Genomic DNA, 57,671 nt, shown 5'->3' on the forward strand with positions numbered 1-57,671 from the left:
TGGTGCGGCTACTAGAGTTGCAGGAACAAGGCTGGAGCTATGTGCGGCCGTGATCGACGGCTGTGTCCGTGATATTCTGAAGCGCGCCATATGTGATCCGCGAGCCCGACCTGCGACCGGTTGCAAGCGCGCGCAGATGGCATAAATACCAGGAAAAACAGCACCGGGGGAGCGGGGGAGACAGGGTCATACGATCATGATCTTTCGCCAGTTGTTCGACAGCGTCTCCGGTACCTACAGCTATCTGATGGCGAGCCGCGCCGGAGGCGAGGCGCTCATCATTGATCCGGTGCTGGAGAAGGTTGACCGCTACTGCCAGTTGCTGCGCGAGCTCGACCTCAGGCTTGTGAAGGCCATCGATACGCATCTTCATGCCGATCATGTCACCGGACTCGGCGAGCTGCGTGACCGCACCCAATGCGTCACCGTAATGGGCGAGCGGACAAAGGCCGACGTCGTGTCGATGCGCGTCAGCGATGGCGAGACGATCAACATCGAGGGCATCGGCCTCGACGTGATGTACACGCCGGGCCACACCGACGATTCCTACAGTTACCTGATGGGCGATCGCGTCTTCACCGGCGACACGCTCTTGATCCGCGGCACCGGCCGCACCGATTTCCAGAACGGCAGCGCACGCGCGCAGTACGATTCGATCTTCAACCGGCTTTTGAAGCTGCCCGACGACACCATGGTGTTTCCCGCGCACGACTACAAGGGCGACACGGTCTCCACCATCGGCGAGGAGAGGCGCCATAACCCGCGGCTTCAGGTGCGCTCGATAGACGAATACGTCGAGTTGATGAACAACTTGAAATTGCCGAACCCGAAGCTGATGGACGTGGTGATCCCCGCCAACATGCATGTCGGACTTAAGCAGGACGATCTGGCGAAGCAGGGACTGGCGCTGACGCCGCGCGAGGCCATTGCCCGGCTCGGTCAGCCCGACATCCTGCTGGTCGATCTTCGTGAAGCCCATGAGCGCGCCAAGCACGGCACGCTGACCGGCGCGCTGCACGCGCCCTATCCGGATATCGCCGACAGCCTGAAGCCGGGTGGAGTGCTGCGCGAGGTGGCGGCTGCAACTGGGCGCAGGATCGTGTTCTTCTGCGCCTTTGGCGAACGCTCGGCCATGGCCGTCACCGCGGCGAAGGACGCCGGCCTGACCAATGCGGTGCATATCGAGGGCGGCATCGATGCCTGGAAGAAAGCCGGCGGACCGGTGGTCGCGGGCTGAAGAATAGCCGATATCCGACGAGATTCGAAAACGTTCTCCCCGATAGTCGAATGCGAAGGTGGCCAAGGCAGATTCACGTGACTGTCGATCAATTGGTGTATCGCCATTGCGATAAACACCATTAAACCGAACCCCGAACTCATTGTTCTTTCCAAAACGGCGTGCCACATCAGCATGTCCACCGACTTGAGTTGCCGTGAACTCGGTCGTGTCCTTGGCACGCTTTGGTGTGACGTTAATTGTTCCGCCCACACTTCCAAATGGGGTGACCATGTTTCGATTGTTGATCTTGTAAGAGCTTTGAGGTGGCATTGATCAGGCGATGATTGCCCGCATCGATTCCTATCCGGCCGCTATGGCTTTCTGCAGGTCCGAGCAGGCGTCATCGGCCGCTCGATCGAGAATGAAAATGCTATTTAGAATCGCGACTAGAATAAGGAGCGCTTGTTTCTTCATGCTCGCCTGCAGCCCTGCTGGCCAGCTGAGTTCGGAGAGTGAATATAACGGAGGGAATTAGCGGGGCTGTATTTATTTTGCGGAAAGCAAGCGAACCAGAATATTGTTCATAACCGCCGGCACGGTGTCCTTCGCGCTTTTCGATTCTTGACCCTGAAGAAGCGTGAAATCTTGCCGCAGGATTATACGCCATCGGTTCTCGTCATATTGTCCGGCGGCGTCGGGAGTGTGCTCGTAAAACAGCAATGCGAGCGACCACGGATAGCTCACACTCCTGGTGGGCTCCAGCATCGCCAGCATCCTCAAGGCAGGACCCCATTGGAAGGAAATGCTGCCCTCTGAAGGAGAACCGGATGGGCCCGCTTTCTGCAAGGTTGAACGAGCTAACGGAACGCCGAGGCTATGGCTTTGCTTGCGGGCTTCGCTCTCCAGAAAGTCGCAAAGATCATTGCCCCACTCTTTGGCGGCGAGCGGTGGGTTGCACGCGTAGACGATGCCGCTCCATCGGAGAGCCGTGGCGTTCGCCGTGGGGGAGATGTTCAGGGCGGTCGTCAGGAGACCACTGATCGCTATCACTGCAACGTCGTTTCGCCACATGCTCGCTCCTGCCATGCTGCTTTCGAAGAGCACGACCTATCATGGCCTTGGGGATGCTGCATGCTTAAAGGGGATACGTTTGGCGACCGGCCGGTCGAGCCTCTGGAGCTGGCAACGTAGCGCCGCCGCTGCAACTCGCGCTTTACCTGGCCGCACCGTTATGACTGTCGGATCTCGACAGAATGTTGAGTTCGAGGCGCAGACGATCGGGGTTCGAGAGGTCTTTTTCGATCTCCATATGGTGATGCCGCCAGATCGGCGTCGCTTCAGCCAGGACGGCCCGGCCGGCGGGCGTCAGCCGTAGCAGCCGGGCACGCTTGTCTTTTGGATCTGCCATCGTCTCGACAAGACGCCGTCGCTGCAGCGGCTTGAGATTGGCGGTCAGGGTCGTCCTGTCCATGACCAGCAGCGCCGCCACGCTGCCGAGGTTCGGTGGCCGCGGCCGGTTCAACGACATCAGCAGGGAGAACTGCCCGTTGGTGATGCCGACCGGCTTCAGCGCATCATCGAACCGTCGTGCGAGCGCACGCGCCGCTCTTTGAGCGTGGAGGCACAGGCAGGTGTCGCGCACCAGAATCGTGGTTTCGAAAGCAGGACCCGAAGACGTGCGCATCAGAAGAGTTGACTCCGCGGCCGGATTACGTTGATATCAAGCTATCGAAAGACACGTCAATCAGCTCCGGCGCCATCCCCAAGCGACAAATATAGAAGGAGTGGCAGTTGTCCGCGATGCAATCGTTTCTGATGAACTGTCGGCGGACGGCAAATCGCTGATGCCGCTGGACGATTACGGTTTCAGCAGGCGTTTCGCTTGGGTCGCTGATCGCTTCGGTGTGTCCTGGCAGCTGGATCTTTCCTGATGCGAGTCGATATCCCTGTCGGATAAGGAGACGACCATGAAGATCGTGACCAGCCTCAGCTTCCGGGGACAATGCCGCGAGGCGTTCGAGTTCTACGCCAAGGTTCTCGGCGGGACGATCAAGGCCGCCATCCCCTATGGCGATGCACCGCCGGGAATGCCGATCACAGACGAGAAATACAAGAGCTGGCTGATGCATTGCTGGCTCGATGTCGGCGACCAATCGCTGATGGGCGCCGACATGGACGTCGGCTGGGCATCCAACATCGACAAGCCCAAGAACGGCTTTGACGTTACGCTGCATACTCACGACATGGACCAAGCGCGACGCTGGTTCGACCAATTATCCGAAGGCGGGAAAGCGGGCATGCCGTTCGGCGAAACCTTCTGGTCGCCGGGCTTCGGCACGCTGATCGACAAGTTCGGCATCCCCTGGATGATCAACGTTATCCCGTCCGCTGACTGGAAACCGTCGCAGGGCTGATTGCGTGTCTGAGATCTTTGCGCTCTGAACAGGTTCAGAAAACGTAGTTCTCAGATTTTGGTCTGACGCATTGTCCTCACGCGAGCCGGTTTATAATCCCCGGTCAAGCCGCGCTACCCTTCGTTTGAAAACGCTATAGGAGGACGGCGCGTTCTGTGCGGGGTGCACTCAATCCCACGCAAGCGCGCCGCCGTTCTGGTATTCGATGACGCGGGTCTCGAAAAAGTTTTTTTCCTTCTTGAGATCCATCGCCTCGCTCATCCACGGAAACGGATTGTCGGTCTCCGCGAACACCGGCGCAAGCCCGAGCTGGGCGCAGCGACGGTTGGCGATGACGTGCATGTAGGTCTCGCACAGCGCCGCATTGAGGCCGAGAAAGCCGCGCGGCATGGTGTCCCGTCCATAGGCGGCTTCGAGCTCGGCGGCATTCTTCAGCATGGCGCGCACCTCGTCCTGGAACGTCTTGGTCCAGAGATGCGGGTTCTCGATCTTGATCTGGTTAATGACATCGATGCCGAAGTTCAGGTGAATCGACTCGTCGCGCAGGATGTATTGATACTGCTCGGCGATGCCGATCATCTTGTTGCGCCGGCCTAGCGAGAGGATCTGGACGAAACCGGTATAGAACCACATCCCTTCAAACACGACGTAGAAGGCGACCAGGTCGCGCAAAAACGCCTGATCCGCCTCCGGCGTGCCGGTCTTGAAGCCCGGGTCGTCGAGATGCCGGGTGTGCTTGAGCGCCCAGGCGGCCTTGTCCGTGATCGAAGGCACCTCGCGATACATATTGAATAGCTCGCCCTCGTCGAGGCCAAGGCTTTCGACAATGTATTGAAAGGTGTGAGTGTGGACGGCCTCCTCGAAGGCCTGCCGCAGCAGATACTGCCGGCATTCCGGGTTGGTGAGGTGGCGGTAGATCGCCAGTACGATATTGTTGGCGACAAGCGACTCCGACGCCGCGAAGAAACCGAGGTTGCGCTTGACCATGCGCCGCTCGTCATCGGTCAGGCCGTCCCTCGATTTCCACAGCGCGATGTCGGCCTGCATCGACACCTCGGTCGGCATCCAGTGGTTGTTGCAGCCGGACAGATACTTCTCCCAGGCCCAGCGGTACTTGAACGGCAGGAGCTGGTTGACGTCGGCGCGGGCGTTGATCATCCGCTTGTCGTCGACGCGCACCCGCGCCGCGCCGCGATCGATGTCGCCAAGGCCGGTGGCGTCGGCGGAGGTATCGGTTAGCGTAGGTGATGGATCAGACGCCCCGTCGCTATGCGCAAGCGTCTGCGGCGGAACGGGCGGTGTCGGCGTGGAAGGAGAAGTATCGGGCCAATCGAGCATGAGGGTATTCCTGAATTTCTTTTTCTTTCGTCATGGCCGGCGCGAGCGGGGCATGAGAGTGCGTTACTGACATGCCTCGCAGGTCGGATCCTCGATACGGCAGGATTTCCATCCCTCGCTCGCGGAGGCGGCGGTGGCATGACCATTCAACGGCGCGGCCGATACCGACGCAGCGACCGCGTTGAGCTTGCCGTCGGTGCCCTTGAGGGTCGATTTCTCGACATGCGTCGCCGATCGCGAGCGCAGGTAATAAGTCGTCTTCAGGCCACGTTTCCAGGCGTGGCGATAAAGCGCGTCGAGCTTCTTGCCGCTCGGATTGGCGATGTAGAGATTGAGGGACTGCGCTTGGTCGATCCACTTTTGCCGCCTCGCCGCGGCATCGATCAGCCAGCTTGAGTCAATCTCGAAGGCGGTAGCATAGAGCGCCTTGAGATCATCGGGGACGCGGTCGATCTGACCGACGCTGCCGTCGAAATATTTGAGGTCCGAAATCATCACCTCATCCCACAGGCCGCGCGCCTTGAGGTCGCGCACGAGGTGCGCGTTCACCACCGTGAAGTCGCCGGACATGTTGGATTTGACATAGAGGTTCTGATAGGCGGGCTCGATCGACTGCGACACGCCGCAGATGTTGGAGATCGTCGCGGTCGGCGCGATCGCCATGCAGTTCGAGTTGCGCATTCCGATGGTCATGACGCTCTCGCGTAGCGAGTCCCAGTCGAGACGGCTGGAACGGTCGATGTCGACCGCCGCGCCGCGTGCTTCATCAACGAGCGTGAGAGAGTCGAGCGGCAATATGCCCTTCGACCATAGCGATCCCTGATAGGAGGGATAGCGGCCGCGCTCGGCGGCGAGTTCGACCGAGCCGGAGATTGCGTAATAGGCGATCGCTTCCATGCTTTCGTCGGCGAAGGAGACGGCCCCATTCGAGGCATAGGGCAGGCGCAGGATGTTGAGCGCATCCTGAAAGCCCATGACGCCGAGCCCGACCGGCCGGTGCCGTAGGTTCGAGGTTCGCGCCTCCGGAATGGTGTAGAAATTTACGTCGAGCACGTTGTCGAGCATACGCATCGCGATCCTGACCGTGCGCGCGAGATGCTCGTGGTCGAGCTTGCCGTCCTTGATGTGGCTGACGAGATTAACCGAGCCGAGATTGCAAACCGCGACCTCGGTGTTCGAGGTGTTGAGCGTGATCTCGGTGCAGAGATTCGAGGAATGAACGACGCCGCAATGTTGCTGGGGCGAACGCAGATTGCAGGGATCCTTGAAGGTGATCCACGGATGCCCGGTCTCGAACAGCATGGTCAGCATGCGCCGCCACAGGTCGACGGCGCGGACCTGCTTCGTCACCCGCAGCTCGCCGCGCGCGGCCTTCTCCTCATAGCAAGCATAGCGTTCGGTGAAGGCCTTGCCGGTGAGATCATGCAGGTCCGGCGTCTCGTCGGGTGAGAACAGCGTCCACATGCCATCCTCCTCGACGCGCCGCATGAAGAGGTCCGGCACCCAGTTCGCCGTATTCATGTCGTGTGTGCGGCGGCGGTCATCGCCGGTGTTTTTTCGCAGGTCGAGAAATTCCTCGATGTCGATGTGCCAGGTTTCGAGATAGGCGCATACCGCGCCCTTGCGCTTGCCGCCCTGGTTGACGGCGATCGCGGTGTCGTTGGCGACCTTCAGGAACGGCACCACGCCCTGGCTTTCGCCATTGGTGCCCTTGATGTGCGCGCCGAGCCCGCGCACGCGCGTCCAATCGTTGCCGAGTCCGCCAGCATACTTGGAAAGCAACGCATTGTCCTTGATCGCCTTGAAGATGCCGTCGAGATCGTCGGCGACGGTGGTGAGAAAGCAGGACGAGAGTTGCGGGCGCAGCGTTCCGGCGTTGAACAGTGTCGGTGTCGAGGCCATGAAATCGAACGACGAGAGCAGGTCGTAGAACGCGATCGCCTTCTCCTCGCGGTCGATCTCGCGGAGCGCGAGGCCGCAGGCGACGCGCATGAAGAACGCCTGCGGCAGCTCGAATCGCACGCCGCGAACGTGCAGGAAGTAGCGGTCATAGAGCGTCTGGAGTCCGAGATAATCGAATCGCAGATCGCGTTCGGGCTTCAGCGCCGCCGCAAGCCGGTCGAGATCGAAACGGCCGATCTCCAGATCGAGCAGTTCGTTGTCGATGCCTGTTCGCACATAAGCACGGAAATAGTCCGCATAGCGTTCCGCCATCTCGGCTTGTGTGGCCTGTTCGGACCGTCCTGAGACAAAGCTCAATGCCTCGCGGCGCAGCTTGTCGAGCAGCAGTCGGGCGCTGGCCTTGGCGTAATCGGGATCGGTTTCGACCAGCGTGCGGGCGGCAAGGATCGGCGCCAGCGCCAGTTCATCCACGCTGATGCCGTCATAAAGGTTGCGATGGGTTTCAGCCAGAATGGCGGAGGCGGAGACGTCTCCAAGCCCCGCACAGGCCTCCACCACCACTGTGGCGAGGCGTTTGGTGTCGAGCGCGATCAGCGATCCGTCGGCCGACTTCATCCGCAGCACCGTCTTTGCCGCTGTCGTGTTGCCCTTCTTTGCTTTCGATTCCTGCGACTTCGCCCGTTCGCGGGCGCGCTCCTCGCGGTAGAGCACATAGGCGCGCGCGACCTTGTGATGCTCGCTCCGCATCAGCGCGAGTTCGACCTGATCCTGAATGTCCTCGATGTGGAAGGTGCGGCCGGCGTCGGAGCGCCGCGTCAGGCTGGCGACGATCTGGCCGGTCAATTCAGCGACGATGTCGTGGACTCGGCGCGAGGCGGCGGCGCTGTTGCCCTCAACCGCGAGAAACGCCTTGGTGAGAGCGACCGCGATCTTGGCGGAATCGAACGGCGACACCGAGCCGTTGCGCCGGATAACCTGATAAGCGGGCTCGCTGGGCGGCATTGCTGCCGCTGCGGACAAGGATGGACGCATGATACGCGCAGCGGGTGCAGTTTCGGTTGCGGTAGACATCGCTCAAACCCCGGTCTGGTTGCGAGCCGGGGTCGTGGGGGACGCGCGCAGAAAAACGTCGCGGTGAGGTCGCGATTCCTGCCGTGCGGCCCGCCGGGACACCCCGCCCAGGGACGTTCTTTCCGCCACGGCAGATCTCCTGACTTGCGGGTCGTAGCGTCCGTCCGGCCTTCCCGGAACCCTGCGGTTCCAGTGACACTCAATTGGACTCGGCTCGCCGCTTACAGTTGCGGGGGCAGCGCTGGCCTTGCCCGGATCATGGACCGAGGCGCACCAGCTTCCCTCTTAGCTCTCGGTACGACGACTCGAGAGACCGTGGCTACCATATCTAGTCGCTTCACGAACATAGGAGTCAACAGATCGTTTTCGATTTCGGTCACGGACCTCCCGTAATGCACAGGTCCGACGAAACGCGTGGAATTCCTCGCCCCCATCGCTTGGTCCGGCCCTTGACGCTCCGGCCATTCAGACCATTATCTCCGATATGCTGCGGGGCTTTTCCGCCGCTCAACTGTCGAGTTTTACGTGAACGACTTCGTCCGACCCACCCTCACGCCCCCGAACGGGCAAAAGAAGGTGCTGCTGCACTCCTGTTGCGCGCCTTGCTCGGGCGAGGTGATGGAGGCGATGCTGGCTTCGGGGATCGATTACACGATCTTCTTTTACAATCCGAACATCCACCCCCTGAAAGAGTATCTGCTGCGCAAGGATGAGAATGTCCGTTTCGCGGAAAAGCATGGCGTGCCGTTCGTCGACGCCGATTACGACAAGGACAACTGGTTCGCCCGCGCCAGGGGGATGGAGTGGGAACCCGAACGTGGCGCGCGCTGCACCATGTGTTTCGACATGCGCTTCGAACGCACCGCGCTCTATGCGCATGAACATGGTTTTCCGGTGATGACGTCCTGCCTCGGCATATCCCGGTGGAAGAACATGGCGCAGATCAACGACTGCGGCCATCGCGCGGCAGGACGCTATGACGGTCTGTCATACTGGGACTTCAACTGGCGCAAGGGCGGCGGCGCGCAGCGGATGATCGAGATCAGCAAGCGCGAGCAATTCTATCAGCAGGAGTATTGCGGCTGCGTCTATTCGCTGCGCGACACCAATCAGCATCGCCGGAATCATGGCCGGGCGCCGATCGTGATCGGGACGCAATTCTACCGGCAGGGCAAGGAACCGGACGCGACATAAGATTCGTCCGCGCAGGTTGACGGCCGGTGGACGCTGGCCCATAGGATGGGTGGTCGAGGTTCTCCGGGACGATTCACGCCCGGAGCTAAGAGGGAAGCCGGTGTGTCTTCGGATAAAGCCGGCGCTGCCCCCGCAACTGTAAGCGGTGAGCCGTGGTCCATCATGCCACTGGGTATTGTCCCGGGAAGGCCGGACCAAAGCCGAGACCCGCGAGCCAGGAGACCTGCCCCGACAACATAGTCGTCCTCGGGCGGGGTGTCCCGGTGGTGCGCTTGCGGTCTCGATGGCGGCGCGCCGCCAGGATTCCCATGCCGCGTCGCTAAGGCCCAGCCCCCAACACATGGGGTAAAGCCAGTGTCTGTTTCCTCTCCTCTTCCTGTGGCTACGCTCGGCACGCCGCGCATCGGTCCGCGCCGCGAGTTGAAGATCGCGCTCGAAAGCTATTGGTCCGGCAAATCAAGCGAATCCGCATTGCTTGAAGCGGCGGCTGGATTGCGCGCTGCGAACTGGGCGCGCCAGAAGTCGCTGGGCGTCACCGTCATCCCGTCGAACGATTTCACTCTCTATGATCATGTGCTCGACACCAGCGTCATGGTGGGAGCGATCCCGGAAGTTTACGGATGGAAAAGCGGGCCAGTGCCGCTCGTGACCTATTTCGCGATGGCGCGAGGCGCTCAGGGCGGAAATGACGATGCGGCCTGTGCGCATGGTCATCAGGGCGACGGTCATGCGCATGGTGCGCCGGCGCAGGAAATGACCAAGTGGTTCGACACCAATTATCATTACATGGTCCCCGAGTTCAGCAAGGGCCAACGCTTTGCGCTGTCCTCGCTCAAGGCCGTCGACGAATATCGCGAGGCCAAGGCGCTCGGCTACCAGACCCGGCCGGTGCTGCTCGGTCCCGTCACCTATCTGAAGCTCGGCAAGAGCAAGGACGCGAATCTCGATCCGCTGTCGCTGCTTCCTGACCTGCTTCCGGTCTATATCGATGTGCTCAAGCGCCTGGCGGCGGAGGGCGCCGAGTGGGTACAGCTCGACGAACCCTGCCTCGTTCTCGATCTCGACGATGCGACCCGCAGGGCGATGCGCGCGACATACGAACAGCTCGCTGACGCGCTGCCGAAGCTGAAGATCATGCTGACCACTTATTTCGGCGGGCTCGGCGACAACCTGGATGCCGCATTGTCGCTGCCGGTCACGGGACTTCACATTGATCTCGCTCGCGTTCCGGACCAGCTCGAGTCGGTCGCGGCAAAGGCGCCGCACGATCTGGTTCTGTCGCTCGGCGTCATCGACGGCCGCAATATCTGGCGCGCCAACCTTCCCGCCTTGCTCGACCGCCTGGAGCCCATCGTCTCCGAACGCGGCGCCGATCGCGTGCAGGTCGCCCCATCCTGCTCGCTTCTGCATGTGCCGATCGACGTATCGCTGGAAAATGATCTCGACGCGGAGTTGAAGAGCTGGCTTTCCTTCTCCGTTCAGAAGATGGGTGAACTAGCTACGCTCGGCGAGGCGCTCGCCAAGGGCCGCGCCTCGGTCGCCGACGCCCTGAAAACGTCGGCAGACGCGGCTGCGGCGCGCAAGACGTCGCCGAAAGTCAACGACGCCACTGTCGCGGCTCGAATCAGGGCGGTCACGGCAGACATGGCCCGGCGCAAAAGCATCTTCTCCGACCGCGCTAAGGTGCAGCGCGAGCGCTTCGGCCTGCCGTCGTTCCCGACCACCACGATCGGTTCGTTCCCGCAGACCCCTGAGGTTCGAAAGGCGCGTTCAGCTCACGCCAAAGGTACATTGAGCGATGCCGATTACGAGAAGTTCCTGCAGGAGGAGACGGCGCGAACCATTCGCTGGCAGGAAGACATCGGCCTTGACGTGCTCGTGCACGGCGAGTTCGAGCGCAACGACATGGTGCAGTATTTCGGCGAGCAGCTATCGGGATTCGCTTTCACCAAGCACGGTTGGGTGCAGAGCTACGGCTCGCGCTGCGTTCGACCGCCGATCCTGTTCGGCGACGTGTCCCGGCCCAGGCCGATGACCGTTGGCTGGTGGAAATACGCGCAGTCCCTGACTGTGAAGCCGATGAAGGGCATGCTCACCGGCCCCGTCACCATTCTCAACTGGTCCTTCGTGCGTGACGACGTGCCGCGCAGCCTCGCCTGCCGGCAGATCGCGCTCGCCATCCGCGACGAGGTCGCGGATCTGGAAGCAGCCGGCGCGTCGATGATCCAGATCGACGAGGCGGCACTGCGCGAAGGACTGCCGCTGCGCCGGTCCGAATGGAAGGCGTATCTCGACTGGGCGGTCGAATGTTTCCGTCTGTGCGCGAGCGGCGTCGACGACGCCACGCAGATTCACACTCACATGTGCTATTCGGAGTTCAATGATATCATCGACGCGATCGCGGCGATGGATGCGGATGTCATCTCGATCGAGACGTCGCGCTCCAAGATGGAGCTGCTCGACGCCTTCAAGACCTACAAGTACCCGAACGAGATTGGTCCCGGCGTCTATGACATCCACTCCCCGCGCGTGCCGGCGGTCGATGAGATGGCCAGCCTGCTCAAACTTGCGCGCCAGCGCCTTTCCGACAGGCAGATCTGGATCAATCCGGATTGCGGACTCAAGACCCGCAAGTGGGAAGAGGTCAGGCCGGCGCTTGTCAACATGGTGGAGGCGGCCAGGCTGATGCGTTAACTCGCGAGGCAATCGCGTTCGCGCGGATGATCGGCCGCGCCGAACCGCGCATCATACATGCGTATATGGAGAGAGATGGACTCGGCCATCTCTCTCCGGGCGGTTGGGACGTGCGCGCTCCGTGAGGAATCGTAAAAGCGGGAAAGCCGTCGCGTGAGAACGGATTCACGGTCGCGCCGGCACCTTTGAAGGCGAGTTCTCCAACCGGATGGAGAGCTATGCCGGCAAAGGGGTGCTAAGGTACTCGTGGTAAGCACAGCATCACTTCTTGGAAGCCTGCGAGAATAGGCGACGAAAACGGCGTGACAGTCGTTACGATCTAGAATCGTTTTAATCTTCACGCCGTATAATCCGACACCTCCCCGCTTGCCATGATGGTTTGCCACCATGACGTGCATCTGCCGGCAAGGCACAGGGTTTACTTGCTCGCCGCGAGCGCTTTCCTCTTTGCCCTAAATCGAATACAACGATGCCATCGGCGTCACATCGCGAATCCTCGGCTTTTGCGCGATATATCGCCGGGCGTCGGCGTAGCGAGGCAGTTCCTCGAATCTATTTAGTGTCGGTCACCTTTAAGTTCTGATGCGCAAATGACGATCAAATTATGGTCCCGCATCCATACATGGACATCGCTCGTCAGCATGCTGTTTTTGCTGATGCTATGCGTGACCGGCCTGCCGCTCATCTTTCATCATGAGATTGATGATCTATTTGAGGAGGAAATTGCCGCGCCCGCGATGGCAGCGGATACGCCCCGGGCATCGCTGGATCGTGTGATCGAGGCTGCCCAGAAACTATACCCTGGCCAATTCATTCTTTTTTTACAGCCAAGCCAGACGGAGCCGGTGGTGAGCATTGCCACATCACCGACGGCAGTCCCGCTCCCCGGTATGTTCAAGCGCACGACGTTCGATGCACGGACCGTTGAAGTGCTGGGAGAGGAGGTGCCGCGTTTGGACGTCATGAACATCATATTACGTATTCACAGGGATATGTTCGTCGGTCTGCCGGGCGAGCTTTTTCTCGGCGTGATGGGTCTTGTTTTCGTAGTCTCGATCGTATCGGGCATTGTCGTTTACTGGCCGTTCATGAGGCGGCTGGATTTCGGCTCAATTCGTCCCACATTCTCCCGCGTGAAGTGGCTGGACAGGCACAATCTCCTGGGCATCGTGACCGTAGCCTGGGCGCTGGTTGTCGGGTTGACGGGCACGATCAACACGCTTGCGACTCCGTTGTCCGATCTCTGGCGTGCTCAATACCTACCAACCCTGCTTGCTCCCCATGCAGGCAAACCGGTCGCGCAGATTCCGTCCATTCAAACAGTCGTTGATAATGTGCGAGAGAAATTCCCTGACCGGATCATCACGCAGATTATTATGCCAACCTCTGGCCGGTTTGGAAGCCCGCAACATCTTATCGTGGGAACCAAGGGCAGCACGCCGTTCACGGCGCGGATGCGGGAACCCATTCTGGTCGATGCAAACGACGCGTCAAGCATGGTGGCGCCGCAGGTTCCTTGGTACCTCAAGGTCTTGCAGGTTTCACGTCCGCTCCATTTTGGAGACTATGGAGAATTGCCTCTAAAAATCATCTGGGCGCTTTTCGATATTATTACGATCATCATCCTGTTGAGTGGCCTTTACCTGTGGGTCATCAAGAAACGAACCTTTGTGATCGATCGTGCGTCCCGCAGCATACCTCGGATAGCTGATCCGAAGCGCGAGTATTGAATGACTCAAATCCACATCCCCCGCCAGAAAGTTGTCCATAGAACGGTTTGGGAAGTTTTTCGTGGGCCTGTTTTCATAGCAGTTATCACCACGGCAGGGTTGACGTTTGCTCTATTGGGCGATCATCTTTGGGATGCCATCTCGTGGTTGGCGCTCGCTGTGCCGGTAATAATTGCAACTTTTTACTGGATTAAGGGCCGGTCCGTTAATCGGGGAAGTGCTCGTGGCAAATCTGACCTTCATCACCCCAGGCACGTAATAAGCGGGGGTCAGAATTCGGGATTTGGTTCGAGCGGTACGGGACTGCCGATCTGATGAGCCTGCATCCTCCACGGACCTGCCAGGTTATGTTCAGCGGATAAGAGGGCTTGATGAACGAACACGAGGCACTGATCTCTATCAAAAAGATGATAAAGGCGGCGACCGACCTCGATGACATCGAAGCCGTTCAGGATCAACTTCACACAATGCTCATAGTCGCGAACTACGCACTTCCTGCTGCCCAGCGCAAGCTACCGAAGAAATAGAAAATCCTGGCGGAGGGAGCGTCAGGCGGTGAGCGCTTGCTTCGCTGTCGTCGCCCTTCAGATGGGTCAATTGGCGTCCATTGGTCCGTTACTCTGATATAATCCTCTGGATCGGGACTGCCGGCCTGGTACCAACATTGGGGGTCGACCGGCAGCCCCTAGCCGGACGCCTCCCGGCCCTGTGATCATATTGGAAAGATCGCCGGAGAAACCATGCGACGATCCGTCATCTTGGCGGAGGTTGTTTCCCTGATCTTTGCCACAGACCGTCAGATGGCCACGCAAGTAGAGTGATGCCTGCGACGATCGGCGTACTTCTATGCAGCCCGGATTGCACCGCCAAGTTGGAGAACCTGCTCTCCGCGACGACGATATCTGCATAGGCGACAACGGCGCAGAAGGTCTTCATGTCGCGGAAGTCGCTTTCTTCGATGGGACGATCTTGCGCCTCGATAGGCAGGCCAATCTCGCGCTCGATAAAATAGGTTGGGCATTCGTTCATGATGCTGCGGACGAATTTCTAAAGGACGGCGTTCTCATCTAATTCGAGAAGCCCGGCCATGAGAATAGACGAAAAAACAAGACCCATAATCTTTGCGGGGGGAGTCGCTGTTGACATCCTCGCCTGAAGGTCACTCCGAACCCTGTTCGTTGCGTTCATTGACGCTGACAATCCGCGCTCATCAGTCTGGCCGGACTCCATTTTTTCAAGGAAGTGATTTTAAATGGTGAGCTGTAGAGGCAGATGCCCGCGAGCGCGCCGATTTTGGCGAGACAGGTTATGAACGCCGTGGCTTTTGCAGTGTCATCGGCAGCTCTTGATCTAGATCAAAATAGCAGCCCGGCTTTGGATGACCATCGAAAGGCGCGGAAGGACGGCCAAATTCCGCGCCCGAGTCACAGCGATAATCTATCGGCACGGAAGCAATGCTGGTGGAGGGCGAGCGCGATGAAGATGCGGATCGGAGCCGCCAGGTGAGGACCGACAATGGCAACATGACAACAGGTGCAACGTTGCAGGTAACGCTGTGATCAGGGAGGTAGGAGATGGCAAGTACGCTTTCCGACAAAGAGCGGACGTTAATGAATGCGTACTGGCGGGCGGCCAACTACCTTTCGGTCGGTCAGATCTATCTTTACGATAACCCGCTGCTTAAGCAGTCGCTCACAAAGGATCACATCAAGCCGAGACTTCTCGGCCACTGGGGAACGACGCCAGGCCTGAATTTCATTTATGTTCACCTCAATCGGGTGATTAACAAGCACGACCTCGACGTAATCTACATCACAGGTCCCGGACACGGTGGTCCCGGGCTGGTCGCGAACGCCTACCTGGAGGGGACCTATAGCGAGGTCTATCCGAACATTTCTCCCGATGAAGAGGGAATGAAGCGACTATTCACCCAATTCTCTTTCCCGGGCGGTGTCCCGAGCCACGTCGCACCGGAGACCCCTGGTTCGATTCACGAAGGCGGCGAACTCGGCTACGCACTTTCGCATGCCTACGGAGCAGCCTTCGATAACCCCAATTTAATCGTGGCCTGTGTCGTCGGCGACGGCGAAGCGGAAACAGGGCCGCTGGCAACCAGCTGGCATTCCAATAAGTTCCTGAACCCGGCGAGCGATGGGGTGGTTTTGCCGATACTCCACCTGAACGGCTACAAGATCGCCAACCCCTGTGTTCTCGCGCGCATCAGTCATGATGAGTTGGATCACTTGTTTCGCGGCTACGGCTATACGCCGTATTTCGTGGAGGGGGATGAGCCCGAGAAAATGCACGAGTTGATGGCTGCAACCATGGATAAGGTTGTCGGGGAAATTCGGCGCATTAAATCCGCTGCAAAGGATGGCTTCGTGGAACGTCCATTATGGCCGATGATCGTGCTCCGCACACCCAAAGGCTGGACATGTCCGAAAGAAATTGATGGCAAGCGCACCGAGGATTACTGGCGATCGCACCAGGTGCCGATGGGCGAGATGCATCAGAACGCGGCTCATGTCCGTCTTCTCGAAGAGTGGATGAAGAGCTATCGGCCTTCAGAGCTGTTCGATGACAGCGGCCAACTCCGCCCCGAGTTGGCCGATCTCGCCCCGCGAGGTGCGCGTCGCATGAGCGCCAATCCGCATACCAATGGCGGGTTGATCCTGCGCGAATTGCGGCTGCCAAATTTCCGCGATTACGCTGTCGACGTGACCGCACCGGGCGCCGAAACCGCCGAATCCACGAGAGTCATGGGCCGGTTCCTTCGCGATGTCATGAAGCTAAACATGGAGACCCGGAATTTCCGGCTCTTCAGTCCGGACGAAAACAACTCGAACCGCTGGCAGGATGTGCTCGAAGTCACCAATCGTGCCTGGGCCGCAAGCACCTATCCCTGGGATGATCATCTCGCGCCCGATGGGCGGGTTATGGAAATGCTCAGCGAGCATCAATGCCAGGGTTGGCTCGAGGGCTACCTCCTGACCGGCCGGCACGGCTTTTTCTCTTGCTATGAGGCGTTCATCCACATCATTGACTCGATGTTCAATCAGCACGCCAAGTGGCTGAAGGTTTGCAATCAAATACCATGGCGACGGCCTATCGGATCGCTGAACTACTTATTGTCGAGTCACGTCTGGCGCCAGGACCACAACGGCTTCAGCCATCAAGATCCCGGGTTTATCGATCACGTCATTAATAAAAAAGCTGAGGTCATCCGCGTCTATCTCCCGCCAGACGCTAATTGCTTGCTCTCGGTCACTGATCACTGTCTGCGCAGCCGAAACTACGTCAACGTCGTCGTCGCGGGGAAGCAGCCCGCTCCTCAATGGTTGACGATGGACGAAGCTGTCAGGCATTGCGAAGCTGGATTGGGAATTTGGGAATGGGCCAGCAACGACCACGGCGGCGAGCCCGATGTCGTAATGGCTTGCTGTGGTGACGTGCCAACGCTGGAGACGCTCGCCGCCGTAGACCTCCTTCGAAGATACGCGCCCGATCTAAAGGTCCGCGTCATCAATGTCGTCAATCTGATGAAGCTGCAACCCCCGAGCGAGCATCCGCACGGTCTGTCTGATCATGATTTCGACACGCTGTTCACGGTCGACAAGCCGATCATCTTCGCGTTCCACGGGTACCCGTGGCTAATTCACAGGCTGATATACCGGCGCACGAGCCACGACAACGTGCATGTGCGAGGCTACAAGGAAGAGGGCACCACTACGACACCGTTCGACATGTGCGTGCTCAACGAGCTAGATCGCTTCCACCTCGTCAGCGACGTAATCGATCGCGTACCAAAACTCGGATCGCGCGCTGCCTATGCCAAGCAGGCCATTCGCGACAAGCTCATCGACCACAGGACCTTCATCGTCCGGTATGGGGACGATATGCCGGAGATCACTGGCTGGAGATGGGGACAGCAGGCTGCTTCTGCGGCCGTTCGCTCGACCGAGGCGGACAACGTCTAAACCCGCTGGCGAAGCCGGAATGAACGTTTTCGCGATTGGAGATTAGACATGGGGAGACAGCGTGGAGCCTCAATGTCCGGCACAACGGCACGACCGACATTCCCGTGACGGACAACGGTCGCCGGACTGCGATGCAGATGTGGCCGGTGCTCGTTGCCGCCGCGCGGGATATCATTCAGAATGCCATTGATCTGTACACACAAACCAGATTCGGGAAGTTATCGCGCGTGGCGATCCTGTCGGCGGTCGAGGCCGTTACTCCGCGGTATCCCGTCGACGATCGAGGCGGCGGCACTGTGCAAAACGGCCGATCGAGGGCAGATCACCGGCGGCGTGCTCGACGGACCTCTTGCTTTCGACAATGCGATCGATGTGGAGGCTGCACGGATCAGGGCATCAGGTCCGATATTGCGGGCCGGGCACAGATACTGCTCGTTCCGGACCTCGAAGCCGGCAATATGCTGGCGAAGAATCTCGCCTACTTCGCCAAGGCAGACAGTGCGGGTATTGTGCTCGGTGCCCGGGCGCCTGTCGTTTCGACGCCTCGTGCAGATTCGGCGCGCGCTCGGATGGCGTCCTGTGCGGTCGCGGCTCTTTATGCGAATGCAAGGCGCCAGCCGGCTCCAACAATTGCCGCGTGATCGTCATGGATACCATCCTCATCGTCAATGCAGGTTCATCAAGCGCCAAGTTTCAGGTCTTCTCCGTGGATGGAGAGGGAGAGCTGCGGCGTGAGATCAAGGGCCAGCTCGATGGCATTGGCACTCGTCCTCGCCTACGGGCGAGCGGTGCTGACAACGAACCTTTGACCGACCGCACCTATCCGAAAGAATCGGTTTCGGATCTTCCAGCAGCAATGGAGGTCGCCGGCGGATGGCTGCGGGACGAGCGCCGCATTAGTCCAATTGCGGTTGGTCATCGCGTGGTTCATGGCGGTCCGGACTTCGTCCGGCCGGTGCTGATCGACCATGGCGTTGTAGCGCGGTTGGAGCGGCTCGTGGCGCTGGCCCCGCTTCATCAGCCGCACAATCTGGCTCCGATCCGGTCGATTCTCGCTAATTTTCCAGCTCTCCCGCAGGTGGCTTGTTTCGACACGGCGTTTCATCGCACGCATGACGCTGTCGCTGACTGCTATGCAATTCCATATCAATTTTATGCCGAGGGCGTGCGGCGTTACGGATTTCACGGCCTATCCTATGAATATATCGCGAAGACTTTGCCGCATGTCGCTCCCGAAATCGCCAAGCGGCGGGTGATCGTTGCGCATCTCGGTAGCGGAGCCTCGATGTGCGCATTAATGGGTGGACGCAGTGTCGAGAGCACGATGGGGTTCACTGCGCTCGACGGGATACCCATGGGAACGCGTCCAGGACAAATCGATCCTGGTATCGTGTTCTATCTGATCTCAGAGAAGGGCATGTCGCCCGCCAAAGCACAAAATTTCCTTTACCGGGATTGCGGATTGAAAGGGCTCTCGGGTGTCAGCAACGATATGCGCGAACTGGAGGCAAGCGAGAATCTTAACGCGAAGTTCGCGATCGATTATTTCGTCTACCGGATTGGGCTCAACGCCGGCATGCTTGCTGCTGCGCTGCAGGGGCTCGACGCTTTCGTCTTTACAGCCGGTATCGGCGAAAACTCGATGCGTATTCGGGCGCATATCGTCGATCAACTGAGATGGCTTGGCGTTACGCTTGATCCCATCGGGAATTCCCGTCACATGCGCCTGATATCCGGTTCCGATAGTCGCATCCCGGTTTACGTCATACCGACTGACGAGGAGTTGATGATCGCGCAGCACACGTTGTCGCTGTTGCGAGAGAAGCCATCGTCGAGTGCGAAACATGAGTGTGCGCCATGATTCCAGAACTTCCCTGCACCAAGGGTTGTCTTGAAGGACAAGAAAGGCCTGACCGGCCGATTTCGGGAACATACTTTCGATTTCGCAGATGTGGAGAGCGAGATGGCGAAATGCATCAACCGTAGGGTTGATCAGTCTCGTCACCATTCGAACTTCATGCCGACTCCCATCGATGTCGCGCCTCTCGCATCGACATCGGATTCCACCCGGATATGACGCGTCACGTCCACATTGGCCGAGAGTCCGGACTGGCTGGCGCTCGCGCCGGTTCGGACTCCGACGCTCAGCCTGTCGCCGATCGCGCGGGACGCGCCGACCATTGGGCCGCCTCCCGATCCGACGCCGACATCCAGACTGTCGACGCCGAGCGAGCGGCGCATTCGGTCCAGCACGCCGTCGCCGCCGCCTGCGAACTGGGCCGCAACTTGGGCGAGTTGCAGGGCCTGCGCCGTCGTCAGGTTGCCTGACGCCTTCTGGAACAGGATGCGTGACAGGATTTCATCCTGCGGCAACTCCGGTCGCGATGTGAAGACGAAAGCCGGTGCGGCCGCCGGGCCCGAGATCCCGATCTGCGCGGTGATATCGGAGGCTTCTATCTCGGCCGCGAAATCGAGTTCAGGCGCAAGGTCCCCGTTGAAGGAGAGATTTCCTCTGGTGAAATTCAGCGTCTTTCCGAGTGCCGTCATCTTGCCGCGATAAAGCGAGAATGCGCCTTTCGGCAAGGGTTTGTTGGTCGTTCCGCCGACGTGAAGAGAGCCGCCAAGTTCCGCGTTCACGCCACGGCCGTGCACGAAAACGTGGTTCGGCGCCGAGACGGTGACGTCGAGTGCGGCGTTGAAAAGCGCCTGACGTCCCTTGCCATTGCTCCTCTCTGCGGCTTGCGCCTTGCGCGCCGCCGCGAGCCGGATGGCGGCCTGGCCCGTGGCGTTGACATGGTCGATGCCGTCGATCGGCTTCAGCGTCGAGGGCAGGCGCTCTGGAATATCGACGCTGACATGGGTGAGATCGACGCGGCCGCTGATCTTCGGATCGCGCGCAAGCGCGCCGGTGACGTTGATATCAAGATTCGCCCGAGCGGTCGCCAGCGCGCTCGCCGCGAGCGTCGCCTGTTGCCCGCGGATCGAGACCGTGCCGGGAAAACCCGCATCGGGCGCGATGCGGACCTGGCCGGAGCCGGACAGCACGCCGCCGTTGGGGGTCGTCGCGCTCAGCCGCTCTATGGATAGGCGCTCACCTTCGGCGGTGAGCTTTGCCTCGATGGCGTCGAACCGCATTCCCGTCTGGTTATCGCGGAAGCTGCCGCCGCTCATGGCGGCAAAGCCGCCGACCTGAGGCCTGGCGCGTGTGCCGTTCACGCGGGCATCAAGCTGCACGATTCCGGAAACGGTGCGGCCGGAAGCCGACAGCATGGCATTGGCGACGGCGGCATCGAGCCGGCCTTTTGCCGTCAGTGCGATCGTCTCGGAGACGTCGAACGGTATGGTGCCGGCCGCCGTGAAGGTGCCGGCCTTGCCTGCCGAGGCCGTGGCGTTGAGCTTTGTGCGGGTCTTTTCGAGACGGCCGTCGAGAGTGATATCGATCGGCGGCACGCCCGCGTTCCTTGTTTGCGGCGCCGTGAGCCGTTTGACGGCGATCTTGTACTGTCCTGTCGGCGCGCTTGCGGAACCGCCGATTTCGGCCGACGCATCGAGCGTGCCGCCGAGGCCGAGGCCAGGCACCGCGACATCGGCTTCGGCGAGCGGGACCGCGCTCGCCGCGGCCTTGAGGTCGAGCACCTTGCCGGCCGTGCCGTCGAGCGTAAAGCGGCCGCCGCCGATCCCGATCGCCAGATGCTGGATCCGCATGGTGTCGTTGTTGAGCGTGAAGCTCGCAGGCCTCTGCAGGGCGATCGTCCTGGCACCGCGTTTCGCGGTGAAGCGGTTGAGGTCGAACCGGATGCGCTCCTTCGGCATCAACACGCCCGCGGCATCGAGATTGAAGCCGGCGGCTTTGGCCGACAAGTTGATTGTGCTCGCGTCGGCGTTGCCCTTCGCGATTAGGGTTGCGCTCGCGATGGTCTGGCCGCCGATCTCGGCGCCGTTGATCCGGGCATCCGCGTTGAGCACCGGATGGCTGTAGAGATCGTCGCCCTCGGCACGCAGATCGAAGTTCCGGATCTCCGTGGCGGCGGCCCGAAGCCCCGTGCCCTTGCTGGCAAGGCGGACGGACTGCCGCCCGCTGTCGTCAGACAGCGCAAGGTCGAGTGAAGCCGCGCCGGCGAGGTCGATGAGGGCAAGCGGTGCGATGTCCGCCAGCGAGCCGGCCGCGAAGCGAAGCTGTCCGCGCGCGAGGTTTTGCGCGTCGATCGCGCCCGCGCCCTTCAGCGACACCGATCCGATGGTGATGTCGATGGTGCTGGCGTCCCAGCCCGCGAAGGCAGGCGCGGGCTTGTCGCGCGCATCCTGATCGGCCTTGGTGCCTGTGTCGCGCTCCATCGGACGGCGGCTCGCCTGGACGATGCCGCGTGCCGGCTTGCCGTCAATGGTGCCGTCGAGCCTGACGTCGATGGCGCAAGGCCCGTTGATGTCGGAGACCGTCGCTGTGAGCCCCAGATGCGGGATCGGTCGCTGCATCGCCGTCGCGCGATCCAGCGCCGCTGTGAGCGATAGTCCGGGATGCGCGAGTCCTCCGGTCAACCCCGCGTCGAGCGACGCCATGCCGGTCAGGCGTACATCGCCAGCCGCGAGATTCGGAAGCTCGATACGCGCCGCGAGGTCGCTGGCTTCGCGGGTTAGGCTTCCCTTGGCGCGAACCGCGACATGGGCGCCGTCCAGCGAAGCCGCGCGGACCGTGTAGGTATCGTTGCCGCCGGATGAAAAATCGGCGGCGAGGGTGACGCGTGGCCCCGCAAGTCCGTCGAGCGCCGGAAGCCCGGTGGCGAAGCGGTCACCGGTGCCGGAGAGCTTGGCGTCGATGCGGCCGCGTTGAAGGTCACCGTCAAGATCGAGGTCCAGCTTCACCGCGCCCGCAAGATTCAACCCGGCAAGGCCGTCGAAGCGGCCGAGATCGGGCACGGTGCCGGTCGCGTGACCGCGCAGACGGTCCCGGCTGGCTTCGCCCGTATAAGTAGTCTGAACTGTGGAGGTGCCGACTTCCAGCCGCTCGATCTTGGCCTCGCCGCCGAGATCCGTTGTGCCTTTCAGCACGAGGGATACGCTGTCGCCGATCGCTGCCGCGAGAGCAGGGTCCCGTAGCGCAATGCCGGAAGCACGCAGGTTGGCATCGATCGCGATGGTCGTGGCGAGGTCGCTGAGTTCGGCGTCTGGAGCGACGTTGATCGAGGCTTCGAGCGCGTCGAGGCTGCCGTCGGGCAAGCGGGCACCGGACACCGCGAGCTTCGCCGAAACCCGGGGCGCCTTCGTCGGGCCGTTGACGCGGCCGTCGAAGGTGAGGCTGCGGATCGAGCCGTGATCGGTTTCGGTGACGTCGCCGTTGCTCGGCAGCGAGCGAACAGTCGCCGAGAAATCCATCATCTTGTCAGCGCCGAGCGCGCCCTTCGCTTCGAGGCGGGCGAGACGGCTGGTGAGGGTCAACCCGTCCATGACGACGCTGCCGTCGTCGCCGATGCGTGTGGCGCTATCGAGCCTGGTTTCGCCGGCGAAGACGGAGGCGGCAAGCGGCGGCAGCCATGGTCCGAGATGACCGTTGATCCGGGTCGCGAGCACGCGGCCGGTCCCGTCCCGGTCAAGCATGATGGAGCCGGTCGCATCGATGGTGGGGCCGGCCTGGAATTTCAGCGCGCCGCGAAAGCTGTCGAGCGTACCCTTGCCGCGAAGCGCGAAGGCGATCGGCGGCTCGTCGGGAAACCGGCCGAGCTTGGATAAGAGTCCATGGGATGGCTCGTCGAGAGTAACGTCGAGGGTGAGGGCGTTGCCCTTCGGTACGAAGGCAAGCGCCACCTTGAAGCGGCCCGGGGAATCCTTGCGGGTTGCGTCGAGATTGAAGATGAGCCCTTCCGACGGCGAGCCCAGTTCGGTGTTTCCGGTCGCGGCAATGCTTACGGCCTCGCCTAGAACCGGCTCGCTGAGCACCAGCGCATGCAGGTCGAAAGCCTTTACCTGTACCTTTACCGGAAGGTTCGGCAGAATAGGCTGACTTGACGTCGCTGCGGATGGCCCCGGCTGTGCGGCGGCGTTCTGCTCGGTGTCGGACTGGTCGCTCTCCGCGGCAGGCTGCTCTGACTCTGTGACGGGCTGGTCGGCGGCGAGCGGCTTGCGGCGGATCTCGAGCGTGCCGATCTCGAGACGATCGATCTCCAGCCGTCCCAGCAGCAGCGCGGTGCGCCGCCAGACGAGGCGGGCCCGATCGAGCTTCAACCAGGTGCCTTCCTTGTCGGTGATGGTTACGTCGCGGATCGTGGCGTCGGACGATAATGCGCCATCCACAGCCCCGATATGCACCTGGGTGGCCGGCGTGGAGAGCGTCCGCGACACCAGGCCGGCGAGCAGGTCCTGCTGATTGTCGCCGGCTCCTCCGATCATCTTGTAGACGGCGACGCCGGCCGCCGTGACGCCGGCGAGTGCGAGCGCTGCGGCGGCGGCGAGGAAGATGGTTCGCCGCGCGCGCATCAGAACGCCTGCCCGATGCTGACATAGATGGCCCAGCGGCTGTCGCCGGGGCGGGGGTTCAACGGTGTCGCAACATCGAGGCGGATCGGCCCGACCGGTGTGAGATAACGCAGGCCGATGCCCGCGCCGTAGCCGACATAGTCGTCGAAGTTCGGTAGCGATGAACTGGAGGCGGTACCGAAATCGACGAACGGCACGACGCCGATGGTCGGCGTGACCTTCACCCGCATCTCGGCGGAGCCTTCGACCAGGCTGCGGCCGCCAATGATCTTGCCGAACATCATCGGCGAGATCGTATTGAAAATGAACCCGCGGACGGAGCCGCCGCCGCCGGAGAAGAAGCGGTGCGCATCCGGAATGCGGGCCAGCGGCGCGCCACCGAGTGAGCCTGCCGCCAACCGGCCCGCCAGCACATAGTTGGCATCTTCGTCGAGTGCGTAGTAGGTCGAGCCCGCGATCCGCGCTTCATAGAGATCGATCGTCGAGCCCATCAGCTTCGAATAGGCATTCATTGTCGCGGCGAGGCGCACCCCGCGCGTCGGATCGAGCAGGTTGTCGGTTGTATCATAGCGTCCGCTGGTGGCGACGCCGATCAGCGTCGCATCGACCCGCCCGAGCACGTCCTGCGATTGCGACCGCTCAACCTGGAGGCCGGCCTGAACCCAGGCCATCTCCGAAAAGCGGTGGATCACGCCGACGGTGCCACGCACCGCATCGTTAGTGTAGCCGCCGAGGTCGTTGTTGCCGACGCGCTCGCGAAAGGCGGTGGCCTCGACCAGGAGGTCGTTGGGCGTGCCGTAAAGCCCCGGCTTGAGGAAAGTCGCGGTGAACCGTCCGCCGAAATCGGAGGCGCGGATATCGCCGAAGTTCAAGGAGGAGGAGCCGTCGAGTCGCCGCAACAGCGAGGCGGATGCATCGAGCCGCAGGCGCTCGGCGTTGCCGAACAGGTTGCGATGCTCGTAATAGGTGGAGACGCCGGGGCCGTCGATGGTTGAATATCGCGCCGATAAACCTGCCGCGTGTTTCGGCCTCTCGGTCACGTCGATGAAGATCGGCACGTTGCCGTTGGCGTCGAGCTCGTCGCCCTCGCGGATGCGGATGCCGCCGATCGCCGGAATCCTGGCGATCGAGGTCTTCATCAGCACGAGGCGCTCGGGCGAATAAGGCTCGCCTTCGCGCAGATGGACATGGGTGGCGACCACGCGCGGATCGATATCCCCGCCACCTGAAATCGCGACATGGCCGATGCCGGCCTTGGGACCGGCTTCGACCCGCAACCGAAAATCCATCGCGGTGGCCGCATGATCCACGGTGGCTTTCACGTCCGCGACCTTCGCGAGCGGATGACCGTTGCTGCGAAACCAGTCGATGAGCTTCAATTGCGCGGCGCGCAGGTTGGCGGAGATCGCCGGATCGCCGGGCTTCAGCGGGAAGGCGCGGCGCGGCAGCCGCTGCGGGATCATCTCGCGCGGATAATCGACATCAACGGCGCGCAGCTTGAATACCGGACCGAGCCGCGCGACGACCTTGACGGGAATGATCCCCCGATTGCGAAAGCTCTCCGCCCGATGTACCGCGGCGGCAAGATCGGTCTCGTCGAGCGTGACGGGAATCCCGTCGACCGTGACGTCGATCTCCGCATTGTAGCGTCCAAGTCCCCAAAGGGCATCCAGCATTGGATTGATGTCGGCCTGCAGGCGGCGCACGAGACCTTCGCCGTCTGTCGGCGGGGCCTGCCTGAGGCGATAGGTCGCGGACGCGTCCCGTAGCGCCTGTGCGGCGTCACCGTCCTTCTTGCCGTTGGCGCTCCTGGCCTCGATCTCGAGGCGATACGACAATGCCGTCGTGCTGATCGGTGGCGGATTGTCGGAATCGAACAGACCGAAAAGGTCGAACGCATGCGCCGGCTCACATAGTGACCAGCCAACGGTTCCGATGGCGGCACAACCGGTACACAGAAACAGTCGTGCCGCAGCGATAAAATTTCTTCGCCTTGCCGGGCTCTCCGAGAGAGCCGGGCTTTGTGGCAGCACCTGTTCCTGAATTATTCCGCTCCCCCGAGCTGTTATCGGCTCAACCCGAGTCTTAGGTAGCTCAGGCTCGGCGATTCCCCCTGTCTCTGTAGCTCACTAGGCTGTAGCCCAACAGGCGCCCGCGTGTCATTTATAGACATCATGATGGATTTTGTTGGACGAAAATATGGAGTCCGATGCTATGACACATCCGTTAAAAAAGTCGCGCACTTGACTCAATGACGAACCGTGGAAACGGCTCTTTCCCGTGGGGATAAGTACGAGATCGGACTGAGTCGCGTGCTCAGAGACCGAGGAATTTGAACGGCTTGGCTTCCTTGAATCGATCGTTGGCAACCCCGGAATAGATCGTCTGGTCGGGACCAAGATCCAGTTTCAACACCTTTCCGGTTTTCTCGGAAAAATCCAGTTTGTTCAGGTCGACCCAGAAGATGTTGGGCGTGAGCACCGACTCGAAGAAATAGAGCTTGCGTTTCTGGTCGGATACGCTGCGCCAGCGGGTCGAGGAGATGTTGGGCTGATCGAGCGTATTGATACCGAACGGAACGGAGACATTGCGGATGACACTGAACACGCTTGCGATCGCCTCGACCGGCTTCTCGCTCTTGGGGATCGCATTCACATAGAAGGAGGCGCGAGCAAACCGGTCGGAAGCACGGTTCGTGCCCGGCAGCATCACGGTGCCGCCGATCTGTTTCCAATATTCGTTCAGCGCGAGCTGCTTCTCGAAGATCGGTGAATTTGTCATCACCTGAAAGTCACGGCTGTGGTGGATGACCTGTTTGCCGCCGATAAATTCGATGATGGCGCTATCGCCAGTCGCATCAGAGAGTGAGAGATGCAGTGTGGCCAGCCGATCCTGGCCGGGCACCTTGTCCGTAACGATCGTAAAAGACTGCTTTGCCAGCACATCGACAGCTTCCTGAACGGTGGCGAAGTTGTCGAGCACATATTGCGCCCAGGCTGCGATCGACAGGGCGGGAGACTTGCCGTCGTATTCCGGATAGGAGGACTCGACCAGCCATAGCACGTTGGTCACAAGCCCTGCCTCGTTCATGCCGTCGGTGGTCGAAACATCGTAACCGGAGGCGATAACGCTGCCGTATTTCGACGTCCACCGGATCGAGTTCGGTCCCGCCTCGCCGGACCGCTTCATGCCGCGTGGAAAGACCCAGAGATTTGTGCCGACATCGAGCGTCCAGTCCATCGAGCGCGCCGTGATCACTTCACCGTCGGCGCCATGGTAGACGACGCGTGTGCAGGCTTCGGCCACAGGGGTGAAAAGCAGATTTGCGGAGACGAACAAGGCGGCGCAACGCGACGCGCGTGAATATTTTGGTGACATCACGAACCCCTTTTCATTCCAGCAGCATGATTCCGAATCATGCACCCTAAAGAGAGAGCCGCCACGATCAGCGCGATCAGGCCCATCAGGACCCAGCGTAGCGCAAGCAATAGCGTGCCGGCAAACAGCGCCATCCAGAATTGCGCTCTTCCTGTGACCGCCGCGACGTTGCGGGATGTTTGGGCTTCTCAAGGCTTCGCTCCGGCGTTTGCCAAATAGCGCTGTTCCTCCGGAACTGTGGTTCGCCCGCCGCATTGAGACAGACGGGCAGAGCGCGCGCATTTTCAGAGGGAAACCAAATGGCCAAAACCTCAAAAGGGGCGTCGAAGAAAAGTGCGACCATTCATGATCAAACGCTGATCCGAGGAAACGGCGGCGAGCTGCATCAGCTTGCCGAAGGCGATGTCCCCGTCTTGACGACCGCCCAAGGCGGTCCGATTTCGGACGATCAGAACACATTAAGGGCGGGTGAGCGGGGACCCAGCCTGATCGAGGATTTTCAATTTCGCGAAAAGCTCTTTCATTTCGATCATGAGCGGATCCCAGAGCGCGTGGTGCATGCCCGCGGCTATGGAGCGCACGGCTACTTCGAGACTTACGAGTCGCTCGCCAAATATACCCGCGCCGATATCTTCCAGCGCGCCGGCGAGAAGACTCCGGTCTTCGTGCGGTTCTCGACCGTCGCCGGGTCAAAAGGATCCTTCGACCTGGCTCGCGATGTGCGGGGCTTCGCCGTCAAGCTGTATACCAAGGAAGGCAACTGGGACGTCGTAGGCAACAATATCCCGGTGTTCTTCATTCAGGATGCGATCAAGTTCCCGGATATGGTCCATGCCGTGAAGGAAGAGCCTGATCGAGCATTTCCGCAAGCGCAGTCGGCGCATGACAACTTCTGGGACTTTATCAGTCTGACGCCAGAATCGATGCACATGATCATGTGGGTCATGTCCGATCGGGCCATCCCACGCTCCTTCCGCTTCATGGAAGGATTTGGTGTCCATACATTCCGCTTCCTCAACGCTAACGACGAATCAACTTTCGTCAAATTCCATTGGAAGCCAAAGCTAGGCCTGCAGTCTGTCGTCTGGAACGAGGCGGTAAAGATCAACGGCGCCGATCCGGATTTCCACCGCCGCGATCTTTGGCAAGCTATTAAGTCCGGCCATTTTCCCGAATGGGAGCTGCGGGTGCAGCTATTTGATCAAGCGTTTGCCGACGGTTTCGATTTCGACGTGTTGGATCCGACCAAGATCATTCCAGAAGAGTTACTCGAGCCGATGCCTGTGGGTCGGCTGGTGCTCGACCGTATGCCCGACAACTTCTTTGCTGACACCGAACAGATTGCGTTCATGACGCAAAATGTTCCGCCGGGCATCGATTTCTCCAACGATCCGCTCTTGCAGGGCCGCAATTTCTCCTATCTCGACACCCAGTTGAAGCGCCTGGGCAGTCCAAACTTCACCCATATTCCGATCAATGCACCGAAATGCCCGCTCCACCACTTCCAGCAGGATGGCCACATGGCTATGTGCAATCCTGTCGGCCGCGCCAACTATCAGCCCAATTCCTTCGGCGAAGGGCCGCGCGAAAGTCCGCAGGGTGGGTTTCGTTCCTTTACGGATCTGGAAAAGGGTCAAAAAGTACGGCTCCGCGCCGAAAGCTTCGCCGATCACTATAGCCAGGCCCGCCAGTTCTTCATCAGTCAGACGGCGCCCGAGCAGCATCACATCGCGATGGCACTGACATTCGAGCTCAGCAAGGTCGAAACTCCGCTTATCCGCGAGAGGATGGTGGCTCATTTGTTGAACATCGACGAGGGGCTTGCGGAGATGGTCGCCGACAAGCTCGCTATCCGGACCATGCCGAAGCCTGCCGAGGCTGCCGTTGCTCCCCGTGATGATCTGGATCCATCGCCCGCGTTGAGTATCATCGAGAATTGTCCGATGAGCTTCGCGGGCCGTAAAGTAGGCGTGTTGGTGAGCCCCGGCGCCGACGCCGGGTTGCTGAAGACGCTCATGACGGCGATCGAGAAGGAGGCCGCGGCGATGGAAGTGATCGCGCCAAAGATCGGAGGTGTCCAAGCCGCGGATGGAAGCTGGATCATGGCCAACCACACGATCGACGGTGGGCCATCGGTGCTGTTCGATGCGGTCGTCCTGCTACTTTCTGCGGAAGGTGCAGGGCATCTGATGGTCGAAGCCGCGGCCCGTGATTTCGTCGCGGACGCTTTTGCTCATTGCAAGTTCATCGGCTTTACTGCGGAGGCAGTCCCTCTGCTAAAGAAAGCCGGCGTCGATCCCGAAGCGGACGAAGGCTTGATTTCATTCGACGGCCCGGCGTCGATTAAAGGATTTATCGAATCTTGCCGCAAGCTGCGGCTTTGGAGACGGGAATCCAGGCGTTAACGAGAAGCCACTCGGTTATTTCAGTCGGCGTTAGCCGTGTTCACAGCCCAAGAAGGCGATCCATCCGGCTTTGCGTCCGCCACGCGACGCATCGGTTTTATCGTCCGCCGGCCGCCTTTCGCGATCTGTGGGAGCCGCGCACTATAAAGATATTCAGCAGAATTTCGTAGCGGCTCTCGCCAAGCCGCTCGAGCACAAGGTCCAATAAAATATTATCATTCGATGTGATGTTGTGGATACCATCGTGACATACTGCGATGACGCAGGGCGGCGCAGCCTTTAAAAGAAGAAACTCGTCTGGAGATAACCGTAGAAGGTGTCAGCCGTGTTGGGCGCGTTGGGGGCGTCCCTCAGGAATCTGCCTTTGATCAGGTAGGCTGCCCCGGTTTCGAGCAGCATGGCATCGGGGACGACCCAGTATCGCAGACGAGCCTCAACCTGGTGGCCGGCGAAGTTGCCGGATTGGCCGGAAGGGTCCCGCACTCGCGTGCCGCCGAAGCTGTCGGTGCGATCCGCCAGGAAAAGCGAGCGGTAAGCGACGAAGGCATCCCACACCGGGCTCGGCGTCACCTCGAAGCGTATCGCCGGTGAGACCAGGTTCGCCCGCCCCACCGGTCTGTAGAGAGCCATCGGGTTGTATTCGCGCGCGACGCCATACAGAGTGTCGAAACGGGTGAAGGTATTAGGATTGCTGCTGTCGCCGCTGGCGTGATCGTATTGCAGCGCGACCCGCGGCCGCCAGGGCGCAGCGAAGGTGTAGCCTGCCTCGCCATGGACGAAGAAGGCCGAGACGCTGAGGTCGCGCGTATCGGTGACGGCGGTCGTCTCCCGAGCGCGGCCCATCTGGTAGATCGCCTCGAAATCGTAGTCCAATTCTCCGGGCTTCTTCTTCCGTGCCAGCCGCGCACCGGGGATAAACAGGCGACGGTTCCGGGTCTGCACCGATCCCGGACCTGTCCCGGTATCCCGTTCATACAGGCCGTAGCTATAGACCTCGAACGATCCGCCGAACACATTCGCAAAAGTATAGGAACCGCCGAACAATTGCAGGTCCGGGCTCTCCGAGTCTAACTCGATCGTATTGTTACGGATACCGCGGGTGTCATCGGGCAACCGAATCTGCGGCATGGTCCAGAGCAGGGTCATCTGATCCTTGTTGGCGCCTTTCCAGTCGTAGGAGAGGCCGGTGAAGCCGTTCATGGTGTTGCGGTACAGCGGACGCGCTATGAGACGGCGTGAGCCGACGTCCTTCGTGAACCGGCCGGCGGTGAGGCTGCTCCTCGAGCCATCCTGCAAGATGCCGGTGAGATCGACGTTGAGATAGGCTTGGCCGAGTTGAAAGGCATTCACGTCGGTGGTGGAGACCGCCGAGTTTTGTGGTTCGAAGTAGCCGCGGCTGTCGAACAGCTCAGCGCCGATCTTCACCGTGCCGAGATTGTATTCGGCGAAAATGTCGGTGAAGAACGAGGCCATATAGTCGTCGTGCGAGAAAGGCGCCGGGCGAAACGTATTGGCAAGCCCTTCGCCGCGGGCACGGAACATGCCCTTGACCGTGAAATTCTCGGGTCGCCCGAGTGCGTCGTAGAGTGAAAATATCGGCTTTGACGTGGTCGCCTTGAATGTCGGCCAGGTCTGCGGCTTCGCCTCAGTGTGAACATCTCCGTTCTGAGCTATGGCATGGCCATGGCCATGCCCCTGGCCCTCGTCGCCCTGTGCCTGTGCGAGATTCGGAGGAATGGCGACAAACAAGGCAGCAGATAGGAAAACCAGCCCTGCCGTCGAGCCAAGGAGCGAACCCTTCATATAATTCATACCCTTCCCCCATGTTGCTCTCTCATGGCGGGTTTCGGATCCGCTGAGCCACAACATTCGAAAAACGTTTCGCGCAGTCTTTGACTGAACGCAGCAGTCCGCGATTGCCGAACATCCCTCATCAAGGAGCGATGCGACATCTCAAAAGCGGCGATCATCTAAAAACAGGACGACTCGGGATTGCTCCCCGGTCGATAGCCTATCGATGTATCTATCGCTATACATCGAGTTCCGTGATGTCAACAACCACGTATCTCTATTAAGGAAGCGAGGGGTCCGAGTGAGACTTAAAGGCAACACACAGGCAGCTCATGCGAACGACGATGATTGCAGTCCTGCGATCAATGATACGGCGGTTATCTGCGCGTATATTTTCTGTTCAGCCGCGCCAAACTCGGTGCAACGCTACGTGGGATGAGATTATGTGCTCGCTTTATGGTTGACGGCGGTGCTATCGGTAGGTGCTGTCGGTATATGTGTATAACTACATCGGCCGGAATTTTGCTTTATAAGGGCGAGCGCTCTGGTTTCAACTCTTGAAACACTAAGACGGCAAGAGCGCTCCCGTCGGACGCTGGCGATCTGCAATGAACTAATTCAGGAGGCGTGAGGCCGCCATTTCACTTTGGCGGCTGTAATCCTGGTGAATTGATCCACCTTTCGACGATTATGGCGTGATCCGCCTGTAGGAGCTTTTTCAGCATTGCGTATCGCCCCGGTCCAGGTGGAAGCGGGCTATTCTTCTCGCGTACATCAGTTGGAACAGTAGCCTTCGAAGCAGCTTCAGGCATTTTTGGTCTCCGTGCGGTATATTGACATTAATATATCGTCTCTGGCCTTGCGCTGTCTATCGAGCGAAAAGCGTGAATACGCTCCGGGGCTCAGCTCAAATACGGACAGAATCGTTTGACATAGGCCAGGAAACGCTCCGCCATCGATGGTTTGCGACCGTCGTTGCCTCGGAGACGCCCGGAATAATTGTCGTATGCACGGTCCATTGGACCCCTCCGAGTGGGCGAGGAAGTCGAGTTTTCAGTTGGCGCGGCGAACTTCTATTTCGGCTTGAATGTCTCGCTGGAGACGACCAGTGCCTCCATACGAGCTGCTCTAACAGCGATGTCGGTCAAATCCTTTCGGCGATAAACACCTTTTGCTGCGGCCTTCAGAATCTGTTCGGCCATAAATGCCTTGGTCGACGAATCCGACTGGATCTGCAGGGCAGCGTCATCAAGGGCTGCGGATAACATCCGGGTGAATTCCGATGAAAATTGCGACACGTCTTCCTCCCTGCTTCCATTCCGGCTTTGGCGCTCCATTCGTTATATTATGAGAAATATATCGCAATCGATATCGAGATGTCCATACTTAAAAAGGGCGGGGCGTGATCATGATTGTGGCGGCAATCATGCCGCTCTCGGGCCGCGGAAGACGTGCGCTACCCCTCGAAATTCTGCTGTGCAATTGTAAAGTTCAGCGATATATATGTGTGAATACGACAATCTCATCGTCCGTTTCCGCCGCAAGGTGGTGGTGGCTTGGTTCCAGGCCGCTTGCGTTCCCAGCAGAACTTGCCGCGCTGTTCGCTTCGGTGGATGGCGCGGCTTCTTTATGATGCCTCGGAGAAGAGAATGTCGACAGGTATAGTGAAGTGGTTTAACAGCCAGAAAGGTTATGGATTTATCCAGCCGGATGGCGGCGGCAATGACGTGTTCGTGCACATCAGCGCTGTTCAGCGCGCTGGACTCAACGGTCTGGGAGAAGGTCAAAAGGTGTCGTTTGAAGCCAGAACCGATGAGGCGCGCGGCAAGGTGAGCGCGCAGAATCTGTCGCTCAGGTGAGGACACGGATTGTGCCGAACTGAGGTAGCTCGTCCGTTCCAATACAGGGCGAGCTACACCCTCCGGAGCGCATTCGATCCGCGTTGAGGGTATCCAGACGGATCTATGTTGGCGAGCGGCGCTTTCGGTCCGGTCGATCATCGCCCGCTCAATGCGAACGCTTCCAGCGCTGATGGTGGAACCCTCCGTTCGTCAACGCAGCTTGCGTTGGCGCACCTGGCCGTAGAAATGGACGTTATAAAAGACTAATATAAAGCCTCATCCTCCGAGCACGTTGAGTGTGACATGCGGCCGTCGTCCAACAGACCACTACTTTCACTGAACTTACGGATCGATCTCGATCCCACGAGTTGCATAGGACCGGGCAAAATCCAGCTGCTCGAGAGCATACGGACTTGCGGCTCAATTTCGGCTGCCGGACGTTCCATGGACATGTCCTACAAGCGCGCGTGGGATCTCGTCGATGAAATAAATCGCATCTGCCGGCAGGCGGCAGTCGCGCGGCAGGCGGGCGGCAAAAACGGAGGCGGCGCAGTTCTGACCCCGTTCGGGGTCTCCCTGGTCGCTCGCTATCGAAAAATCGAACGCGATGCCGCCAGCGCAGTTCACAAGGAACTTGAGGCGCTGCGCAACGACATCCGGCACCCCAAAAAGAGCACGGAACGAGGCCGGGACGTCAAGGCTCATTGAACCTGGGCCCTTTCCGCTTCCAGCTTGCCCTATGACGTAATATCACTGGACGGGTAGCGACGTAAATCGAGGAGCGGGATCACGTTCGACGCCCAGTGCGATTTGCCGCTCTGGTCAACACGGAAGTGAAGACCTCGATCAGATCCTGCATGAGTTCGCTTCCAGTCTATAAACGTCAACGGTCAACGCCAACGGTCATCGCGCCGTGAGCATCGTTCAGCGTGGACGCCACTGAGTTGGCGCCGTTCAGCTTTCCGGATTTGGACGAGCAAGGCCACATAATAACAAGGCGGTCGTTGGTTCCCAATGCGTTCGATCTGAACGTCACGCGAGTCGGCAGAGGCAAAGCCTGAGCGATTTCTCAGGTAATTATGAAGACGCGTGACGGACTATATGCACATCGAGACTGCGATGTTATCGATATGTCCTGCGTCGTCATGGCGACGCGCCCTGCATATAGGGAGATCCATGGCTGACATTGCAAGTCGCAAATTAGTGGGTGACATCGGCGGGACCAATGCCCGGTTTGCACTCGTCACGGATGAGCGCATGGGGCCGATCGAGACATTGGCGGTCGCCGATTATCCGGACTTCGATCGGGCGCTGGCCGCGTTCCTTGATCGTCATCGGAACGGACTTCCGATCTCCGGCGCGGTGTTCGCCGTAGCCGGAGCCGTCGAGGCCAATCGCAGCATACTGACCAACAGTGGTTGGCTGATCGATGCTGATCGATTGGGAGCGATGTTCGATTTACCGGTCGTGCGCGTTGTCAACGACTTCAAGGCGGTCGCCTGGTCGCTGCCGGATCTCACCCCTCGCGACCTGCTTGCGATCGGAGGCGGCGAGCGGGCTACAGCTGCGCCTGCAGTCGTGCTGGGGCCCGGAACGGGCCTCGGGCTCGCCTGTTTCGTGCCGGGACCTTACGACCCGCTCGTCGTCACGACGGAGGCGGCCCATACCACGCTTCCAGGCACCAATGCGCGGGAGGATGCGGTCATCGCGCATCTACGTGGATGCTTCGGCCATGTCTCCGTGGAGCGCGCCTTGTCAGGTGCGGGGCTGGTCAATCTTTACCAGTCGCTCGCCGCCATTGATCATCTTTCCGTGCCTCGACGCGAACCGCGCGAGATCACCGAAGCGGCGCTTCGCGGGAGTTGTCCGACTTGCCGAGAGGCTGTCGACATGTTCTGCGCCATGCTGGGCACCGTTGCTGGAAATGCCGCGCTGACTTTCGATGCGCGTGGCGGCGTGTATATCGGCGGGGGCATTGCCCCGCGGATCAGCGAGTATCTGGCATGCTCGCAGTTTCGCGCGCGGTTCGAAGCGAAGGGGCGTTTCCATGCCTACGTCGCGGCCATCCCGTCCTGGGTGATCACGCGGCCCGATCCTGCCTTCATTGGATTGCGGCATCTCGCCACGAAGCTGAGCAGCGACCGCGAGCCGACCTCACGGTAATTGCGCTCGGTTCGATCGGTAGATTCCCAATCGCGCTTCATCCCGGATCAGGCTCGCAGGAACGGCTTCGGCCCGCAGAGACAGATGTCCGCCTCCGCTTGAGCTTTTCCGCTTCTCACTCAATCAGAAACGGGAAGCCGACGAAACTGAGATGACCGGGGCCATGGCGTCCATGAAGATCGTCTCTGGCGGTGAGGACATCTACCTGCTGATCCCGATCGTTGACGGCACAGCCGACCGCTACCCACTGTTCATATCGGCTTCGATAGTGAGGCGCGGTGATGTCTTGAATTGTGACCGGTAGACCTGCAGGTTCTCCATGACACGCTGTACATAGATGCGAGTCTCCGTGAAAGGGATCCGCTCGACCCAGTCGATTGCATCCACGCTTGGGTCACGTGGATCGCCATAGCGTGCGATCCATTCTTTGACACGCCCGGGGCCGGCGTTATAGCCAACAAAAGCAAGAACGTAATTGCCATCGTATGTACCAACGAGATGAGCGATCTCCGCTGAACCCATCTGCAGATTGTAAGTCGGATCGCTGAGCAGCCGCTTGAGGTCGAACTTGATCCCCAGCCGGCGGGCGATCGTGCGACCGGCGGCCGGGGTCACTTGCATCAAGCCCTTTGCCTTGGCGCCTGACACCGCGCTGGTATTGAAAGCGCTTTCCGCTTTCGCGATCGCGTAGACGAGGCTCGTCTCGGCCTTCGGTCCGATCGAAACATATTTCGGCAGGCCGAAAGCCGGAAAGGCATATTGATCGAGCGCAAAACCACGCGCGAGCGCTTTCCTGCCAATCGTCAGCATCGCGCGTGCATCCTTATGCTTTGCTGCCGTCTCGGCGATGAGCGTGAGTATGCCGATGTCACCAACGCGGCCGAGATCGACAACAAACGAAGCCACGAGATCACGATTGCCGGTTGCGTAAAGTAGATCAACCGCACGGACCAGATCGACTTTGCGCAGCGCTGCGCGCTTGGTGCGGTCCAGCCGGGGTGGCCGGCGTACTGCGATCGTGCGCCGGCCGAGGCGGGCGTCTGCCAACTGGCCATAGTATGCTGCAGTATACTGCCCCGCTTCATTGTAGTATCGGCTTGCCTCGCGGCTATGGCCGGCTGCTTCCGCCGTACGCCCGAGCCAATAATAAGCACGAGCAAGCGAGGTTGGATGTATCGTGATCCGTGGAATGCGAGCGAAATGCTCCGCCGCACGGGTCGGATCGCGGAGGAAACGCAATGCGATCCACCCTGCAGTGAAGGGTTGATCGACGCGAAGGCCTTCTTTCGAGGGCGGGGCCGCGTCGCGAGAAATCCGGTAGGCGATCTGTGCTTCGCCTCTGTCGAGCAGTTCACGAACAAGAATACGGCACTCGATCCACCACTCATCAGGATTGCGAGCGGTGTTCCGATCATGAGATGCCGACAATATCAAGCGGCTGGCTTCGCCGATATGACCGCTGCGCCGAAGCCACTGGGCGCGGGTAAGAAGGTAGACGAGGTTGCTGCGAGCAGACTTTGGCACCGCGTTGAGCAGTGCGTGTGCGTTCTTTGCCTTGCTGTTGACGGCGGCTCGCGCCTTTACGAGAGCGATCTCAGCTTCCCCGAGGCGCCTTGCCGCGCGCATCGCTGCACCAAAATCGTTCGCATAGAGCCGCATGTCCATGCGCACTCTGTGGTCGGCCCTTGTCAGCAGCCGCCCAAATTCCTTGATCACCTGCGATTCGGCATGGACGGAGAAACGGCCTGTATGCCACGCAGAGCGAACATATTTTTGAGCTGCCGCGGTCTCACCCTGCGCAATCAATGCGCGTGCCAGCGCTAATTTGCCAGGCGCTGCCGATGGCTTATGCTGGGCGAAGAAGTCGAATACAACGCGCGGCTGCTTTGGTTCAAGCCAGAGCTTGGATTCCGCGCATCGTCGGAACTGGCTGACGCTCGGCCAACCAGGATTGGCTCGTACGAACGTAGCGTAACGCGCAAAGCTCATTGCATTGTTGCAGGAACGCAGGATCGTCCATTCTACCAGCTTTCTGCCGATAGGGTCGCGGATCTGACGGCGACGATCCGTCGCCGCCGGGACATTGCCGCGACCCGCGAGTTGTACGGCTTCTTTGATAGTATTGAGGTCCGTTTTCGACGGCGCGTGCCCCGGCGAATAAGCTGCATCGGTCGTTGATGATTCGACTCTTGACGGAGGAACAACAGCAGGGGATGCGTGCGTCGGCGGCATCGACGAGAGAAGACCGTCTATTGCGTCCTGTTGAGTCGGAACGGCGGTTACATGCGGCCGAGGGCGTGGCGCGGGCGCGTTGTGGTGCGCCGGCAGCCGACCGGCGATGCGCAGATTTGTCGCAGCGTCACCTCTGCGGATCGTCTCCCTCCGCGCGTTGGACGCGGTCGCGACCTCCTGATCGACAGCCTGCTCCAGGGTTGTGTACTTGCCGGTATTCGCACGCGCAGCATCAGAGCTCGTCGCCAATAGCGTTATGCTTGCAATAAGCGAGAGGTGAGCAAGATATGCGCGAATCCTTGATATCATCATTTTCCGTGCGCGAATCCCTGAACTGAAAGGGGCGAATCGTTCACAGGAGATTTTCTCGCGGAACTGTTGAGGAATCGAAAACCGGAATCAAGTTGGCGCAATACAGACCTCAAGATTTGAGATTGAGGCGCGCGAGGCGACTTGGAACTTGTCCGGTCTCATGATCGCATGGTCATTGATTAAACTGTGCGTCCTGTGAGCCCGCCAAAAAGCCGGTTCGTGCGAAAAGAAGCCTGTTCGTTTCCTCGTTCTTCCTATCAGTCGGCGCCCGGTTCTCGATCACGCGGCCAGCGATGCCGCGACCGATGAGGCTGGGCGAAGCGCGCCGATCTATTTCGGCTGGGATCGATCGATTGCACTGCTGTCGAGCAAGGGAGCGGCATCGATATTCTGCGCATCCATAAGCATGGCCAACCGCTCGACCGCAGCAAGAATCATTGCTTGCTCCCACTGCGGCAATTGAATGAAGCGACTGGTGAATGTGAGGTGAAGCAGGTCCGGCGCGTTGGTCACCACCTCCCTGCCAGTCGGCGTGGCCGTCAGCAAGCATTGGCGCTTGTCGCTCGCGCTACGCTGACGCTGCACCAAGTTTAGCGCAGCAAGCCGATCGACGATGGTTGTAACTGTCGCCTGGCTGAATTGCAGCGCCTGCGCGATGACGCTCGGCGTCGTTTCCGTGCGCGCGTCGATCTCGCGCAACACGAGCCATTGCGATGTGGTGAGGCCTGTCGCGAGAGCCAGCCGGCGACTGCCGATTTCGGTCGCTCGCAGTACCCGTCGCAGGGCACGCAAGGTCAATGAAGCGATCTCTGGTTTCATGTGCCAGCCTTTAACCTTGCCCTCATTCTGAAGCGAATCGCCATTGATCCACTGCAAGATATTCGAAATTAATTTGATATTCTAAATAGTTCAGGGAGTTGAAATCACAGAAATTGACACATATTTCGCTATCTTGCCATCGAAGAGCCTATGCGATAGCTTAAATATAATACGTAAACTGAAGCAATTAATTCGGATACTGAAGCAATTGCGGGGTCGTCAGATTCGAACATCAGATAGATCCTTGTCCGCGACATTGAATGCTGTTCGGCGCTTTCGGGAAGGAGTCCGGTTGAGGAAGCCTACGGTTGCGGATGGCCCCGCGATCACGCGGCTGATCGCGGCCAGCGCGCCGCTCGACGTCAATTCCGCTTATTGCAACTTGCTTCAGTGTACGCATTTCGCGGACACGTGCATCGTTGCCGAACGGGGTGGAGAAATCCTTGGATGGGTTTCGGGATATCGTCCACCGAGCGAGCCGAGCAGCTTCTTCGTGTGGCAAGTGGCGATCGCGAGAGAGGCGCGCGGCAAGGGCCTCGCCCGGCACATGATCAACGCCTTGCTGGACCGGCCGTTCGCTGCGGGCGTCACCCGCCTCATTGCTACTGTGACGGAAGATAATGCGCCGTCGCGGGCTTTGTTCAATGGATTGGCCCGTGCATGGCGCGCTTCGCTGACCAGGCGTGCGATGTTCGAATGCGACACGCATTTCGCCGGCGCGCACGCCACCGAATGGCTGGTCTGCATCGGTCCTTTACAAGGCCGACACTTCCAAACTCAAGATCAGGAGATCTGACGACATGGCCACAACTGTGCTTGCCGCGCGGCGGCCTACGCCGACCCGCCGCATTCCCGACCGCTCCATCTATGAGCGCCGTGAATCCGAAGTGCGCAGCTATGCGCGCGCCATGCCGCGGCAGTTCAACAAGGCCGAAGGCGTTTGGATGTACGACAATCAGGGCGGTCGCTATCTCGACTTTCTGTCGGGATGCTCGACGCTCAATTACGGTCACAATCATCCGGTGTTGAAGAAAGCGCTGATCGAGTACATCTCCGCCAACGGCATCACCCACGGGCTTGATCTTCACACCGATGCCAAGGCGGAGTTCCTCGCAACCTTCGAGTCGGTGATCCTGAAGTCGCGCGGGCTGGACTATCGCGCGATGTTCACCGGACCCACCGGCACCAACGCAGTCGAAGCCGCCATCAAGCTGGCCCGCAAGGTGACCGGCCGCGGATTGGTGATAGCGTTCACCAACGGCTTTCACGGCATGACCCTCGGCGCGCTGGCCTGCACCGGCAACGCCGCCAAACGCATCGGCGCGGGAGTGCCGCTCAGTCACGTCAGCCACGAGCTGTATGACGGCTATCTCGGCCCGGATGTCGATACCGCCGAACTGCTGGATCGGCGGTTATCCGATCCTTCCAGCGGACTCGATGCGCCGGCGGCGATTCTCGTCGAGACGGTGCAGGGCGAGGGCGGGCTTAACACCGCGTCGCCGGAATGGTTGCGCGCCATCGCCGACATCGCCAGACGTCACGGCGCGCTGCTGATCGTCGACGACATTCAGGCCGGCTGCGGCCGCACCGGAACATTCTTCAGCTTCGAAGGCATGGGTTTCACGCCGGATATCGTCACCATGGCGAAATCGCTCTCCGGCATGGGACTGCCGTTCGCGCTCACCTTGTTCCGTCCGGATCTCGACCGGTGGTCGCCGGGCGAGCATAACGGCACGTTCCGCGGCAACAACCACGCTTTCGTCACCGCGACGGCCGCGTTGCGGCACTTCTGGAAGGATGACGCCTTTGAGAAGGATATCGCGCACAGGGGGCGGCTGCTGGCGAAACGCCTGGACGCGGTGGCTGACGAGTTCGGACTTTCAACGCGCGGCCGTGGCATGATGCGCGGCATCAATGTCGGGTCCGGCGAGGTCGCCGACACCATTACCCGCGCCTGCTTCTCCGCTGGGCTCATCATCGAGACCAGCGGCGCGCATGACGAAATCGTCAAGGTGCTTGCCCCTCTCACTATCGACGATGCTGTTCTTTCTGCCGGCCTCGACATTCTTGAGGAATCGGTTCGCACCGTGGTGACCGGCAGTCACGGCGTCGCAGCCGAATAAAGCAAGAAAGAGAAAATGAATGATCGTTCGTCAACTCAGCAACATTCGAAAGACCGACCGGCTCGTCAAATCGAAGGGTTGGGACAGTACCCGCCTTCTCCTCAAGCGCGATGGCATGGGCTTCTCCTTCCACATCACGACGATGTACGCCGGCGAAGAACTCAAGATGCATTATCAGAACCATCTTGAGGCGGTTTTCGTTCTGGAAGGGACCGGGGTCATCGAGGATCTCGGGACCGGGAAAATCCACAAGCTTGAGCCTGGCGTCATGTACGCGCTCAACAAGCACGACCGCCACATCGTTCGCCCCAGGACAGACATTCTGACGGCCTGCGTGTTCAATCCGCCGGTCGCCGGCCAGGAGGTGCACGACGAGAACGGCGCCTATCCGGCGGAGGCCGACATCGCGCCGCAGAAGGCAGCGGTCAATTCCTGAAACTCTTTCGAGAGAGAATCGAGATGAACGATTTTTACCCATCGCGTATCGCGCCGGAAGCACAGATGCTTCCGCGCCTCGATCCCGTCGTTCACGGCAAATGGACCGAGGATGCGCCGCTGACGCGACAGCAGGCCGAGGAGTTCGACCGCGACGGTTTCCTGGTGCTCGAGAACGTGTTCTCGCCGGAGGAGGTTGCCTATCTGCAGCAGCAGTCGAAGATATTGCTGTCGGGCCCCGAGGGCCTCAACCCGCAGACCGTCATCACCGAGCCCGGCAGCGCGGAAATCCGCTCGATCTTCGAAATCCACCTCCAGAGCCGCGTCATCGGACGCCTTGCCGCCGACGCGCGGCTCGCCGGGGTGGCCCAGTTTCTGCTCGACGATATGGTCTACATCCACCAGTCGCGCCTCAACTACAAGCCTGGCTTCGAGGGCAAGGAGTTCTATTGGCACTCCGATTTCGAGACCTGGCACGTTGAGGACGGCATGCCGCGCATGCGGGCGCTCTCCATGTCGGTGCTTTTGGCGGAGAACACGCCGGACAACGGACCTTTGATGCTGATGCCCGGCTCGCACCGGGTCTTTCTGACCTGTATCGGCGCGACGCCGGAAGATCACTATCGCACTTCGTTGAAGAAGCAGGAATTCGGTGTCCCCGACCGGCGGAGTCTGACCGAACTGGCACATCGTCATGACATCGTGGCTGCGACCGGCGGGCCGGGCACGGTGGTGATTTTCGACTGCAATACAATGCATGGATCGAATAGCAACATCACGCCCTATCCACGCGCCAACGCGTTCTTCGTCTACAATGCGGTGAGCAACCGGCTGCGGGAACCGTTCGGCGTCAAGAAGCCGCGGCCGGGTTTCATCGCCGCGCGCGGCGAAACGAAGCCTCTGGTGCCGCAGAGCAGCCCGCTGATGGAGGATGCCCTCACATGAGCAGTGGTTATGGCATCGGGAAGGTCGGCGGAGCGTTCGGCAATAACCTGATTGCGGCGCGTAACGGAGCGGGCTTTTATGATCGCGCCGTCGTCGTCGCGGCCTCTGACCGCGGTGTCGATGCTGTATCGGCCTGACGCTGTGGGACGGGCAGGGCCAGCTCAGTCTTGACGATCGCATTTGCGTCGCCGGCATCGCGGATGGCATCGATATGACGATGCCGATCGTCATCGACGTTGTCGGATGTGGTGTGGGCACGGCTCGCCGTTCTTGCCGCGGCTATTCGGAAATGATCTCTCCGCGCATCGGTGTGCTCGTCCGCATGGGCGTGCGCAATTCTTTCGATCGCACGCCCGATGCCCCGACGGTCGGGGGACGGCAGCCGTGACCTGCTCTGCGTCGGCTTCCGGATCAATCGACGAACGTGCCACGCTGCACCGTGCGATTGCCGCTTCCGCCATCGGTAACGCCGCGGAATGGTTCGACTACGGTATCTATGCCTACGGCGTCACCTATATTTCGACCGCGCTGTTTCCCGGCGATGTCGGCGAGGCGGTCCTGTTCGCGCTGGCCACCTTCGCGATCTCCTTCCTGGTGCGTCCGCTTGGCGGCGTGTTCTGGGGCTCGCTCGGTGACAGGCTCGGCCGCAAATCGGTGCTGGCGCTGACCATCCTCCTGATGTCGGGCGCGACATTGTCGGTCGGCCTTATTCCGTCCTATGACAGCATCGGCTTCTGGGCTCCGCTGATCCTCATCGTCCTGCGTATGATCCAGGGCTTTTCGACTGGCGGCGAATATGGCGGCGCCGCGACGTTCATGGCCGAATACGCGCCGGACGAAAGTCGTGGCTTCTATGGCAGCTTCCTGGAGCTTGGAACGCTTGCGGGCTTCTCGCTGGGCGCGCTGCTGATGCTGACCTTCTCGCTGCTGCTTGGCGACGAGGTTATGCACGCCTGGGGATGGCGTATTCCGTTTCTGATCGCCGCGCCGATGGGCCTGATCGGCATGTATCTGCGTTCGCGGATGGAGGACACGCCAGTGTTCAGGGCGCATGAAGCCTCAAGCGAGATGAAACCATCGCCGGGACCGGGCGCTTTGATGCGACGGCACTGGCGGCCCATGCTGGTGGTCGGCGGTGCCGTTGTCGCGCTCAACGTCGTCAATTATACGCTTCTCAGCTACATGCCGACATATCTGCAGCGCCGGATCGGCCTATCGTCGGACGAAGCGCTGGCGGTGCCGCTGGTTGGCATGCTGTCCATGGCGCTGTTCCTGCCGTTGGCGGGACACCTTTCGGATCGCGTCGGGCGCCGCCCGATGTGGCGCTTTTCACTGATCGGGCTACTGCTGTTGGTGACGCCGCTTTATATGCTGATGGGCACCGGGCTTGTCGGCGCCTGTGTCGGCTTCATCCTGCTCGGACTACTCTACGTGCCGCAGCTTGCGACCATTTCCGCGACGTTCCCGGCGATGTTCCCGACCAGCGTGCGCTTCGCCGGATTTGCCAATGCCTACAATATTTCGACATCGATATTCGGCGGCACGGCGCCGGTCGTCAGCAGCTTCCTCATTACCCTCACCGGCAATGAACTGATGCCCGCCTTCTACATGATGGGGACGTGCCTGGTCGGGCTGGTGGCGCTGCACTTCATGCCGGAAACGGCGGGACGGTCCCTTTATGACGATCCTTTCGCGGATTAGCGTTGCCTTTGAGGGGCGATCCATCCCATAGCCGTATCCTTTTAGGAATGTATGGACTTGCGAGACATTCCTTCTCTTGGGCCAAGGGCAGGAAGAATGATCGGAATGCACAAGTGCAGGCACGATGTGAACCACCAGGCCGATGAGGAAAGGGCTTCTTAACGGGGTGAAACCCCGCTAGTCTCTCCGAGGGGGCTCGTCAATGCACAAGGATGATGTAGAAGGCGACGGGATTTGCGTTGCGGAGGATGCCAAGGCTCCTGTGATTGTTGCGGATGTCGCAGCCAGCTTTACTTACGCATCCTACCAGAACGCGATTCCGGTTATCCGATCCCTGCTGATCGAGAACGTAAGCGACCGGCATATCGAGCGATGCACGCTCGAGCTGATCTCTTCGCCTTCGTTTTTGAGACCGAAAACCTGGACCATCGATCGGCTGTTGCCTGGGGACAGGCTTCCTCTGACCGATCGGAAGGTCGAACTCGACGCGGGCTATCTTGCGGGCCTCAACGAGGCGGAACGCGGCGAGATCACACTACGCCTTTCCTTGAGAGAAGACATCCTTGACGAGTGCCGTCTTTCCGTCAGGCTGCTCGCGCGTGATGAATGGGGCGGTGTCGCCGATATGGCGCAACTGCTGCCAGCCTTCGTGATGCCGAACGATCCGGGCGTGGCCCAGATCCTACGAACCGCGGCGGAACGGCTTGCCGCGCATGGCCATCCGAGCGGACTGGATGGCTACCAATCCCAGGACCCTCAGCGAGCCTATATGCTGGCCGCGGCGGTTTATTCGGCCATTGCCGGGATGGGGATGCACTACGCCGAGCCGCCCGCGAGCTTTGAGAGCCGCGGCCAGAAGATCCGGCGTCCAAGTACCATCGCCGAGGAACGGCTGGCGACTTGCCTCGATACCACCCTGCTTTTTGCCGCTGCGCTGGAGGCCGCCGGATTGCACCCGGTTATCCTGATGTTCGAAGGACACGCGGCGGCCGGCGTATGGCTGACCAAGAGAACTTTCGCCCAGGCGATCGAGACGGATCAGATGGAGGTCCGCAAGGCGCTGGCGTCGCGCGAGCTGATCGTCTTCGAGACCACCGGCGTGACCCATCGCCCCGCCCTAACCTTCGAGAGTGCGGAACGAGCCCTGGATCGGCGTCTCGCCGAGGAAGAAGCTCGCGCTTTCGCCGCAGCGATCGACATCAAGCGGTCCCGAAGCGGCGGGATCACGCCGCTCGCCTCGCACGAGCCGATCACGCGCAACGCCATCGATGATGAAACCGCTCCCGTCCCGGATTTGCCGCTTCCTCCAGCCCCGACTCTTGGCGATCTGCCGGTTGAAGCGATCGAGGTGAAGCCGACCACCGCCGCCGGCCGCATCGACCGCTGGCAGAAGAAGTTGCTCGACCTGACACTTCGCAATCGGCTTCTCAACTTTCCGGATTCCAAAAAGACGATTCCGTTTCTCTGCACCGACATCGCTTATCTCGAAGACCGGCTCGCGAATGGCGCCGCCATCCGGATCATATCGTTGCCGGAGCAGAACCCACTCGGCGAGCGCGACGCGACGATCTATCGTGATGTTCATGGACGCGATCTTCAGCGCGGTTTCGCGGCCGAATCGCTGCTCAGGGACGAGCTTCCCTCGCCATTGGAGGCGCGGCCGCTGGAGGCGCGGCTGATCCACCTCTATCGGCAGGTCCGCAACGACTTTGCCGAAGGAGGAGCCAACACTCTATTTCTCGCCGTCGGCTTCCTGCGCTGGAAGAAGAAGCCGGAAGACGAGCGCAGCTATCGCGCACCGCTTCTGCTGGTTCCGGTGAAACTCGAGCGCCGCAGCGCCAGTTCACGCTTCACGATTCGCTTCCACGAGGATGAACCACGCTTCAACGCGACCCTGTTGCAGTTCCTCGAGCGGGATTTCGATTTGGCGCTCCCCCAGTTCGGTGGCGATCTGCCGCTCGACGATAGCGGAGTGGATGTGCCGAAACTTCTCACCATGATGCGCCAGGCCGTCCGCGACGTGCCCGGCATGGAAGTCGTGGACGAGACGGCATTGTCGACCTTCTCCTTTGCGAAATTTCTCATGTGGAAGGATCTGGTCGAACGCACTGACGCGCTTCGCGAGAACAGGGTGGTCCGCCACCTGATCGACACGCCCGAACAGGCATTTTCGGAAGGCGACGGACAACCGACATTCCGTGACGAGCGCGAGCTCGATCGCGTTTACGCACCGACGGATATCATCCGTCTTCTTCCCTCGGACTCGTCGCAGACGGCGGCGAGCCTCGCGGCCGCCGAAGGACGAGATTTCGTTGTCGTCGGCCCGCCCGGTACCGGCAAGAGCCAGACCATCGCCAACATGATCGCCCACTGCCTCGCGGTCGGAAAGACTGTGCTGTTCGTCGCCGAAAAGACCGCCGCGCTCGACGTCGTCTATCGTCGGCTGCGCGAGCATGGCCTCGGAAACCATTGCATCGAATTGCATTCGAACAAGGCTGACCGCCGGCATTTTCTCGGACAGCTCAAGGCGGCCTGGGAGCATGGCGGACCAACCGATGCGTCCGAATGGGTGGCGATCAATGAGCGCCTTCGATTGCGCCGCGACGAACTCAATGCCTATGTCGAAGCTCTGCACAAGCGCTACCCGAACGGATGGACGCCCTATTTTGCGCTGGGCCTCGCGCTCAAGGCCGCGAACGCCTCGGCACCGGTCTTTTCCTGGCCGGAACGGGATGCCCATGACGCGCAAACCCTGCGCGACCTTGAAGACCTTGCCGCCGAACTCGGCCTTGTCTTCGCGTCGATCGAGCGGCAGCCAACGCTGGATCTCGTTGATGTCGTCGAGTGGAGCTCCGGGTGGCAGGACAGCCTGCTGACGGCAGCAATGTCGCTGGGGAACGCGATCGATCTGTTGGCGATTTCGTTCGAAGGTTATGTCGCTGCTCTTGGTTTGAAGCCGCGGAAGCGGCTATCACAAGCCGAACTCCAGGCACTGGCAGCCTTGGCAAGGGCCCTTCGGAAAAGTGCCGGTCGCGACATCACGATCGCTTCCGATCGGGATTTTGCTCTGTGCGCCGGCGCATTGGACAGTTTAGGCCGATCCATCAACGATTATCGCGAAGCGGAGCGAGGCCTCAGCGCATCATATGGCGTTTCCGCAATTCGCGATCTCGATCCGGGAGGTCTGGAACGCCAATGGCGTGAGGCAAACGCTTCCTTCTGGCCCAACACGATGCTCTGCAAACGCAAAGTTCAGAAGCTGCTGCAAAGCTATGCCGACCGTGGGACCGCTGATCCTCAAAGGGATCTTCCGCTGCTCCGGCGCATGAAGGAATGCCTTTCGGCAATCGACGAGAGCCTGCTGGCGACGAAGCCGCTTCCGGTCAATGGTCTGGAGACCGATATCGAAGCCGTCGCGGACACGATTGAACTTGCGCGGGAGCTTCTCGATGCCTTGCGCTTGCCAAATATGGAACAAGAAGAGCTCCGTTCGATCGGCCGGTCCGTCGCCATCTGTTTGCGCGGCACGGTGGAAAATGACAGGGTGCGACAGGCGGGCGACAGGCTTCTTGCCGCAATTCAGGGCTTGGAGACCACTGGCCGGCATTTCTCGGATCTATCGGGCCGGGACATCCGGCTCGGACAGGACGATACTGACCTCGAGATAGTGCGGGAGAATCTCGCAGCTCTCGCGAATACCCAGCATCTGTTGCGCGACTGGGCAGCCTGGTGCCGCATCAGAAACCGGGCGCTGGCATCCGGCCTTGCCCCGTTGGTCGAGCAGATCGAGAAGGGAGAGGTTCAAGCCGACGAAGCGCGCGTCGCGTTTCGCCTCGGTTATGCGCGATGGTGGCTTCCGAAAGTTCTCGACGCCGACCCCGTCCTGCGGAATTTCCGGCGCTTCCAGCACGAAAACGCCATCAAGGAATTCCGCGAGATCGACGATCTCGTACGCTCGCATGCCGCCCATCGCGTGATCGGCGCGGTCGCGCATGGTCTGCCGCCCGTGCAGAGCGTCCCGCGCAATTCCGAGCTCGGGCTGCTGCGTCACCAGATGGAGTTGCAGCGTCCCAGCCAATCGATACGCGACATGATCGGCAGGATGCCGCAGAGCTTTTCCAGGCTCGCGCCCTGCATGCTGATGTCGCCGCTCTCCATCGCCCAGTATCTCCCGCCCGATCAGGCGCTCTTTGACGTGGTGATCTTCGACGAGGCGTCGCAGATCACGACCTGGGACGCGGTTGGCGCCATCGCCCGCGCGCGCCAGACCATCATCGTCGGCGACCCCAAGCAGTTGCCGCCGACGAACTTCTTTGGCCGCAACGAAGACGATGACGACGAGAAGATCGCCGATCACGAGAAGGATCTGGAGAGCATTCTCGATGAAGCGAAAGCCGCCGGCATACCGGTCCGCGATTTGAGATGGCACTATCGCAGCCGAAGCGAATCCCTGATCGCCTTCTCGAATCATCACTATTACCAGAACCGCCTGGTGACATTTCCCTCGCCGGCCGTCGAAGACCGCGCCGTGCATCTGCGCAAGGTGCCGCATGGCGTCTACGACCGCGGCAAGAGCCGAACCAACAAGATCGAGGCCGAGGCCGTCGTCAAGGAAGCCGTGGCGCGCATGAAAGCCTGGCTCAAGATTCCCGAAAAGGAGCGGCCGACGCTCGGCGTGATCACTCTCAATATACAACAGCAGTCGCTGATTCTTGATCTTCTCGATGTCGCGCGCCGGGACGATCCCGAGCTTGAGTGGTTCTTTGCCGAGGAACGGGTCGAGCCGGCCATCGTCAAGAATCTCGAGAACGTGCAGGGCGACGAGCGGGACGTGATTCTTTTTTCCATCACTTTCTGGAAGGATACAGCCAACAAGCGCTCGATGGATTTCGGCGCGCTCAACCGCGACGGCGGCGAACGGCGTCTCAATGTCGCCGTGACCCGCGCGCGGCAGGAACTCATCGTGTTCTCCGGCTTCACGGCCGACCAGATCGACTCGTCCCGAACCAAGGCGGTCGCGGTCCACCACCTCAAGACGTTCCTCGACTACGCCGAACGCGGCGCGATCGCTTTGCCGGCCCAGGACATCGGTTCTGCCGGCGGCTTCGATTCCCCCTTCGAGGAAGCCGTTGCCGCACAACTGGAGCGCCGCGGCTGGATGGTCGTGCCGCAGGTCGGGATTTCCGGCTTTCGCATCGACCTCGGCATTCGCCATCCCGATCTGGCCGGGGCTTATCTGGCGGGCGTGGAATGCGACGGCGCCACCTATCACGGCTCGGCCACGGCAAGGGACCGCGACAAGGTTCGTGAGCAGGTGTTGAGGGGACTGGGCTGGAACATCCTCCGCGTCTGGTCGACGGATTGGTGGTTCGACGCCGCAGGCTGCGCCGAGCGGCTGCACGCCAGCCTCGAAAGCCTCTTGGATCAAAGCCGGGCGCGCCGCGCCGCCGAGCAGGAGGAGATCGCGACCCATTGGGACATGGGACACAACGTGGAAGGGATCGACGAGATCCGCGACGACGAGGCCGCCGCCACTGTTGACGAAGTGGCGCCGCCTCCGGCGCCCACCGACACCGAACGCGTATCGGTGGAGCCGCCGGCAGAGTCTCGCGCCATCGAAGCGACAGAGCCGCAGCCGGATGCAGGTCCGGCGCCTGCCGATACTCCGGATGATCGACGATACCACGTCGCCGATCTCTCCAGCTTCGAGGCGGATCCGGGCCAGTTCTTCGAATTCGGCTACCGCGACACCCTGCGAGGCATGATCGAGGCCGTCATCGAAACCGAAAGCCCTTTGCGCACGGACATTCTCGCCAAAAGAATTTCACGGGCGCATGGCTGGCTGCGCACGGGCGGACGCATCAGGGAACACATCGATCTGCACCTGCGCGGTTACGACACGACGCGCGAATCGAGCGGCGAGTTCATCTGGAAAAAGGGAGCCGTGGTCGACGTTCTCGCCTACCGCCAGCCAGCGAACGAGGATGCGCGCCGGTCGATCGCGGATATCCCGCTTGCCGAGTTGGCCTCCGTCGTGCTCGATAGCCCTGCCCTGTTGGACGATGCCGATCCTGCACGCTATCTGGCGCGTCTGCTCGGCGTCGAACGCCTTGCAGCCGCATCCCGCACCCGCCTCGACGAAGCGATCATGAGAGCCCGCCAGCGTATCGCAACCATTCAACCATCCGGATAGACATGATCCGTTTCATCCATTCGAGCGACCTGCATCTCGGCAAGCGCTTCGGCAACTTCGACGGCGACCTGCCGAGCCGGCTACGCGAGGCGCGGCATGCGGTCATCGCCCGGCTGGCGCAGCACGCGCGTGAGCAAAGCGCGACCACGATCCTGCTCGCGGGCGATATGTTCGATACCGAGACGCCCGCTTCGGATATCCGACGTCAGGCGCTGGCCGAGATGGCGCATCATGCGCCGATCCGATGGGTGATCCTGCCCGGCAATCACGATTCGCTGCAAGCGACCCAGCTCTGGACCACGCTGCGAGAGGAAGCTCCCGACAACGTCATTCTTGCGGTCGCGTCGCGCCCGATCGCACTGACGGCGGACGTCGTGCTGCTGCCCGCGCCTTGCACGACGCGCCGACCCGGTCGTGATCTCACCGAATGGATGGACAACGAGGCGACGCCGGAAGGAGCCATCCGGCTCGGCCTCGCCCATGGCGCGATCCAGAGTTTTTCCGAGGAGGCCGCCGCGTCCGACGTCATCGCGCCGGACCGGGCGCAACGCGCCGGCCTTGCCTATCTGGCGCTCGGTGACTGGCATGGCGCGGTGAACGTCGGGCCGCGCATCCGCTATAGCGGCACACCCGAGCCGGACCGGTTCAAGCACGACCACCCCGGCGAGGCCTCGCTGGTCAGCATTGCCAGCTGTTCTGCATTGCCCGAGGTGACGCCGCTGTCCACGGCCAGCTTCGCCTGGCGCACGCTGGAACTGCATCTGCTCGACGGGAACGATCCTGCACAGGCGCTGGAGGCGCTGTTGCCGGAAGCGCGGTGCCGTCGACAAACACTCGCGCGCGTCATGGCGACTGGCCGCACCCGCCTGCCGACACGCACGGCCCTGACTCGCGCCATCGAGAGCGCAACGCCGGATTTCGCCCTGCTGGAGCTTGACGACGCCGGTCTCACGATAGAGTGCGAAGTGGAAGATCTTGATCAGATCGACCGCGCCGGAGCGCTTCGCGAAGCCGCGAACGCGTTGCTGGCCGAATCCGGAGATGAAAGCCGTTCCGCCAACGAGCGCGAGATCGCGCGCGACGCCCTCGCCCGGCTCTATTCCTATGCGCGGGTGGCGGGGTCATGAAAATCTCGGCGCTGCGCCTGTTCAACGTGAAGCGCTTTGCCGGCCGCGGCGTCGCCATCGAGGGGATCGAGGGCGGCGTCAATGTACTCTGCGCCGCCAATGAGTTCGGCAAGTCGACGAGTTTCGAGGCGCTGCACGCGTTGTTTTTCCAGCCGCATTCGAGCGGCTCCGGCGATGTCAGGATCCTCAGGCCGTATAGCGGCGGCAGTCCGCTGGTCGAAGCCGATATCGTGACCGGCGCAGGCCGTTTCCGCATTACGAAGCAGTATTTCGCCGGCCGCTCCGCGCAGGTGACCGATCTGGCTACGGGGCGGTTGGTGGCTCAAGCAGATGAAGCTGAAAACTTCATTGCCGGCCTGGTCAAAGGCGGCACAGCCGGGCCGGCCGGACTGCTCTGGGTGCGCCAGGGTGTGACAGGCATCGAAAGGCGCAGCAAGTCGGAGGAGGAGGACGAGAGGGAGGTTCGCCGCACCCTGCTCGAATCCGTGCAGGGCGAGGTCGAGGCCGTCACCGGCGGGCGGCGCATGACCGAGATTCTTTCTGCCACGCAACAGGCTCTGTCGGAACTGGTCACCGCCACCGGCAGGCCAAAGGCCGGCGGTCGATACGCCAGTGCAATTGAAGATCGCGACCGGTTGATTGGAGACGAACAAAAGCTTTCGGGCGAGGTCACGGTCTTGCGCGAGGCGCTGGATCAACGCGCCTCGGCTACGAAGCGGCTTGCCGAACTCGACAGTGCCGGCGACAGGCAGGAACGCCGCAAGGCCGTCGAGGCGGCGCAAGCCGCCTTCGATGCCGCCAAGTCCCAGAGCGAAAAGCTGAAGGCGGCCGAAGCCGAATTCAAGCTCGCGCTCGATCGCCGGGATGTTGCCGAGAAAGAGCTTCTGACGTTCCGCGCCGCCATGGAAAAAGCAAGGGAGTTGCGTCAAAAGCGGCTTGCGGCCGAAGATCGCCACCGCAAGGCCGAGGACAAGCGTCGCGAGGTCAACGAGGCGATCGCAAAGGCAACGACGGATGTCGAGGCGGCGGAGGCTCGCGAGAAGGAGGCGCGCGACCTGCTCACACGCCTGGACGCGGCATTGAGAGCGCGCGAGGCATTCGAGCGGCTCGCCCAACTCAAGGATCAACTCGCCAGCGCGGAAGCCACGCGTCAGGCGCTCGAACAGGGCGAGGCAGAGCTTTCGCTTCTCAAACTGCCATCGAGCGCCATCGACGAGCTTCAGGATCTGGACGTCGAGATCGCAAGACTTCACGCTGTCGAGGAAGCCGCGCGTCCTTCCATCTCCGTCGATTATCAGCCGGATGCGTTCGGTCCCGTGACGATGGATGGTAACCCACTATCGGACGGCAAAGAGCGCACCTACGACGGACAAGCGCGGCTTTCGATTCCGGGAATCGGCACGATGACGCTTCGATCGAACCGGCCGTCCCGGAGCGATGATCGTCTTGAAAAGGCCCAGGCAAGGCGACGCACACTGCTTTCTTCAATGGGTGTTGACGATCTTGCCGCAGCACGGAAGCGGCAGGTTCAGGCCCAGCGGATGGACGCCGGGCTCGGCGAACTACGTGGCCGGCTGTCCCAGCTTGCGCCGCAAGGTTTGCCAAGGCTCCGGGAAAACGTCGCCGCGCAGAGCGCGGTCGATGCCGGGGCTCTCGAACTGAAAGCGGATCCGGCGCAGGTTCGGACCTCCCTCGCCGAAGCCGAGGAGCGGCTGACCGCGGTACGGCTGGTCCGGCGCGAGATGGAGTCGCTGCACGGCAACGCCAGTGACGCCTTCATCGCCGCCGAAAAGGAATCGGCCGCGCTGAATGCAGAGTGGACCCAAGTCGATTCAATCCTCGGCCCTGAAGAGGAGCGCGCAGCACGCGAACAGCAGCTGGTGAAGGTGCGCGATGATCGGGAGCGATCACGCGCCGATGCCGAAGTCCATGCGGAGAGGCTGCGCGCCACGGCCATCGCCCTCGATTCCGCCGAGGCCGTGCTGAAGCGCGCCCGCTCGGTTGAAGAAGCCGCAGAGAAGGAGATAAACCGGCTCCGTGAGACCATTGCCGGCTTGAACGCCGGGATATGCGCGCGCGCCGACGAGGCGGTGGAAGAAAAATGGCGCGAAACCACAGACGCGCTCTCCACCGCAACGGCCCGCGTCGCGGCGTTCGCGAAGGAAGTCACCATCCTGCAACGGCTGGCTTCAGCCTTGGAGGCAGCCAGATCCCAGGCTCGCGAACTCTATCTCAAGCCTGTCATGACAGAGCTGACGCCGCTTCTCGGACTGCTCTTCGACGATGTCTCGATTACCTTCGACGAGAAGTCGCTGCTGCCCCATGCGATCCGGCGTAGCGGCCAGGAGGAGGATGTTGATCGCCTGAGCGGCGGCATGCGGGAACAGCTGTCTGTGCTGACACGGCTCGCCTTCGCAAGGTTGCTCGCCCGCGACGGCCGGCCGGCGCCGGTCATCCTCGACGACGCACTCGTCTATTCGGACGACGACCGGATCGAGAAGATGTTCGACGCGCTCCACCGGCAGTCCAGGGATCAGCAGATTATCGTTTTCTCTTGCCGTCAGCGCGCATTCCAGAGGCTCGGCGGAAACATTCTTCAGATGACCGACTGGCAGCCTTAAAACCCAGGCTGATTGTCGAATGTTGACCAAAATCAACGGTCGATGTCGCGATGGCGGCCAGCGCAATTACGCGACCAAGATTCTCTCGCCGGGCTATCGCGCTCAGCAAGACTGTTTGGCGCGCGCAGCCGTACTTCGCGGAAGTCTTTACAATGCGCCTTTATAGCAAGCGCGATTTCTGCTCGGCAGGCGGCAATGCCGGAACAAAAGCTTCTCGAATGCGTCGTTCTGTCCGCAGTAACAACCGTCGGAGTCCAAGTGGCTCACATGAGGCATGCACAGAAAGAGATCGGTGGAACTCACCGGACGGAGCGCAGTAGAAGCTCGCAGCTGTTCGGCGCGATTGCAAACAGCACCTCGCGGGCGGCGGGCGGCGCTCCGACCTTCGTCGCCGCCGTCGCCGTTGTTCTAATCTGGGCCTTCACGGGTCCGCTGTTCGGCTATTCCGACACCTGGCAACTTGTCATCAACACCGGCACGACTATCGTGACCTTCCTGATGGTGTTTTTGATACAAAACTCTCAGAACCGGGACGGCGCGGCCATTCAGGTCAAATTGGACGAGTTGATCCGCGTGAGTATGGCGCAGAATTCGTTTGTTGGAATTGAGCATCTGACCGACGAAGAACTCGACGATATTCGAGAGAAGTGCGAACGTCGGGCTAAAGCTGAAAAGATCGGCGAGAAGAAAATTGGATTGGCAGGTAAAAAGGCCAAGCAGGCCGCGGACCGGGTTTCTGATTGAGGTCTTGCCCGCGCTTCGGTTCGTCTGAATTTTCCTGACCGGAAAATCTGCGGGCGAGGGAGAAGTGTGCCCGCATAAGCGGGCACCGGTTGAGGCTAGGCGCGAATGGCCCTTGCGCCCCAAATAAGGAGGCAGGCTCCGATAAATCCGGCAATGAGATAGCCCAGCCATCCGCCAAACGAGACGCCGATCAAACCGAATAAGGCGCTTGCGACGGCGGCGCCAACGATGCCGAGAAGGATATTCATGAAGATGCCGGTGTTGCTCTTCATGAAGTTAGAAGCGATCCAACCTGCCAACCCGCCGATGATAATGGCCGCGATCCAACCAATGCTAGCGTCATCCATTTTGCAATCTCCGCCTCGTTAAAGTGATTAGAGTCTCCCCCCGTGGTATGTTTGAAAACGATCATTGTTCGCTTTGGGTTCCACCCTGCCTCGAGGAATGGATGCTCCGGTGTGGTCTCGAAGGGCGCTCTACTAACCGTTGGACATTCGACAGGTTGGTAATCTTCGACCGAAGAGGATAGCTGGAGCCTCCAGATACTCTCCGGGCGAGAAAACGCAGAAGGAGGATGCTCTCGATGAGATCAGCTGGAGGCCAATGAAATGCACGACATGCGAATAAACTTCTACGGTAGCTTTTCTGCCCTTGTCGTCTTCGTTACCTTGACGCGACTGCCGGCGACGTCATGAAGAGGAGCGGCCGGGGATATCCTTCGCTCAAAACGCTCTCACGGTCACGATCACTGTCATTAGCGTGGTACGGGGGCGACTTTCTTTTCCGCACGATGAGGTCCGCCTAGGCGTCTCGTGTCAGCTTGTCGAGAGTAATCGGGAGATCTCGCACCCGCTTGCCGGTCGCATGATAGACTGCGTTGGCGATCGCCGCGGGAACGCCGACGATGCCGATCTCACCCAACCCCTTGATGCCCATCGGGTTGACGATATCGTCCTGCTCGTCGACGAAGATGACCTCCACGCTGTGAACGTCGGCATTCACCGGAACATGATATTCGGCGATATTAGCATTCATGATCCGGCCGAAGCGGTGGTCGATAAGCGTCTCTTCGTGCAACGCCATGCCGATGCCCCAGATCATGCCGCCCATGACCTGACTGCGTGCGGTCTTGAGGTTGAGGATACGTCCCGCGGCGACCGCGCTAACGAGCCGAGTGACGCGGATCACCCCCAATTGCTCATCCACTTTTACTTCGGCAAAGATCGCCGAATGGGTGTTGTGCGCGTGCTTGCCGTCCTTTCCGAATTTTGTGGCCTTTTCCTGCGCGATACGATCGACGCCGGCGTGACGCATGATGTCCGCAATCGGAACAGTGCTGCGCGGCGTCTTTTTGACGGTAACGCTGCCATCGGAGAGTGTTACGTCGGCAGTTTTTATACCCATCAGCGGCGAGTTCGGCATTGTCTCCGCCAGCCGCAGCAGCTCATCGCGGATGGCGTTGCTGGTGGTGACGATACCGTTCGAGACCGATGCGGCAATCCATGATCCACCTTCGACCGGGGAGGGCGGCAGCGTCGAGTCGCCGAGCTTGACGGTGACGTTGTCGATCGGCACGCCGAGCATGTCGGCGGCGGCTTGGGCCATGATCGTATAGGTGCCGGTGCCGATGTCTGATGTCGCGCACGCGACTTCCGCGTGGCCGTTGGCCGTCAGTGTGATCCGCACGGTGATCGGGACCTGGAGCGCTTCCCAGATGCCCGTAGCCATGCCCCAGCCGATCAGATCGTTACCCTCACGCATCGATCGTGGCTCGGGATTGCGCCTGCTCCAGCCGAACGCCTCCGCAGCCTGGCTGTAACATTCGCGCAGGCTCTTGCTGCTGAATGGCAGGCCGGTGTGCTGATCGCTATCGGAATAGCATTTCAGCCGCAGTTCGAGCGGATCCATTTGTAACGCAACCGCGAGTTCATCCATCGCCGCTTCCAGCGCGTAAACGCCGGTTGCCGCACTCGGCGCGCGCATATCACAGGCGGCGGGAAGATCGAGGCGGACCAGTTTGTGCGCGTAGCTGGCGGTCTCGCTCTTGTAAAGAAGACCAGACCACGTGGTCTCATTACGATGGAAGTCCTCGTATTGCGACGTGATGGTGGTGGCGTTGTGGGTGATCGCATTCAGCGCGCCGTCTGTCTTTGCGCCGAGCTGGATACGCTGGACCATCGCCGGGCGATAGCCGACCATGTACATTTGCTGCCGCGTCAGCACGAGGCGGACCGAGCGCTTGAGCGCGCGAGCGCCGAGCACTGCGAGCACCACCTGATATTGCGGCCGCAGGCCGGAGCCGAATCCGCCGCCCATGAACGGCGACATGACCCTGATTTCATCGGGCCTGGCCTGGAACACACCGCAAAGATAGCGCTGAACGTTCTGGACCCCTTGCGTCTTGTCGTAAACCGTGAGCTTGCCGTCGCGCCACACGGCGGTCGATGCGAACAACTCCATTGGATTGTGGTGCTCGACCGGCACATAGTATTCGGCATCATGACGGATATCAGAAACCGCGAATGCCTTGGCGGCGTCGCCGCGCGGCTTGGCCGGTGCGGGAAGGGCTTTTGCCTTGCCGAGCTGCTTTTCGAAATCGGTGATGTGCGGCTGCTCCTCATACTCGACCTTCACCAGCGAGGCGGCATAGGTCGCTGTTTCGAGGTCCTCCGCCAGCACCAACGCGACTGGCTGGCCGTTGAATTTGATACTGCCGTCATAAAGCGGGCGATAGGGCGAACCGTCTCCGGGCGCGACATCATCCTTGTAAGCCTCGTCGTTGTCCGCCATCGGTGGCCGGTTTTCATGGGTGAGGACGGTGATGACGCCATCCA

The 57,671-nt window shown here is 60.6% G+C and carries 39 protein-coding genes, 2 pseudogenes and 2 riboswitches (2 of these 43 cut by a window edge); of the genes and pseudogenes, 27 read left to right on the plus strand and 14 right to left on the minus strand.

Going from position 1 to position 57,671, the window contains the following annotated elements:
* Both NB311A_RS03030 and NB311A_RS03035 read left to right on the plus strand, forming a co-directional pair.
* Window positions 1-53, plus strand: the final stretch of a protein-coding gene (locus NB311A_RS03030; protein ID WP_040673818.1) for a hypothetical protein. Its footprint begins 400 nt before the window's first position; only the last 53 of its 453 coding nucleotides appear in the window; the start codon falls outside the window, past its left edge; it ends in the stop codon at window positions 51-53.
* Window positions 54-196: 143 nt separating this feature from the next.
* Window positions 197-1,237, plus strand: coding sequence for an MBL fold metallo-hydrolase (locus NB311A_RS03035; protein WP_009796973.1), 1,041 nt, complete (start codon window positions 197-199; stop codon window positions 1,235-1,237).
* Window positions 1,238-1,765: 528 nt separating this feature from the next.
* Here NB311A_RS03035 and NB311A_RS03040 read toward each other — a convergent pair.
* Complete coding sequence (locus NB311A_RS03040; RefSeq protein ID WP_040673819.1) at window positions 1,766-2,323, minus strand: hypothetical protein; 558 nt, start codon at window positions 2,321-2,323, stop codon at window positions 1,766-1,768.
* A 109-nt stretch (window positions 2,324-2,432) separates the two neighbouring features.
* Window positions 2,433-2,903 (minus strand): MarR family winged helix-turn-helix transcriptional regulator, encoded by a 471-nt coding sequence (locus tag NB311A_RS03045; protein WP_009796976.1) that lies wholly within the window; start codon window positions 2,901-2,903, stop codon window positions 2,433-2,435.
* A 136-nt stretch (window positions 2,904-3,039) separates the two neighbouring features.
* On the opposite strand from NB311A_RS03045, the pseudogene NB311A_RS22390 reads away from it, so the two are divergent.
* Window positions 3,040-3,150: pseudogene (locus NB311A_RS22390) on the plus strand (VOC family protein); the annotation flags it as partial.
* 36 nt (window positions 3,151-3,186) lie between these two features.
* Window positions 3,187-3,633, plus strand: coding sequence for a VOC family protein (locus NB311A_RS03055; protein WP_009796978.1), 447 nt, complete (start codon window positions 3,187-3,189; stop codon window positions 3,631-3,633).
* A 168-nt stretch (window positions 3,634-3,801) separates the two neighbouring features.
* On the opposite strand, the gene NB311A_RS03060 is transcribed toward NB311A_RS03055, so the two are convergent.
* Together NB311A_RS03060 and NB311A_RS03065 are read right to left on the minus strand one after the other, a co-directional pair.
* Window positions 3,802-4,971, minus strand: coding sequence for a ribonucleotide-diphosphate reductase subunit beta (locus tag NB311A_RS03060; protein WP_009796979.1), 1,170 nt, complete (start codon window positions 4,969-4,971; stop codon window positions 3,802-3,804).
* 63 nt (window positions 4,972-5,034) lie between these two features.
* Window positions 5,035-7,944, minus strand: a complete 2,910-nt coding sequence (locus tag NB311A_RS03065) for a ribonucleoside-diphosphate reductase subunit alpha (RefSeq protein WP_116394703.1) — start codon at window positions 7,942-7,944, stop codon at window positions 5,035-5,037.
* Between the two features lie 111 nt (window positions 7,945-8,055).
* Window positions 8,056-8,277, minus strand: a riboswitch (cobalamin riboswitch).
* Window positions 8,278-8,469: 192 nt separating this feature from the next.
* Between NB311A_RS03065 and NB311A_RS03070 the strand changes: the two genes are divergently transcribed.
* The 7 genes and pseudogenes from NB311A_RS03070 (at window position 8,470) to NB311A_RS03100 (ending at window position 19,400) form a co-directional block, all read left to right on the plus strand.
* On the plus strand, window positions 8,470-9,138 hold the full coding sequence (locus tag NB311A_RS03070; RefSeq protein ID WP_040673820.1) for an epoxyqueuosine reductase QueH: 669 nt from the start codon (window positions 8,470-8,472) through the stop codon (window positions 9,136-9,138).
* 39 nt (window positions 9,139-9,177) lie between these two features.
* Window positions 9,178-9,384: riboswitch (cobalamin riboswitch) on the plus strand.
* 108 nt (window positions 9,385-9,492) lie between these two features.
* The gene (gene metE / locus NB311A_RS03075; protein WP_040673821.1) at window positions 9,493-11,832 is read left to right on the plus strand and encodes a 5-methyltetrahydropteroyltriglutamate--homocysteine S-methyltransferase; all 2,340 of its coding nucleotides are present in this window, start codon (window positions 9,493-9,495) and stop codon (window positions 11,830-11,832) included.
* 590 nt (window positions 11,833-12,422) lie between these two features.
* Window positions 12,423-13,562: a PepSY domain-containing protein gene (locus NB311A_RS03080; protein WP_009796984.1), complete on the plus strand. Its 1,140-nt coding sequence runs from the start codon at window positions 12,423-12,425 to the stop codon at window positions 13,560-13,562.
* A gap of 371 nt (window positions 13,563-13,933) precedes the next feature.
* Window positions 13,934-14,089: a hypothetical protein gene (locus NB311A_RS21740; RefSeq protein WP_009796985.1), complete on the plus strand. Its 156-nt coding sequence runs from the start codon at window positions 13,934-13,936 to the stop codon at window positions 14,087-14,089.
* 1,047 nt (window positions 14,090-15,136) lie between these two features.
* Window positions 15,137-17,539: a phosphoketolase gene (locus tag NB311A_RS03090; RefSeq protein ID WP_040673823.1), complete on the plus strand. Its 2,403-nt coding sequence runs from the start codon at window positions 15,137-15,139 to the stop codon at window positions 17,537-17,539.
* 44 nt (window positions 17,540-17,583) lie between these two features.
* Window positions 17,584-18,180, plus strand: a pseudogene (locus NB311A_RS03095) (phosphate acyltransferase); the annotation flags it as partial.
* Window positions 18,181-18,185: 5 nt separating this feature from the next.
* Window positions 18,186-19,400, plus strand: coding sequence for an acetate/propionate family kinase (locus NB311A_RS03100; RefSeq protein WP_040673851.1), 1,215 nt, complete (start codon window positions 18,186-18,188; stop codon window positions 19,398-19,400).
* 140 nt (window positions 19,401-19,540) lie between these two features.
* Here the strand turns inward: NB311A_RS03100 and NB311A_RS03105 are convergent, their stop codons facing one another.
* The 4 genes from NB311A_RS03105 to NB311A_RS22865 all read right to left on the minus strand — a co-directional run bounded on the left by NB311A_RS03105 (window position 19,541) and on the right by NB311A_RS22865 (window position 27,519).
* Window positions 19,541-24,007 carry a translocation/assembly module TamB domain-containing protein gene (locus NB311A_RS03105; protein WP_009796991.1) on the minus strand — a complete coding sequence of 1,489 codons (4,467 nt, stop codon included), beginning with the start codon at window positions 24,005-24,007 and terminating at the stop codon, window positions 19,541-19,543.
* Window positions 24,007-25,845: an autotransporter assembly complex family protein gene (locus tag NB311A_RS03110; RefSeq protein WP_245256912.1), complete on the minus strand. Its 1,839-nt coding sequence runs from the start codon at window positions 25,843-25,845 to the stop codon at window positions 24,007-24,009. The genes NB311A_RS03105 and NB311A_RS03110 overlap by 1 nt, the downstream gene beginning before the upstream one ends.
* 478 nt (window positions 25,846-26,323) lie before the next feature.
* Window positions 26,324-27,385 (minus strand): linear amide C-N hydrolase, encoded by a 1,062-nt coding sequence (locus tag NB311A_RS03115; RefSeq protein ID WP_040673825.1) that lies wholly within the window; start codon window positions 27,383-27,385, stop codon window positions 26,324-26,326.
* On the minus strand, window positions 27,385-27,519 hold the full coding sequence (locus NB311A_RS22865) for a hypothetical protein (RefSeq protein ID WP_256365404.1): 135 nt from the start codon (window positions 27,517-27,519) through the stop codon (window positions 27,385-27,387). The genes NB311A_RS03115 and NB311A_RS22865 overlap by 1 nt, the downstream gene beginning before the upstream one ends.
* Before the next feature lie 165 nt (window positions 27,520-27,684).
* On the opposite strand from NB311A_RS22865, the gene NB311A_RS03120 reads away from it, so the two are divergent.
* Window positions 27,685-29,790: a catalase gene (locus NB311A_RS03120; protein WP_009796995.1), complete on the plus strand. Its 2,106-nt coding sequence runs from the start codon at window positions 27,685-27,687 to the stop codon at window positions 29,788-29,790.
* A gap of 279 nt (window positions 29,791-30,069) precedes the next feature.
* Here NB311A_RS03120 and NB311A_RS03125 read toward each other — a convergent pair whose 3' ends face one another.
* Both NB311A_RS03125 and NB311A_RS03130 read right to left on the minus strand, forming a co-directional pair.
* Complete coding sequence (locus NB311A_RS03125; RefSeq protein ID WP_040673827.1) at window positions 30,070-31,602, minus strand: alginate export family protein; 1,533 nt, start codon at window positions 31,600-31,602, stop codon at window positions 30,070-30,072.
* Between the two features lie 1,052 nt (window positions 31,603-32,654).
* On the minus strand, window positions 32,655-32,879 hold the full coding sequence (locus NB311A_RS03130) for a hypothetical protein (RefSeq protein WP_131522874.1): 225 nt from the start codon (window positions 32,877-32,879) through the stop codon (window positions 32,655-32,657).
* 351 nt (window positions 32,880-33,230) lie between these two features.
* Here NB311A_RS03130 and NB311A_RS03135 point away from each other — a divergent pair, with 351 nt between their 5' ends.
* From NB311A_RS03135 to glk, 3 genes are all read left to right on the plus strand, one after another.
* On the plus strand, window positions 33,231-33,440 hold the full coding sequence (locus NB311A_RS03135; protein ID WP_040673852.1) for a cold-shock protein: 210 nt from the start codon (window positions 33,231-33,233) through the stop codon (window positions 33,438-33,440).
* A gap of 285 nt (window positions 33,441-33,725) precedes the next feature.
* Complete coding sequence (locus NB311A_RS03140) at window positions 33,726-34,130, plus strand: winged helix-turn-helix domain-containing protein (RefSeq protein WP_040673829.1); 405 nt, start codon at window positions 33,726-33,728, stop codon at window positions 34,128-34,130.
* Between the two features lie 468 nt (window positions 34,131-34,598).
* Window positions 34,599-35,585 (plus strand): glucokinase, encoded by a 987-nt coding sequence (glk, locus tag NB311A_RS03145; RefSeq protein ID WP_083780366.1) that lies wholly within the window; start codon window positions 34,599-34,601, stop codon window positions 35,583-35,585.
* A gap of 240 nt (window positions 35,586-35,825) precedes the next feature.
* On the opposite strand, the gene NB311A_RS03150 is transcribed toward glk, so the two are convergent.
* A complete protein-coding gene (locus NB311A_RS03150) occupies window positions 35,826-37,301 on the minus strand; it encodes a lytic transglycosylase domain-containing protein (protein WP_207382337.1) in 1,476 nt (491 codons plus the stop codon).
* 132 nt (window positions 37,302-37,433) lie between these two features.
* Here NB311A_RS03150 and NB311A_RS22195 point away from each other — a divergent pair, with 132 nt between their 5' ends.
* Complete coding sequence (locus tag NB311A_RS22195; RefSeq protein ID WP_207382338.1) at window positions 37,434-37,763, plus strand: hypothetical protein; 330 nt, start codon at window positions 37,434-37,436, stop codon at window positions 37,761-37,763.
* 696 nt (window positions 37,764-38,459) lie between these two features.
* Here NB311A_RS22195 and NB311A_RS03155 read toward each other — a convergent pair.
* Window positions 38,460-38,948 (minus strand): MarR family winged helix-turn-helix transcriptional regulator, encoded by a 489-nt coding sequence (locus NB311A_RS03155; RefSeq protein WP_040673856.1) that lies wholly within the window; start codon window positions 38,946-38,948, stop codon window positions 38,460-38,462.
* 292 nt (window positions 38,949-39,240) lie between these two features.
* Between NB311A_RS03155 and ectA the strand changes: the two genes are divergently transcribed.
* The 11 genes from ectA (at window position 39,241) to NB311A_RS03200 (ending at window position 54,837) form a co-directional block, all read left to right on the plus strand.
* The gene (ectA, locus tag NB311A_RS03160; protein WP_009797005.1) at window positions 39,241-39,744 is read left to right on the plus strand and encodes a diaminobutyrate acetyltransferase; all 504 of its coding nucleotides are present in this window, start codon (window positions 39,241-39,243) and stop codon (window positions 39,742-39,744) included.
* A 4-nt stretch (window positions 39,745-39,748) separates the two neighbouring features.
* The gene (gene ectB / locus NB311A_RS03165) at window positions 39,749-41,071 is read left to right on the plus strand and encodes a diaminobutyrate--2-oxoglutarate transaminase (protein WP_009797006.1); all 1,323 of its coding nucleotides are present in this window, start codon (window positions 39,749-39,751) and stop codon (window positions 41,069-41,071) included.
* A gap of 19 nt (window positions 41,072-41,090) precedes the next feature.
* Complete coding sequence (locus NB311A_RS03170; protein WP_009797007.1) at window positions 41,091-41,507, plus strand: ectoine synthase; 417 nt, start codon at window positions 41,091-41,093, stop codon at window positions 41,505-41,507.
* A 23-nt stretch (window positions 41,508-41,530) separates the two neighbouring features.
* Window positions 41,531-42,451, plus strand: a complete 921-nt coding sequence (thpD, locus tag NB311A_RS03175; RefSeq protein ID WP_009797008.1) for an ectoine hydroxylase — start codon at window positions 41,531-41,533, stop codon at window positions 42,449-42,451.
* Window positions 42,448-42,588, plus strand: coding sequence for a hypothetical protein (locus tag NB311A_RS21750; RefSeq protein ID WP_009797009.1), 141 nt, complete (start codon window positions 42,448-42,450; stop codon window positions 42,586-42,588). Before thpD ends, NB311A_RS21750 begins: the two co-directional genes overlap by 4 nt.
* Window positions 42,589-42,662: 74 nt before the next feature.
* Window positions 42,663-42,839 carry a hypothetical protein gene (locus tag NB311A_RS22200; protein ID WP_009797010.1) on the plus strand — a complete coding sequence of 59 codons (177 nt, stop codon included), beginning with the start codon at window positions 42,663-42,665 and terminating at the stop codon, window positions 42,837-42,839.
* The gene (locus tag NB311A_RS03180) at window positions 42,836-44,152 is read left to right on the plus strand and encodes an MFS transporter (RefSeq protein ID WP_009797011.1); all 1,317 of its coding nucleotides are present in this window, start codon (window positions 42,836-42,838) and stop codon (window positions 44,150-44,152) included. The genes NB311A_RS22200 and NB311A_RS03180 overlap by 4 nt, the downstream gene beginning before the upstream one ends.
* Window positions 44,153-44,354: 202 nt before the next feature.
* Window positions 44,355-50,345 (plus strand): DUF3320 domain-containing protein, encoded by a 5,991-nt coding sequence (locus tag NB311A_RS03185; protein ID WP_009797012.1) that lies wholly within the window; start codon window positions 44,355-44,357, stop codon window positions 50,343-50,345.
* A 2-nt stretch (window positions 50,346-50,347) separates the two neighbouring features.
* On the plus strand, window positions 50,348-51,472 hold the full coding sequence (locus NB311A_RS03190) for a DNA repair exonuclease (RefSeq protein ID WP_009797013.1): 1,125 nt from the start codon (window positions 50,348-50,350) through the stop codon (window positions 51,470-51,472).
* Entirely contained in the window at window positions 51,469-54,093 is a 2,625-nt protein-coding gene (locus NB311A_RS03195; RefSeq protein WP_009797014.1) for an AAA family ATPase, read from the plus strand. Before NB311A_RS03190 ends, NB311A_RS03195 begins: the two co-directional genes overlap by 4 nt.
* Before the next feature lie 195 nt (window positions 54,094-54,288).
* Window positions 54,289-54,837, plus strand: coding sequence for a low affinity iron permease family protein (locus NB311A_RS03200; protein ID WP_009797016.1), 549 nt, complete (start codon window positions 54,289-54,291; stop codon window positions 54,835-54,837).
* A gap of 95 nt (window positions 54,838-54,932) precedes the next feature.
* Here NB311A_RS03200 and NB311A_RS03205 read toward each other — a convergent pair whose 3' ends face one another.
* Together NB311A_RS03205 and NB311A_RS03210 are read right to left on the minus strand one after the other, a co-directional pair.
* Complete coding sequence (locus NB311A_RS03205) at window positions 54,933-55,184, minus strand: GlsB/YeaQ/YmgE family stress response membrane protein (protein WP_009797017.1); 252 nt, start codon at window positions 55,182-55,184, stop codon at window positions 54,933-54,935.
* A gap of 454 nt (window positions 55,185-55,638) precedes the next feature.
* Window positions 55,639-57,671, minus strand: partial view of a xanthine dehydrogenase family protein molybdopterin-binding subunit gene (locus tag NB311A_RS03210; RefSeq protein WP_040673862.1) — the 3' portion only. It continues 175 nt past the right edge of the window; only the last 2,033 of its 2,208 coding nucleotides appear in the window; its start codon lies off the right edge, out of view — the gene reads right to left on this strand; the stop codon is at window positions 55,639-55,641.

This window comes from Nitrobacter sp. Nb-311A (assembly GCF_000152905.1).
GTDB lineage: Bacteria > Pseudomonadota > Alphaproteobacteria > Rhizobiales > Xanthobacteraceae > Nitrobacter.

Bases quoted from the DNA above. Each gene is read 5' to 3' on its own strand.
- NB311A_RS03035 (WP_009796973.1), top strand. From the start codon at position 197: ATGATCTTTCGCCAGTTGTTCGACAGCGTCTCCGGTACCTACAGCTAT.
- NB311A_RS03045 (WP_009796976.1), bottom strand. From the start codon at position 2,903: ATGCGCACGTCTTCGGGTCCTGCTTTCGAAACCACGATTCTGGTGCGC.
- NB311A_RS03055 (WP_009796978.1), top strand. From the start codon at position 3,187: ATGAAGATCGTGACCAGCCTCAGCTTCCGGGGACAATGCCGCGAGGCG.
- NB311A_RS03060 (WP_009796979.1), bottom strand. From the start codon at position 4,971: ATGCTCGATTGGCCCGATACTTCTCCTTCCACGCCGACACCGCCCGTT.
- NB311A_RS03065 (WP_116394703.1), bottom strand. From the start codon at position 7,944: ATGTCTACCGCAACCGAAACTGCACCCGCTGCGCGTATCATGCGTCCA.
- NB311A_RS03080 (WP_009796984.1), top strand. From the start codon at position 12,423: ATGACGATCAAATTATGGTCCCGCATCCATACATGGACATCGCTCGTC.
- NB311A_RS21740 (WP_009796985.1), top strand. From the start codon at position 13,934: ATGAACGAACACGAGGCACTGATCTCTATCAAAAAGATGATAAAGGCG.
- NB311A_RS03090 (WP_040673823.1), top strand. From the start codon at position 15,137: ATGGCAAGTACGCTTTCCGACAAAGAGCGGACGTTAATGAATGCGTAC.
- NB311A_RS03100 (WP_040673851.1), top strand. From the start codon at position 18,186: ATGGATACCATCCTCATCGTCAATGCAGGTTCATCAAGCGCCAAGTTT.
- NB311A_RS03105 (WP_009796991.1), bottom strand. From the start codon at position 24,007: ATGCGCGCGCGGCGAACCATCTTCCTCGCCGCCGCCGCAGCGCTCGCA.
- NB311A_RS03115 (WP_040673825.1), bottom strand. From the start codon at position 27,385: ATGTCACCAAAATATTCACGCGCGTCGCGTTGCGCCGCCTTGTTCGTC.
- NB311A_RS22865 (WP_256365404.1), bottom strand. From the start codon at position 27,519: ATGGCGCTGTTTGCCGGCACGCTATTGCTTGCGCTACGCTGGGTCCTG.
- NB311A_RS03120 (WP_009796995.1), top strand. From the start codon at position 27,685: ATGGCCAAAACCTCAAAAGGGGCGTCGAAGAAAAGTGCGACCATTCAT.
- NB311A_RS03125 (WP_040673827.1), bottom strand. From the start codon at position 31,602: ATGAATTATATGAAGGGTTCGCTCCTTGGCTCGACGGCAGGGCTGGTT.
- NB311A_RS03135 (WP_040673852.1), top strand. From the start codon at position 33,231: ATGTCGACAGGTATAGTGAAGTGGTTTAACAGCCAGAAAGGTTATGGA.
- NB311A_RS03140 (WP_040673829.1), top strand. From the start codon at position 33,726: ATGCGGCCGTCGTCCAACAGACCACTACTTTCACTGAACTTACGGATC.
- glk (WP_083780366.1), top strand. From the start codon at position 34,599: ATGGCTGACATTGCAAGTCGCAAATTAGTGGGTGACATCGGCGGGACC.
- NB311A_RS22195 (WP_207382338.1), top strand. From the start codon at position 37,434: ATGCTGGGCGAAGAAGTCGAATACAACGCGCGGCTGCTTTGGTTCAAG.
- NB311A_RS03155 (WP_040673856.1), bottom strand. From the start codon at position 38,948: ATGAAACCAGAGATCGCTTCATTGACCTTGCGTGCCCTGCGACGGGTA.
- ectB (WP_009797006.1), top strand. From the start codon at position 39,749: ATGGCCACAACTGTGCTTGCCGCGCGGCGGCCTACGCCGACCCGCCGC.
- NB311A_RS03170 (WP_009797007.1), top strand. From the start codon at position 41,091: ATGATCGTTCGTCAACTCAGCAACATTCGAAAGACCGACCGGCTCGTC.
- thpD (WP_009797008.1), top strand. From the start codon at position 41,531: ATGAACGATTTTTACCCATCGCGTATCGCGCCGGAAGCACAGATGCTT.
- NB311A_RS21750 (WP_009797009.1), top strand. From the start codon at position 42,448: ATGAGCAGTGGTTATGGCATCGGGAAGGTCGGCGGAGCGTTCGGCAAT.
- NB311A_RS22200 (WP_009797010.1), top strand. From the start codon at position 42,663: ATGACGATGCCGATCGTCATCGACGTTGTCGGATGTGGTGTGGGCACG.
- NB311A_RS03185 (WP_009797012.1), top strand. From the start codon at position 44,355: ATGCACAAGGATGATGTAGAAGGCGACGGGATTTGCGTTGCGGAGGAT.
- NB311A_RS03190 (WP_009797013.1), top strand. From the start codon at position 50,348: ATGATCCGTTTCATCCATTCGAGCGACCTGCATCTCGGCAAGCGCTTC.
- NB311A_RS03195 (WP_009797014.1), top strand. From the start codon at position 51,469: ATGAAAATCTCGGCGCTGCGCCTGTTCAACGTGAAGCGCTTTGCCGGC.
- NB311A_RS03200 (WP_009797016.1), top strand. From the start codon at position 54,289: ATGCCGGAACAAAAGCTTCTCGAATGCGTCGTTCTGTCCGCAGTAACA.
- NB311A_RS03205 (WP_009797017.1), bottom strand. From the start codon at position 55,184: ATGGATGACGCTAGCATTGGTTGGATCGCGGCCATTATCATCGGCGGG.